General features: G+C 72.2%; 54 protein-coding genes (2 of these 54 only partly in view). 35 read left to right on the plus strand and 19 right to left on the minus strand.

Annotated elements, in window-relative coordinates; translation table 11 throughout:
* Positions 1-344 carry the end of a UbiA family prenyltransferase gene (locus tag ACV7NM_RS17930; RefSeq protein WP_463411207.1) on the plus strand. Its footprint begins 574 nt before the window's first position, so the window shows 344 of its 918 coding nt (coding positions 575-918); its start codon lies off the left edge, out of view; the stop codon is at positions 342-344.
* 13 nt (positions 345-357) lie between these two features.
* On the opposite strand, the gene ACV7NM_RS17935 is transcribed toward ACV7NM_RS17930, so the two are convergent.
* Complete coding sequence (locus tag ACV7NM_RS17935; RefSeq protein ID WP_463411208.1) at positions 358-1,056, minus strand: helix-turn-helix transcriptional regulator; 699 nt, start codon at positions 1,054-1,056, stop codon at positions 358-360.
* Between the two features lie 366 nt (positions 1,057-1,422).
* On the opposite strand from ACV7NM_RS17935, the gene ACV7NM_RS17940 reads away from it, so the two are divergent.
* On the plus strand, positions 1,423-2,667 hold the full coding sequence (locus tag ACV7NM_RS17940) for a serine hydrolase domain-containing protein (RefSeq protein WP_463411209.1): 1,245 nt from the start codon (positions 1,423-1,425) through the stop codon (positions 2,665-2,667).
* Positions 2,668-2,712: 45 nt separating this feature from the next.
* Positions 2,713-3,195, plus strand: a complete 483-nt coding sequence (locus tag ACV7NM_RS17945; RefSeq protein WP_463411210.1) for a GNAT family N-acetyltransferase — start codon at positions 2,713-2,715, stop codon at positions 3,193-3,195.
* A gap of 118 nt (positions 3,196-3,313) precedes the next feature.
* Here the strand turns inward: ACV7NM_RS17945 and ACV7NM_RS17950 are convergent, their stop codons facing one another.
* Positions 3,314-4,993, minus strand: a complete 1,680-nt coding sequence (locus ACV7NM_RS17950; RefSeq protein WP_463411211.1) for a bifunctional 3'-5' exonuclease/DNA polymerase — start codon at positions 4,991-4,993, stop codon at positions 3,314-3,316.
* A gap of 382 nt (positions 4,994-5,375) precedes the next feature.
* Between ACV7NM_RS17950 and ACV7NM_RS17955 the strand changes: the two genes are divergently transcribed.
* The 3 genes from ACV7NM_RS17955 to ACV7NM_RS17965 all read left to right on the plus strand — a co-directional run bounded on the left by ACV7NM_RS17955 (position 5,376) and on the right by ACV7NM_RS17965 (position 9,112).
* Complete coding sequence (locus tag ACV7NM_RS17955) at positions 5,376-6,542, plus strand: DUF2786 domain-containing protein (protein ID WP_463411212.1); 1,167 nt, start codon at positions 5,376-5,378, stop codon at positions 6,540-6,542.
* A gap of 129 nt (positions 6,543-6,671) precedes the next feature.
* Positions 6,672-8,726 (plus strand): FUSC family protein, encoded by a 2,055-nt coding sequence (locus ACV7NM_RS17960; protein WP_463411213.1) that lies wholly within the window; start codon positions 6,672-6,674, stop codon positions 8,724-8,726.
* A 140-nt stretch (positions 8,727-8,866) separates the two neighbouring features.
* Positions 8,867-9,112: a DUF397 domain-containing protein gene (locus ACV7NM_RS17965; protein WP_190185982.1), complete on the plus strand. Its 246-nt coding sequence runs from the start codon at positions 8,867-8,869 to the stop codon at positions 9,110-9,112.
* A 131-nt stretch (positions 9,113-9,243) separates the two neighbouring features.
* Here ACV7NM_RS17965 and ACV7NM_RS17970 read toward each other — a convergent pair whose 3' ends face one another.
* Positions 9,244-9,732 (minus strand): ATP-binding protein, encoded by a 489-nt coding sequence (locus ACV7NM_RS17970; RefSeq protein ID WP_463411214.1) that lies wholly within the window; start codon positions 9,730-9,732, stop codon positions 9,244-9,246.
* Between the two features lie 374 nt (positions 9,733-10,106).
* Here ACV7NM_RS17970 and ACV7NM_RS17975 point away from each other — a divergent pair, with 374 nt between their 5' ends.
* The 5 genes from ACV7NM_RS17975 (at position 10,107) to ACV7NM_RS17995 (ending at position 15,021) form a co-directional block, all read left to right on the plus strand.
* The gene (locus ACV7NM_RS17975; protein WP_463411215.1) at positions 10,107-10,985 is read left to right on the plus strand and encodes a helix-turn-helix domain-containing protein; all 879 of its coding nucleotides are present in this window, start codon (positions 10,107-10,109) and stop codon (positions 10,983-10,985) included.
* A gap of 92 nt (positions 10,986-11,077) precedes the next feature.
* Positions 11,078-12,535, plus strand: a complete 1,458-nt coding sequence (locus ACV7NM_RS17980) for an aldehyde dehydrogenase family protein (RefSeq protein ID WP_463411216.1) — start codon at positions 11,078-11,080, stop codon at positions 12,533-12,535.
* A 130-nt stretch (positions 12,536-12,665) separates the two neighbouring features.
* Positions 12,666-13,208, plus strand: coding sequence for a DinB family protein (locus ACV7NM_RS17985; RefSeq protein ID WP_463411217.1), 543 nt, complete (start codon positions 12,666-12,668; stop codon positions 13,206-13,208).
* A gap of 163 nt (positions 13,209-13,371) precedes the next feature.
* Positions 13,372-14,130 carry a MerR family transcriptional regulator gene (locus ACV7NM_RS17990; protein ID WP_463411218.1) on the plus strand — a complete coding sequence of 253 codons (759 nt, stop codon included), beginning with the start codon at positions 13,372-13,374 and terminating at the stop codon, positions 14,128-14,130.
* A gap of 183 nt (positions 14,131-14,313) precedes the next feature.
* Positions 14,314-15,021 (plus strand): DedA family protein, encoded by a 708-nt coding sequence (locus ACV7NM_RS17995; protein WP_463411219.1) that lies wholly within the window; start codon positions 14,314-14,316, stop codon positions 15,019-15,021.
* A 69-nt stretch (positions 15,022-15,090) separates the two neighbouring features.
* Here ACV7NM_RS17995 and ACV7NM_RS18000 read toward each other — a convergent pair whose 3' ends face one another.
* The gene (locus ACV7NM_RS18000) at positions 15,091-16,731 is read right to left on the minus strand and encodes a threonine/serine exporter family protein (protein ID WP_463411220.1); all 1,641 of its coding nucleotides are present in this window, start codon (positions 16,729-16,731) and stop codon (positions 15,091-15,093) included.
* Positions 16,732-16,973: 242 nt separating this feature from the next.
* Positions 16,974-17,468, minus strand: a complete 495-nt coding sequence (locus tag ACV7NM_RS18005) for an inorganic diphosphatase (RefSeq protein ID WP_030031597.1) — start codon at positions 17,466-17,468, stop codon at positions 16,974-16,976.
* A 164-nt stretch (positions 17,469-17,632) separates the two neighbouring features.
* Between ACV7NM_RS18005 and dacB the strand changes: the two genes are divergently transcribed.
* The 6 genes from dacB (at position 17,633) to folE (ending at position 25,337) form a co-directional block, all read left to right on the plus strand.
* Complete coding sequence (dacB, locus tag ACV7NM_RS18010; RefSeq protein ID WP_463411221.1) at positions 17,633-19,087, plus strand: D-alanyl-D-alanine carboxypeptidase/D-alanyl-D-alanine endopeptidase; 1,455 nt, start codon at positions 17,633-17,635, stop codon at positions 19,085-19,087.
* A gap of 50 nt (positions 19,088-19,137) precedes the next feature.
* Complete coding sequence (locus ACV7NM_RS18015) at positions 19,138-20,301, plus strand: zinc-dependent metalloprotease (protein ID WP_463411222.1); 1,164 nt, start codon at positions 19,138-19,140, stop codon at positions 20,299-20,301.
* A 290-nt stretch (positions 20,302-20,591) separates the two neighbouring features.
* The gene (tilS, locus tag ACV7NM_RS18020) at positions 20,592-21,719 is read left to right on the plus strand and encodes a tRNA lysidine(34) synthetase TilS (protein ID WP_463411223.1); all 1,128 of its coding nucleotides are present in this window, start codon (positions 20,592-20,594) and stop codon (positions 21,717-21,719) included.
* Positions 21,720-21,788: 69 nt separating this feature from the next.
* Positions 21,789-22,349 carry a hypoxanthine phosphoribosyltransferase gene (hpt, locus tag ACV7NM_RS18025; RefSeq protein WP_136216392.1) on the plus strand — a complete coding sequence of 187 codons (561 nt, stop codon included), beginning with the start codon at positions 21,789-21,791 and terminating at the stop codon, positions 22,347-22,349.
* 236 nt (positions 22,350-22,585) lie between these two features.
* Positions 22,586-24,616, plus strand: a complete 2,031-nt coding sequence (gene ftsH, locus ACV7NM_RS18030; protein ID WP_463411224.1) for an ATP-dependent zinc metalloprotease FtsH — start codon at positions 22,586-22,588, stop codon at positions 24,614-24,616.
* Between the two features lie 112 nt (positions 24,617-24,728).
* Positions 24,729-25,337, plus strand: a complete 609-nt coding sequence (gene folE / locus ACV7NM_RS18035) for a GTP cyclohydrolase I FolE (protein ID WP_463411225.1) — start codon at positions 24,729-24,731, stop codon at positions 25,335-25,337.
* A 184-nt stretch (positions 25,338-25,521) separates the two neighbouring features.
* Here folE and ACV7NM_RS18040 read toward each other — a convergent pair whose 3' ends face one another.
* From ACV7NM_RS18040 to ACV7NM_RS18065, 6 genes are all read right to left on the minus strand, one after another.
* Positions 25,522-26,010 carry a DUF3180 domain-containing protein gene (locus ACV7NM_RS18040; RefSeq protein WP_463411226.1) on the minus strand — a complete coding sequence of 163 codons (489 nt, stop codon included), beginning with the start codon at positions 26,008-26,010 and terminating at the stop codon, positions 25,522-25,524.
* A 53-nt stretch (positions 26,011-26,063) separates the two neighbouring features.
* Positions 26,064-26,672, minus strand: a complete 609-nt coding sequence (gene folK, locus ACV7NM_RS18045; protein WP_463411227.1) for a 2-amino-4-hydroxy-6-hydroxymethyldihydropteridine diphosphokinase — start codon at positions 26,670-26,672, stop codon at positions 26,064-26,066.
* Complete coding sequence (gene folB, locus ACV7NM_RS18050) at positions 26,669-27,028, minus strand: dihydroneopterin aldolase (protein WP_136216387.1); 360 nt, start codon at positions 27,026-27,028, stop codon at positions 26,669-26,671. Before folB ends, folK begins: the two co-directional genes overlap by 4 nt.
* Before the next feature lie 130 nt (positions 27,029-27,158).
* Positions 27,159-27,602, minus strand: a complete 444-nt coding sequence (locus ACV7NM_RS18055) for a nuclear transport factor 2 family protein (RefSeq protein ID WP_136216386.1) — start codon at positions 27,600-27,602, stop codon at positions 27,159-27,161.
* A 28-nt stretch (positions 27,603-27,630) separates the two neighbouring features.
* Positions 27,631-28,500 (minus strand): dihydropteroate synthase, encoded by an 870-nt coding sequence (gene folP / locus ACV7NM_RS18060; protein ID WP_463411228.1) that lies wholly within the window; start codon positions 28,498-28,500, stop codon positions 27,631-27,633.
* A gap of 139 nt (positions 28,501-28,639) precedes the next feature.
* A complete protein-coding gene (locus ACV7NM_RS18065; RefSeq protein ID WP_463411229.1) occupies positions 28,640-30,493 on the minus strand; it encodes a phosphatidylglycerol lysyltransferase domain-containing protein in 1,854 nt (617 codons plus the stop codon).
* A gap of 153 nt (positions 30,494-30,646) precedes the next feature.
* On the opposite strand from ACV7NM_RS18065, the gene ACV7NM_RS18070 reads away from it, so the two are divergent.
* Positions 30,647-31,756, plus strand: coding sequence for an alpha/beta hydrolase (locus tag ACV7NM_RS18070; RefSeq protein WP_463411230.1), 1,110 nt, complete (start codon positions 30,647-30,649; stop codon positions 31,754-31,756).
* Between the two features lie 126 nt (positions 31,757-31,882).
* Here the strand turns inward: ACV7NM_RS18070 and ACV7NM_RS18075 are convergent, their stop codons facing one another.
* A complete protein-coding gene (locus ACV7NM_RS18075) occupies positions 31,883-32,845 on the minus strand; it encodes an ABC transporter ATP-binding protein (RefSeq protein WP_463411231.1) in 963 nt (320 codons plus the stop codon).
* 170 nt (positions 32,846-33,015) lie between these two features.
* On the opposite strand from ACV7NM_RS18075, the gene ACV7NM_RS18080 reads away from it, so the two are divergent.
* The 4 genes from ACV7NM_RS18080 (at position 33,016) to ACV7NM_RS18095 (ending at position 36,691) form a co-directional block, all read left to right on the plus strand.
* Positions 33,016-33,747 (plus strand): ABC transporter permease, encoded by a 732-nt coding sequence (locus tag ACV7NM_RS18080; protein ID WP_463411232.1) that lies wholly within the window; start codon positions 33,016-33,018, stop codon positions 33,745-33,747.
* Between the two features lie 3 nt (positions 33,748-33,750).
* Positions 33,751-34,422, plus strand: coding sequence for an ABC transporter permease (locus tag ACV7NM_RS18085; RefSeq protein WP_463411233.1), 672 nt, complete (start codon positions 33,751-33,753; stop codon positions 34,420-34,422).
* A 105-nt stretch (positions 34,423-34,527) separates the two neighbouring features.
* Entirely contained in the window at positions 34,528-35,517 is a 990-nt protein-coding gene (locus tag ACV7NM_RS18090; protein WP_463411234.1) for an ABC transporter substrate-binding protein, read from the plus strand.
* A 112-nt stretch (positions 35,518-35,629) separates the two neighbouring features.
* Entirely contained in the window at positions 35,630-36,691 is a 1,062-nt protein-coding gene (locus ACV7NM_RS18095; RefSeq protein ID WP_463411235.1) for a hypothetical protein, read from the plus strand.
* Positions 36,692-36,735: 44 nt separating this feature from the next.
* Here ACV7NM_RS18095 and ACV7NM_RS18100 read toward each other — a convergent pair whose 3' ends face one another.
* Positions 36,736-36,951: a hypothetical protein gene (locus ACV7NM_RS18100; RefSeq protein WP_463411236.1), complete on the minus strand. Its 216-nt coding sequence runs from the start codon at positions 36,949-36,951 to the stop codon at positions 36,736-36,738.
* A gap of 99 nt (positions 36,952-37,050) precedes the next feature.
* The gene (locus ACV7NM_RS18105; RefSeq protein ID WP_463411237.1) at positions 37,051-38,193 is read right to left on the minus strand and encodes an NADH-quinone oxidoreductase subunit D; all 1,143 of its coding nucleotides are present in this window, start codon (positions 38,191-38,193) and stop codon (positions 37,051-37,053) included.
* 31 nt (positions 38,194-38,224) lie between these two features.
* Between ACV7NM_RS18105 and ACV7NM_RS18110 the strand changes: the two genes are divergently transcribed.
* The 3 genes from ACV7NM_RS18110 (at position 38,225) to ACV7NM_RS18120 (ending at position 40,757) form a co-directional block, all read left to right on the plus strand.
* Positions 38,225-38,716 carry a PH domain-containing protein gene (locus tag ACV7NM_RS18110; protein ID WP_463411238.1) on the plus strand — a complete coding sequence of 164 codons (492 nt, stop codon included), beginning with the start codon at positions 38,225-38,227 and terminating at the stop codon, positions 38,714-38,716.
* Positions 38,713-40,155 (plus strand): PH domain-containing protein, encoded by a 1,443-nt coding sequence (locus ACV7NM_RS18115; RefSeq protein WP_463411239.1) that lies wholly within the window; start codon positions 38,713-38,715, stop codon positions 40,153-40,155. The genes ACV7NM_RS18110 and ACV7NM_RS18115 overlap by 4 nt, the downstream gene beginning before the upstream one ends.
* 128 nt (positions 40,156-40,283) lie before the next feature.
* Positions 40,284-40,757 carry a carboxymuconolactone decarboxylase family protein gene (locus ACV7NM_RS18120; RefSeq protein WP_463411240.1) on the plus strand — a complete coding sequence of 158 codons (474 nt, stop codon included), beginning with the start codon at positions 40,284-40,286 and terminating at the stop codon, positions 40,755-40,757.
* Between the two features lie 21 nt (positions 40,758-40,778).
* Here the strand turns inward: ACV7NM_RS18120 and ACV7NM_RS18125 are convergent, their stop codons facing one another.
* Both ACV7NM_RS18125 and ACV7NM_RS18130 read right to left on the minus strand, forming a co-directional pair.
* The gene (locus tag ACV7NM_RS18125; protein ID WP_463411241.1) at positions 40,779-41,456 is read right to left on the minus strand and encodes a response regulator transcription factor; all 678 of its coding nucleotides are present in this window, start codon (positions 41,454-41,456) and stop codon (positions 40,779-40,781) included.
* A 9-nt stretch (positions 41,457-41,465) separates the two neighbouring features.
* Entirely contained in the window at positions 41,466-42,668 is a 1,203-nt protein-coding gene (locus ACV7NM_RS18130) for a sensor histidine kinase (RefSeq protein WP_463411242.1), read from the minus strand.
* Positions 42,669-42,793: 125 nt separating this feature from the next.
* Here ACV7NM_RS18130 and ACV7NM_RS18135 point away from each other — a divergent pair, with 125 nt between their 5' ends.
* A complete protein-coding gene (locus ACV7NM_RS18135; protein ID WP_463411243.1) occupies positions 42,794-43,822 on the plus strand; it encodes an SAM-dependent methyltransferase in 1,029 nt (342 codons plus the stop codon).
* An 81-nt stretch (positions 43,823-43,903) separates the two neighbouring features.
* On the opposite strand, the gene ACV7NM_RS18140 is transcribed toward ACV7NM_RS18135, so the two are convergent.
* From ACV7NM_RS18140 to ACV7NM_RS18150, 3 genes are all read right to left on the minus strand, one after another.
* On the minus strand, positions 43,904-45,460 hold the full coding sequence (locus ACV7NM_RS18140; protein ID WP_463411244.1) for a M28 family metallopeptidase: 1,557 nt from the start codon (positions 45,458-45,460) through the stop codon (positions 43,904-43,906).
* A 221-nt stretch (positions 45,461-45,681) separates the two neighbouring features.
* A complete protein-coding gene (locus ACV7NM_RS18145; RefSeq protein ID WP_463411245.1) occupies positions 45,682-46,806 on the minus strand; it encodes a DUF5937 family protein in 1,125 nt (374 codons plus the stop codon).
* Positions 46,807-47,635: 829 nt separating this feature from the next.
* A complete protein-coding gene (locus ACV7NM_RS18150) occupies positions 47,636-48,760 on the minus strand; it encodes a threonine aldolase family protein (RefSeq protein WP_463411246.1) in 1,125 nt (374 codons plus the stop codon).
* A gap of 109 nt (positions 48,761-48,869) precedes the next feature.
* Here ACV7NM_RS18150 and ACV7NM_RS18155 point away from each other — a divergent pair, with 109 nt between their 5' ends.
* The 9 genes from ACV7NM_RS18155 to ACV7NM_RS18195 all read left to right on the plus strand — a co-directional run.
* Entirely contained in the window at positions 48,870-49,940 is a 1,071-nt protein-coding gene (locus ACV7NM_RS18155) for a Rossmann-like and DUF2520 domain-containing protein (protein ID WP_463411247.1), read from the plus strand.
* On the plus strand, positions 49,937-50,947 hold the full coding sequence (gene panC / locus ACV7NM_RS18160) for a pantoate--beta-alanine ligase (RefSeq protein WP_463411248.1): 1,011 nt from the start codon (positions 49,937-49,939) through the stop codon (positions 50,945-50,947). Before ACV7NM_RS18155 ends, panC begins: the two co-directional genes overlap by 4 nt.
* Complete coding sequence (locus ACV7NM_RS18165) at positions 50,944-52,686, plus strand: L-aspartate oxidase (RefSeq protein WP_463411249.1); 1,743 nt, start codon at positions 50,944-50,946, stop codon at positions 52,684-52,686. Before panC ends, ACV7NM_RS18165 begins: the two co-directional genes overlap by 4 nt.
* Positions 52,683-53,672 (plus strand): carboxylating nicotinate-nucleotide diphosphorylase, encoded by a 990-nt coding sequence (nadC, locus tag ACV7NM_RS18170; RefSeq protein WP_463411250.1) that lies wholly within the window; start codon positions 52,683-52,685, stop codon positions 53,670-53,672. Before ACV7NM_RS18165 ends, nadC begins: the two co-directional genes overlap by 4 nt.
* A gap of 3 nt (positions 53,673-53,675) precedes the next feature.
* Positions 53,676-54,485, plus strand: coding sequence for a type III pantothenate kinase (locus tag ACV7NM_RS18175; RefSeq protein ID WP_463411251.1), 810 nt, complete (start codon positions 53,676-53,678; stop codon positions 54,483-54,485).
* Positions 54,486-54,799: 314 nt separating this feature from the next.
* The gene (locus ACV7NM_RS18180; RefSeq protein WP_463411252.1) at positions 54,800-54,991 is read left to right on the plus strand and encodes a DUF397 domain-containing protein; all 192 of its coding nucleotides are present in this window, start codon (positions 54,800-54,802) and stop codon (positions 54,989-54,991) included.
* Positions 54,992-55,063: 72 nt separating this feature from the next.
* Positions 55,064-55,756, plus strand: a complete 693-nt coding sequence (locus ACV7NM_RS18185) for a hypothetical protein (RefSeq protein WP_463411253.1) — start codon at positions 55,064-55,066, stop codon at positions 55,754-55,756.
* A 14-nt stretch (positions 55,757-55,770) separates the two neighbouring features.
* Positions 55,771-55,938, plus strand: coding sequence for a hypothetical protein (locus tag ACV7NM_RS18190; protein ID WP_453408385.1), 168 nt, complete (start codon positions 55,771-55,773; stop codon positions 55,936-55,938).
* A 108-nt stretch (positions 55,939-56,046) separates the two neighbouring features.
* Positions 56,047-56,186, plus strand: the start of a protein-coding gene (locus ACV7NM_RS18195; protein ID WP_463411254.1) for a BlaI/MecI/CopY family transcriptional regulator. It continues 379 nt past the right edge of the window; the window shows 140 of its 519 coding nt (coding positions 1-140); the start codon lies at positions 56,047-56,049; its stop codon lies off the right edge, out of view.

Consider the following 56,186-nt stretch of genomic DNA (forward strand, 5'->3'; position numbering starts at 1 on the left):
GGGACGCGGCCGGGGGGCGGCGGACGGTGGCTGTCGTCCGTGGCGTGGCGGCGGCGCGGGCCCTGGCCGTGGCGGGTGCCGTGCTGGTCGGCGTGGCCGGCGCCGCCGCTGCCGCGCTGTGGGCACCGCAGGGCCTCGTGGGGACGGTGCCGGTGGCGGTCGGGGCGGCGTGGGTGGTCTTCCGGGTGGTTCGGGACGCCCGGAGGCCAAACGCCGACCGCGAGCAACGGCGCGGCGCCTACCGGGCGTTCATGGTGACGCAGTACGTCGCGAACCTGCTGATGCTGGGCACGCTCGGCGCCGCCTTCGGCGCGGCGCTCGGCGCGGCGCTCGTCGCCGGGTGAGCCCGTCGTGCGGTCAACCCTGGCCCGGGAAGGCCTTGTTCAGCGCTTGCACCCGGGAGCCGGCCCCGAGTTTGCGGTAGGCGTTGTGCAGATGGCGCTTGACGGTCGCCTCGCTGATCTCGAACCGGCGGCCTATCAGGCGGTTCGTCAGTCCCGCGCGCACCGCTTCCAGGATCTGCCGCTCCCTCAGCGTGAGCAGGTCGAGGGCCTGCGCGTCCGGTGCGTCCACCAGGGCCTCGGAACCCCGCTCCGGCGCTTCGGGGGCGGGCGGCCGCAGGGCCTCCTCGTAGCCCCTGATCCCCTGGTACAGCCGGCTCCCGGCAGCGGCCCGGAAGGCGGTGCTCACCGTCTGCGCCGCCGTGTGCCGCTGATCGACCTCCACCAGTTCGACGGCTTCTCCCACCGCGACCTGCATGGCCTGCCAGAGCACCTCGGCCGCCCGTACCGACTCGGACACCGGCACCTGCTGGACGACGCGGTGGGCCCCCAGCAGCCGGGAGTACTCGCGGACGCCCGGGGGCTCCGCGTGCTCACCGGCCTCCAGGGCCTGCGCGCACTCGGCCACGATGTTCTCCGCCTGATGGCGGCACTGGCGCCAGATGTCCTCGCGGGACACCAGTGGGCTGCCGAGTCGTCCCAGCGCCGCCCGGTACGCCTCGATGATCTCGGGTGTGGCAGCACGGAGCTGCTGAGCAGCCGCCTGATGACCCACTGGTGTCTCCTTCCGGCCACGAAGCGTCGCGGCCGCCCGTCCCGGTGACGCTCTGGCGTGTGATGGCGTGGGGCAAGCTAACATCCGATCGGTGCACCCGAAAGAGAAGATCCACTTGGTGGGATCGGGGGTCACCGCGCGTAGTCGTCGCTGGCTGTGGTACCAAGTGGGAGTCGACCCTCCTACTGTGAAGCGCGCGGACAACAGCCGCTGTATGGCTTGCCGTTCGGGTCTGCGGCTCGCGTGTTCCACGGTTTTGGCCGGGGCTGTCGGGGCCTCCCGGTGGCTGGTTCCGGTCGCCGGGGTGAGGGGGGCGGGCTAGGTTGGGTTGGTGGTGCTCGGGGGTCTCGTGGTAGGAGGCCAGGCATGACGAAACGGTGGCGCGGTGCGGCGGTCGGGGCGGCCGCGGTGGGGCTCGTGGTCGTGCCGCTCGGAGTGAGCGCCGGCTATGCCTGGGATACGCCTGGCTCCTCGGCCGCACCGGTATCCGTGACGCGTACGACGACGCAGCCGTCGCCCCCGACGGCCGACGAGTTCGCGCAGCTGACGCCCGACGTGAAGCGGCAGTTGGACGAGGACGTCCAGAAGGTGATGAAGGAAGCCCACGTCCCCGGGGTGATCGTCTCCCTCTCGGCACCCGGCAAGGGGACCTACGAACGCGCTTTCGGTGTGGCCGACAAGGCGACCGGCGCCCCGATGACACCGAATCTGAACATGCGGATCGGCAGCGAGACCAAGACGTTCACGGTCACCGCCCTGCTGAGGCTGGTCGACCAGGGCAAGATCGGGCTCGACGATCCCATCGGCAAGTACGTCTCGGGGGTTCCGAACGGCGGCAAAATCACCCTGCGTCAGCTCGCCGAGATGCGCAGCGGCCTGTTCAACTACTCGGCGGACCCCGGGTTCTACAAGGCGCTGACCGGTAACCCCCGCCGCCCGTTCACCCCACGGGAACTGCTGGCGTACTCCTTCAAGCACCCGGTGATGTTCGCGCCGGGAGCCCAGTTCTTCTACTGCAACACGAACTTGATCCTGCTGGGTCTGGTGGTGGAGAAGGTCAGTGGGGACAAGCTCTCCGACTACATCCGGCACAACGTGATCGAACCCGCCGGGCTGCACCACACGTTGTTCCCCGCCGGCGCCGAGTTCCCGAACCCGCACGCGCAGGGCTACACGAACCAGACGGCCTCCGGGAAGACGGAGGACGCGGCGGACTGGAACCCCTCCTGGGGCTGGGCCGCCGGGGCGATGATCTCCGACCGCGACGACCTGAAGACGTGGGCCAAGGTGCTGGCCACCGGTACGCTGCTGACGCCCCAGACCCAGGCCCAGCGGTTGAAGGTCCTGGAGGCGGACAACATCCCGGACTCCGGTTACGGGCTCGGCATCTTCAACGTCGAAGGCTGGATCGGGCACAACGGTTCGCTGCCCGGCTACGAGTCCCTGACCATCTACCTGCCCGGCCCGCAGGCCACGCTGGTGGTACTGCTCAACACGGACATCACGTACCAGGGCTCCGAGCCCAGCACTCTCTTCGGCCAGGCGATCACCAAGACGGTGACTCCGCAGCACGTCTTCGATCTGCCCGCCCAGCCCGTGACCGGCCACTGAACCCCTCCCACCACACCCCCACCCCGTTCGCGCACAATGGGCCGCATGGACGATCAGACGCCGGGGCGGCGGGACGAGCAGGTGCGGCTGCGGGTGGCCGGGGAGGCGGACGTCGAGGTGGCGGCCGAGCTGTTCCGCGGCTACCTCGACTTCTACGAGGTGAAGGTCGAGGACCCGGGCGCCCCGGGCGCCTTCCTCGCCGAGCGAATCCGGGGTGACGAGTCGCTGGTCCTCCTGGCCGACGTCCCGGAGGTGGGAACGGTCGGCTTTGCCCAGGTCTACCGGACCTTCGCGTCACTGCTGCTGCGACCCATGTGGATCCTCAGCGATCTGTACGTGGCCCCCTCCGGCCGCCGCACCGGCGCGGGCCGGGCGCTCTTGCACGAGGTCCTGCGCCGGGCGGCGGAGGCCGGAGTCGCCGGCGTCCAGTTGGAGACGGCCTACGACAACCACATCGCGCAGGGCCTGTACGAGTCGGAGGGGTTCGTGCGGGAGGGGTACCACATCTACTTCCACGACCTCGACTGAGAGCCGAGCCGAGCCGAGTCGAGTTCAGTCGAGCCGTGCCGGGGCGAACTGTTCGTGGATCAAGCGTGTTTCACGTGAAACATTTGCCGGCGTTAGGCGAAGACGGGGAAGACCGGGCTCACTTCGCGTCCGCGTAGCACTCCACGACGGCCGTACTGAACGGGAAGCGGACCGGGGTTTCGCCGAAGGTGATCCGGCCGGCCAGGTCACCGGCGGCGCGGATGGCCTCCGCGACGGCCTCGGCTTCCTCGGCCGGGCAGTGCACGATCACCTCGTCGTGCTGGAAGAAGACCAGTTCGGCGCGCAGCCCGGCGCCAGCGATGGACTGCCGCAGGGCGGCGAGCATCAGCAGCGCCCAGTCGGCGGCGCTGCCCTGTACGACGAAGTTGCGCGTGAAGCGGCCCCGGGCGCGGGTGTCGGTCGAGGCGTAGCCGGGGGTCCAGGCGCCGTCCTCCCGGTCCTGCGGGAGCCCGGCCTCGCCGTCGTCCTCGGCGGGGCCGGCGGGTGGCGGGCAGGTCCGGCCGAGCCAGGTGCGCACCAGGCGGCCCTCTTCGCCCGCCTTCGCGGCGTCGTCCACGTACGCCACGGCCCGGGGGAACCGGCGGCGGAGGGCGGCCAGATTCTTGAGGCCGTCTCCGGAGGTCTGTCCGTAGACGGCGCCGAGCACGGCCAGTTTGGCCTTGTCCCGGTCGCCGGAGAAGCCTTGGCGGGAGATGGAGGTGTAGAGGTCCTCCGGGCGGCCGGCCACCTCCATGAAGGCCGGATCGCGGGAGATCGCGGCGAGTACCCGCGGTTCCATCTGGTCGGCGTCGGCGACGACGAGCCGCCAGCCGGGGTCCGCGACGACGGCCCGGCGGATCACCTTGGGGATCTGTAGGGCGCCGCCGCCGTTGGTCACCCAGCGGCCCGTCAGGGTGCCGCCGGGGATGAACTCGGGCCGGAAGCGACCGTCGTGGACCCAGTCCCCGAGCCAGGACCAGCCGTGGGCGGTGTAGATCCGGTACAGCTTCTTGAACTCGATGAGCGGTGCCACGGCCGGGTGGTCGAGCCCCTGGATCTCCCAGCGGCGGGTGGACTTGAGCTTGATGCCGGCCTCGGCGAAGGCCTTGACGACGTCGGCGGGCAGCTCGGGGTGCACGCGGCGGCCGAACGCGGCGGAGATCCGGTCGGTGAGTTCCGCGAGACGCCTGGGTTGGCCGCTGCCGGCGTAGCGCTCGCCGAGCAGCTCGGTGAGAAGGGCCCGGTGTACGTCGGCCCGCCAGGGCAGTCCGGCGCGGTGCATCTCGGCGGCGATGAGGAACGCGGCGGACTCGGCGGCGGTGAGCAGGCGCGTGCGGTCGGGGTGGGCGGTGGCGTCGTGCCGTGCCGCCTGGTCGGCGTGGACGGCGATGAGGGCGTCCAGGGGGACCGGGGCCGGGCGCGGATCGAACAGCGAGTCCTGCGTTCCCGGCTCCGCGGCGCGTGCCGGGGGGTCGGGCGGGACCGGCAGCCCCCGCAGCCGGGCCCAGGCGGCCGCGGCGGAGCGGGGCTCCCCGAACCGGCCCTCGTGGCGGAGCAGCAGTTGCTCGGCCTCCTCGATGTCGTAGCACCGCTCGACGCGTACTCCGGCGGTGAGCAGGCGGGGGTAGACAGCGGTGGTCGACTGCCAGACCCACCGCGTGTCCGTGGGCGCGGCGCGGACCGCCTCGGCGGGGTCGCGCACGCGCAGTGGGGCGGTCCCGGTGGGGGACAGGGGGGCGGCGTGCCACCAGCCGTCGGCGTCCTCGGCGAGGGCCCAGCGGGTGGCGTGCTCGTTCATGGGTGCGAGTGTCCCACCGGGGGCCGACAGTGGGGGTGCCGGTGGGTTGTGGCGCGGGGGCGCTGCGCTGCGCGGCCCCGGCTCCGCCCTGGCTTTCCGGGGTTCCGCCCCGGGCCCCGAGCCTCAATCGCCGGCGGGGCTGGGTTTGCCCGCCGGGCTGGCCGCGCCCGATTCGTCGGCGGCGATGGGGTTGGCGGGGCGGCCGGGTTGGTGCGGGGGCGTTGCGCTGCGCGGCTCCGGCTCCGCCCCGGGCCCTGCGCCTCAATCGCCGGCGAGGCTGGATTTGTCCGCCGGGCTGGGTTTGTTTCCGGGCCGGATTTGCCCCCCGGGCTGGGTTCGGCCCCGCGCCCGAGCCGGCGGGGTGGCGTGTCAGGGTGGAGGGGTGAAAGACATTGTCGACCGCGCCTGCCGAGTTGCCCTCTACGCCCAGGACGACGCCGCGCTGGATACCGGTGCCTCGCTGCTCGCCGCCGATGACGCCCGGTGGGGCGGGGTCGCGGCGGAGTTCTTGGGGCGGGGGGAGACGTACGTGCGGCAGGCCTGGGAGCGGGGCTGGCGGCCGGCGGACGTGCTTCGGTTGGTCCGGCGGGAGTTGGAGGAGCGGCACGTACGGATCACCTCCGACCTCATCGCCGCCGAGGCGCGCCGCTACGCCCGGCTGCCGGAGCGGTGGACGGACGCCGAGGTGTGGTGGTCGCAGGACGCCCGCTACGGCGACCGGCTCGCGCAGCGCGAGAAGACGGACCGGTTCACGCTGGCGACGGCGGTGCTGGAGGTGTTCCGGCTGCTGATCCGGCTGCCGTCGATCGAGCCGGTCGGTCCGCTCCCGGGCGACCCGACCGCCCTTTCCGAGCACGCCCACATCGAGCCCCGGATGCTCGGCCGCATCCGCGCGCTGCTCGCGAAGGCCGAGGCCACCACCTACCCGGAGGAGGCGGAGGCGCTGAGCGCGAAGGCCCAGGAGCTGATGGCCCGGCACACCGTCGACGAGGCCCTGCTCGCGGCCGGGGGCGGGGGGCCGGCGCGGACGCCCGGCGCCTGTCGCATCGGCGTCGAGCCGCCGTACGAGGAGGCCAAGGCCGTACTCCTCGACGCGGTGGCCACCGCGAACCGCTGCCGCGCGGTGTGGAACAGCGGCTTCTTCTTCTCCACGGTGGTCGGCTTCGAGAGCGACCTGGAGGCGGTGGAGCTGCTGTACACCTCGCTGCTCGTGCAGGGTACGGCGGCGATGACCCGCGCCGAGGCCGCGCAGCGCTCGGGCGGCCGGAAGCGCACCAAGACCTTCCGGCAGTCCTTCCTCCTCGCCTACGCCAGCCGGCTCGGCCACCGCCTCGCCGAGACCGCGGAGCACACCGCGTCCGAGAGCCCGGCCCATCTGCCCGCGCTGGTGGCCCGGGACGTCGCCGTCACCTCCCGTGCGGAGGAGATGTTCCCCCGCACCACGACCACCCGCCTGCGCGGCGCCACCGACCACGCGGGCTGGGAGGACGGCACGGCCGCCGCCGACCGCGCCCACATGGCCGGCCGCCGTCACCCCCTCCCCGGCTGACCCCCCCCGGCTGACCTCCCCGGCCGGCCCCCAACCGCCGAGCCCCCCCGCCCGGCCCCGCCCCCGCCGCGCGCCGCCGGCCGCGCGGGCTCCGCTACCGGCCACGCCCGTCCCGTTACGCTCGCTCCCATGAGCTGGCTCCGGGCGCTGAAGGACACCGCCCGGGCCGGCATGAAGGTCGAGCGGGCCCGGCTGGAGCCGCTCGTCGCCGTGCGAGCCGCGGCCGGGCTGGCGATCGTGATCGCCGTCGGGCTGGCCCTCCTCGGGCCGGGCGCCGCCGCCAGTTCGGCCTTCGGGGCGTTCGCGGCCGCCACCTCCACCCTCCAGCAGAGCTGGCGCCCGCGCCCCGTGCTGGCGCTGGCCTCCGGCCTGACGCTGGCCGTGTCCACCTTCGTCGGCTACCTGGTCGGCTCCCGCCACACCCTGGCGTTCTTGGCCCTGCTCGCCGTCTGGACCTTCCTCGCCGGCCTGTTGTGGGCGGCCGGCCCCACCGCCGGGATCATCGCCTCCGGCAACGTCGCGATCATGCTGGTCACCGTCACCCTGCCGACGTCCGCCCCGCAGGCGGCCGGTCACGCCGCGATGATCGCCGCCGGCGGTGTCGTGCAGGCGCTGCTCATCGTCCTGTTCCCGATCCGCCGCTGGGGCGCCCAGCGCGACGCCCTCGCCGACGCGCTCGCCGCGGAGGCCGACTACGCCCGCCGGCTGCGCCACGACCCCTTGGCCTCCTTCGACCCGCAGCCCCTGATGAAGGCGCGGGACGCCGCCACCGTCACCGCCCGCCAGGCCCGTCGTCGGCCCGCCGAGCTGCACGGGGCGCGGGGGCTCGCGGAGCGGATCCGGCCGGTGTTGGCCTCACTGGCCGATCCGGCGGTCGGGGCCCGCGCCGAAGGACCGGCCCGGGACCGGGTGTCCGAGCTCCTCGCCGCCGCCGGAGCGGTCCTGGACGCCGCGGCGCGGGCGATCCGGCACGGGGAACCGGTCCGGCTCCCGGCTCCCTCCCTCGCCGTGCTGAAAGCCCCGGACCAGGGTGACCTGCTCCAGGGGGCCCCGCTGCGGGCCGCGCGCCGGCTGACGGCGCTGCTGGACGAGGTACTGGAGACCGCTGAGCCCGGGTCCGGCCGGAGCGCCGATCCCGGCGCCGCGATGCTGCGGCCCACGCTGCCCGCCCTGGTGCCGGTGGTGGTGAAGGCGGTACGGGCCGAGCTGAGGCCGGGGTCACCGGTGCTGCGGCACGCCCTGCGGGTCACCGCCGTCGTCTGCGCGGGCTACGCCATCGGCCAGGCGCTGTCGTTCGGGCACGGCTACTGGGCGCCGATGGCCTCCGTGATGGTGATGCGGCCCGATTTCACCCAGACCTGGTCCCGGGCGGTCGCCCGTTTCGGCGGCACGCTGGTCGGGGTCTCGGTCGCCACCGCCGTCGTGCGGCTCGCGCAGCCGGGGATGTACCTCTCCGGGTTGCTGGCCGTGCTCAGCGCGGGCCTGATGTACGCGCTGATGCGCACGGGTTACATCGTCGGGCAGGCCTGTCTCTCCGCCTACGTGGTGTTCCTGCTCGGCATGGGAGGCCTGCGCTGGGACCAGACCGTTCCCGACCGGGTCACCCTCACCCTGGTCGGCGGGGTCCTGGCGATGGTCGGGTACGCCCTCTACCCGGCCTGGGAGACGCCTCGGCTGCGCGCCCTCCTCGCCGACTGGCTCGCGGCATGCGGGCGGTACGCGCAGGCGGTGCTCGCCCGGTACGCCGATCCGGGCGGCGCCGGGCGCGAGGACGACGTCCGGCAGGCGCTGCTGGCCACCCGGGACGCCCGAATCGCCTGGCAGGACGCGCTCGCGCGGGCGGCGGGCGAACCGGTGCGCCACCGCGGGTTGTCCCGCGCGGCGGCCGAGGAGGCGGCCGACGCCGTGGCCGCGCTGGGTCGGGCCGTCATGCTGCTGGAGGCGCACATCCCGGACAGCGCCCACGCCCCGGTCCCCGGCGCGGCCGCGCTGGCCGAGGCGGTGCGGACCGACGCCGAGGCGGGGGCGAGGGCGGTGCGGGAGCGGCGCGTCCCGGAGTGGGGCGCGGTCCGGGCCGTTCTGGCCGATCCCGAGTGGGAGGGCGAGGAGTCAGGGGTGCTGCGGGCGGCGGCGCGGCGCGTGCTGGAGGCGCTGGAGGAGCTCTCCGAAGCGCTGCGTGCCTGATCAGCGGGGCTACGGGGACCCGAGTCGGCTACCCGGTGATCACAACGGCACCCTCCGTGCACGTGCATCTGCCCGTGCAGCAGTCCTTGAACAGAGCTATGATCCCGTGCAGTTGACATCTGCACTATCGGGGGCTTCCTGTGGACCACGCGTACAACGGGATGGCAGCTGCAGAACTCACTTCCTTGTTTGGGCTGACCTGGCAGAAGAGCAGACACAGCAATTCACAAGGTTCCTGTGTCGAGTTCGCCAAACTGCCGGGCGGCGACGTCGCGATGCGCAACTCGCGCTTCCCGGACGGCCCGGCGCTCATCTACACGCCGGCCGAGATAGTGGCGCTGCTGCTGGGCGTCAAGGACGGCGAGTTCGATCATCTGGTCATCTGAACCGCCGATCGTCCCGGACGAGGTACAGCGCCACATCCAGCCATGCACGTGCACCGGCCGGGACTGATCGCAGAGATCAATCCCGGCCGGCGTGTGTGTTCGTGCGTGTCGCCCGTCGGTTCGCGGCCGTCTCACTCGTGGAGTAGGAACAGCGCCCAGACGACCTTGCCGGTCAGTCGCCCCGCGAGCGGGTGCCAGCCCCAACTGTCGCTGTACGAGTCCACCAGGAACAGCCCGCGCCCGGACTCCAGGTCGCAGTTCTCGTCGGTCCGCTCGGGCGAGAACGCCCCGCCGGGCCGGTCCTCGCTGGGGTCCCGCACCGCGCACACCAGCCGGGTGCTCCACCGCATCAGGTGCAGCCGTACCGGGGCGTCCGGGTCCGTGACCACCCCCCGCGCGTCGTCGGGCAGGGCATGGCGAAGCGCGTTGGTGACGAGTTCCGAGACGACGAGCGACACATCGTCGAAGCGCTGGTCGAGGCCCCACTGGGACAGCGTCGAGCGGGTGAAGGAGCGCGCTCCGCGCACGGCTTCGAACCGGGCGGGCAAGGCGCAGGACGCGGACCCCGAGACGGCCGTGGGGTCGACCGGGGGCAGCCCCTGCCGTAACGGCTCGAGCATGGTCGATCCATTCGTCCCCATGCGAGGCACTCCCGGGATTCGCGGACGGAGCGGCGTCTCCGGCCAGAAAGAACTGCGGGGTGGGTCCGGCGCCGGCGCGAAGAGCACGCAGGTGCGCGGGGACCATCGTTCCGAATGCCGAAGCCGTATGCAAGGGCAGATGCACGTGCACGCGCCGGACCTGTCCCGTCCGTCATGGTTCTTGCTCATTTCTTCCTACGCATAGTTGCGGACTTCTTTTCCGGGACGCCGGATTCCGTTACAGAACGAGTACGGGCAGGTGCGTTTTGGTGGCAGACTGCGGGCCCTGGGGTTCGGGGGCCCCGGCGACGCAGCACGCAAACGACAGCGCTGACCACGCGCACACCATTGCGATGGGGAGGGCAGGACTAGTGACCGCAGAAGCCAGCGGTTCCGTGGTGCGCCGCATCCTCCTGGGCTCACAGCTCAGGCGACTCCGAGAATCCCGCGGCATCACCCGTGAGGCGGCCGGCTACTCGATCCGCGCATCCGAATCGAAGATCAGCCGCTTGGAGTTGGGAAGGGTGAGCTTCAAGGCCCGGGACGTCGAAGACCTCCTGACGCTCTACGGAGTCACGGACGGCGCGGAGCGGGAGTCCCTCCTGGGTCTGGTCCGCGAAGCCAACGCGGCGGGCTGGTGGCACAGTTACGGCGACGTACTGCCCGGCTGGTTCCAGACGTACATCGGCCTCGAAGGCGCCGCCTCCCTCATCCGCATCTACGAGGTCCAGTTCATCCACGGGCTGCTGCAGACCGAGGCCTACGCCCAGGCGGTCGTCAGGCGCGGCATGCCCGACGCCACAGCGGCCGAGATCGACCGTCGCGTCGCGCTGCGTCTGGAGCGCCAGAAGATCCTCGTCTCCGAGAACGCCCCCGTCTTCCACGCCGTCCTCGACGAGGCCGCGCTGCGCCGCCCGTACGGCGACCGCGCCGTGATGCGCGGTCAGTTGGAGCACCTGATCGAGGTGTCCCAGCGCCCCAACGTCCAGCTCCAGGTGATGCCCTTCTCCTTCGGCGGCCACGCCGGCGAGAGCGGCGCGTTCACGCTGCTGCGCTTCCCGGAGTCCGACCTCCAGGACATCGTCTATCTGGAACAGCTCACCAGCGCGCTCTACCTGGACAAAGACGAGGAAGTGGCGCAGTACGCCCGGGCGATGGAGCGGCTCCAGGCGGACTGCCCCGATCCCGACCAGACCCGCGATGTCCTGCGCGGGCTCCTTCAACTGTCTTGATTCGCACGTAGTATGACGTCTGATCAGTGCATGACGACGACCGATCGGTCTCCGGTGCAGCGCACGGGTGCGCGCTCGCAGTAAGGGATGGCATGTCCATATTCGACGACCTGGCTCACCAGTACATCGATGGCGAATGGCTGCCCGGCGCCGGTTCGTGGGACATCATCGACGTCAATCCCTACAACGGTGAGAAGCTCGCGGCGATCACCGCGGCCACGGTCGACCAGGTGGACCGGGCCTACCGCGCCGCCGAGCGCGCGCAGCGAGAATGGGCCGCCACCAGCCCGTACGCGAGACGTGCCGTCCTGGAGCGGGCCCTGCGGATCACCGAGGAGCGCCGCAAGGAGATCGTCGAGGCGATGATCGACGAGCTCGGCGGGACCCGCCCCAAGGCCGAGTACGAGGTCCACCTCGGGATGGAGTTCATCCGCGAGGCGATCCAACTGGCCGTCCGCCCCGAAGGCCGCATCCTTCCCTCGCCGGTCCAGGGCAAGGAGAACCGCGTCCAGCGCCTCCCGGTCGGCGTCATCGCCGTCATCAGCCCCTTCAACTTCCCGTTCCTGGTGACGATGAAGTCGGTCGCCCCGGCGCTCGCGCTCGGCAACGCCGTCGTGATCAAGCCGAACCAGAACGCCCCGGTGGTCGGCGGCGGGGTCATCGCCAAGATCTTCGAGGACGCGGGGCTCCCGGCCGGACTGCTGAACGTCCTGGTGACCGACATCGCCGAGATAGGCGACGCGATCCTCACCCACCCCGTCCCCAAGGTCATCTCCTTCGCCGGTTCCGACCGGGTCGGCCGGCACGTCGGCGCCGTCGCCGCCCGCCACTTCAAGCGGACCGTCCTGGAACTCAGCGGCAACAGCGCCCTGGTCGTCCTCGACGACGCCGACCTCGACTACGCGGTGGACGCGGCCGTCTTCAGCCGCTTCGTCTACCAGGGCCAGGTCTGTATGGCGGCCAACCGCATCCTCGTCGACGCCTCCGTCGCCGAGGAGTTCACCGAGAAGTTCACGGCCCGGGTGCGGAGCCTGAAGACCGGCGACCCGCACGACGCCGACACCCACATCGGCCCCCTGATCAACTCCTTCCAGGCCGACGCCCTGACCGCCCTCGTGGAGCGGGCCGTCGAGGAGGGCGCGCAGGCGCTCGTACGCGGTTCTACGCGCGGCAACCTCGTCGAACCGACCGTGCTGGCCGGACTCCCCGAGGACTCCCCGCTCCTGGGCCAGGAGATCTTCGGCCCGGTGGCGCTGCTGGTGGTGTTCGACGGCGAGGACGAGGCCGTCCGCCTCACGAACGCCACCCCGTACGGGCTCAGCGGCGCCGTGCACACCCGGGACGTGGAGCGCGGTGTGCGGTTCGCCCAGCGGATCGAGACCGGGATGATCCACGTCAACGACTCCACCATCGGCGACGAGCCGCTGGCCGCGTTCGGCGGCGAGAAGGCCTCGGGGCTCGGCCGCCTGAACGGCGAGGCGACGGTGGAGGCCTTCACGACCCAGAAGTGGATCTCCGTGCAGCACGGCCGGACGAACTTCCCCTTCTGATCCACTGCCTCGGGTCCAGGCACCGCCGGGTTGCGGACAGAGGTTGACCGCAAGTCTCCGTAACGTGTTCCTCGTCGGCAGGAAGGCCGGCAGGAGACAGCAAGACGCACCCCCTACGGAGGCGGTCAGCATGGTCACGCACGTTCCCGCGGAGTCCTACGGCGATGAGCGCGGCGCGCTCCTCTCCTTCGTGGAGGCCCAGCGCGGCGGCATCCGCCGCTCGCTGCTCGGTCTGAGCGAGGAGCAGGCGGCGAGCCGTCCCAGCGCGAGCGAGTTGTCCTTGTCGGGGTTGCTGAAGCACTGCGCGGAGTGCGAGCTCAACTGGCTGCGGATGGCGCAGCAGCGGCCGAACGAACGGCAGCGCACGCAGGAGACCTGGGGCGACTCCTTCCGGCTCGTCGGGGAGGAGACGACCGCGGAGATCCTCGCGTTCTGGGACGACGTGGCGGCGCAGACGGCCGGTTTCATCGCGGGCCTGGAGAGCCTGGACGAGACGTTCCCGCTGCCCGACGCGCCATGGTTCCCCAAGGACGGCAAGGTGTCGATGCGGTGGATGCTGCTGCACCTGATCGAGGAGTTCGCCCGGCACGCCGGGCACGCCGACATCGTGCGCGAGTCCCTGGACGGCAAGACGGCCTTCGAGCTGGTGGCCGAGGCCGGGGCGGCCGGATAGCGGTACGGGGCGGCCGGGCAGCGCTCCGGGGCGGCCCGGAAGCGGTACGTGGACGGCGGCGGCACGCGGACGGCGGCGCGGCGGTCCCACGCGGGCGGACTTGCACCTCACCCCGCGTGAGGGCCCACAGTGAAGGGCGTACCCAACCAAAGGAGCGGGAGCGATGGGCTACTCCGTGGGCCAGGTCGCCGGTTTCGCCGGAGTCACGGTGCGCACGCTGCACCACTACGACGAGATCGGCCTGCTCCGTCCGAGCGGGCGCAGCGGGGCGGGGCACCGGCGGTACGACGACGCCGACCTCGACCGGTTGCAGCGCGTCCTGTTCTACCGGGAGCTCGGCTTTCCGCTCGAAGAGGTCGCGGTCCTGCTGGACGGCCCCGACTCGGATCCGAGGGAGCACCTGCGCCGGCAGCACGCCCTCCTGTCCGACCGGATCGACCGGCTCCAGCGGATGGCCAAGGCCGTTGAGCACGCCATGGAGGCGCACCAGATGGGAATCGACCTCACCCCCGAGGAGAAGTTCGAGGTGTTCGGGGACTTCGACCCAGACGAGCACGCGGCGGAAGCACGGCAGCGCTGGGGCCACTCCGACGCGTACGAGCAGTCCGCCCGGCGGGCGGCTTCCTACACGAAGGAGGACTGGCGGCACGTCCAGGCCCAAGCGGACGACATCAACCGGCGCCTGGCGCGGCTGCTGGAGTCCGGCGCCGCCCCGGAGTCCGAGGCGGCCATGGACCTGGCCGAGGAACACCGCGGATCGATCACCGCGAACCATTACGACTGCTCGTACGAGATGCACACCCGCCTCGGTGAGATGTACGTCGCGGACGAGCGGTTCACGGCGTACTACGACGCCGTCCGTCCGGGGCTGGCGGTTTTCCTGCGGGACGCCATCCTGGCGAACGCCGTCCGCGCCGTGTGACCCACGGCGTGGCCCGCGCACCGTCCCCGCACCGTCCCGGCACCCCCCTCGTACCGCCCCCTCCCGGTCCCTGGAACCCGGTGGGGGCGGTGTGCGTTCATAATTGAAACCACCCGTGATTGAAACCACCCGTGTCGCGCGCCGCGAAGCGGACATCCCCCGATCCAGGAGAGCCCGGAACTCGTGTACACGCTTGCGCTCGGCCCTGAGTGGCTGTCCCCGGAGTATCTGATCGGGCAGTTCGGCCTGATCGGCACCCTGGCCGTCGTCTTCGCGGAATCGGGTCTCTTCGCGTTCCTGCCCGGCGACTCCCTGCTGTTCACGGCGGGCCTGTTCACCGCGAGCGGTGACATCAGCCAGCCGCTGTGGCTGGTCTGCACGCTGATCGTGGCGGCGGCGATCCTCGGTGATCAGGTGGGTTTCCTGATCGGCAAGTTCTTCGGCCCCAAGCTGTTCAGCCGGCCCAACTCCAGGCTGTTCAAGCGGGAGAACCTCGACGCCGCGCACGACTTCATGGACAAGCACGGCCCCAAGGCCATCGTGCTCGCCCGTTTCGTGCCGATCATCCGTACGTTCGCCCCGATGGTCGCGGGCGCGGGCGCGATGAAGTACCGCACCTTCTTGCTGTTCAACGTCATCGGCGGTATCGGCTGGGGCGCGGGCGTGACCGTGCTCGGCTACAACCTGGGCCGGTTCGACGTCATCAAGAACAACATCGAGACGATCTTCATCGGCATCGTCCTCATCTCGGTGATCCCGGTGATCTTCGAGGTGCTCAAGGCGCGCAAGCACAAGAAGACCGCGGCCGCCGAGCCCCCCGCCGCGGTGGGCCACCAGCGCTCGGCCGACCCCCAGGTCTCGGCCCCGCGGGGCCGCCACGCCAAGCGCTGACCCGCTTCCTTACGTACGGCGCCCCGGAGGGCACGAACCTCCGGGGCGCCGCCGCGTGTGCCGACGGCGTCAGAAACCGCGGGTCCGCTTCGCCGCCCGGCGGGTGGCGGCGCTCGCGGCGCCCGGGATGCGCATGAACAGCCGTGAGGTCTCGGACCCCAGGTTGACGCCGATCGCGATGGCCAGCGCGATGGCGGCGGCGTTCACGAGTGAGGCGAGGCCTTCGTTCAGCCGGTTCTCGGCGATCAGCAGCAGCCCGTAGTACGTCGCCGAGCCCGGCAGCAGCGGGCCGATGGCCGCCGTCGTGTAGGGCAGCGCGGAGGCGAAGCGGTAACGGGAGAAGAGCTGCCCGAACAGGCCCACGAGCCCGGCCGCGATGGCGGTGGACGGCACCGGCGGGATCTCGCCCGCGTAGTGCAGGGCTCCGAAGGTCACCCAGGCGACCGCGCCGTTCAGGGTCACGATCCACACGGTGGAGCGTTCCTGCTGGAGCAGGATCGCGAACGTGAACACCAGCACCATCGAGGCCGCGATCTGGATCAGCGGCCGCTGCGTGATCAGCAGGACCTCGTCCGGATTCGGCTTGGCGTTCAGCTGGAGGCCGATGTACAGCATCACCAGCACGCCCATGATGATCCCGATGAAGAGGTACATGACCTCCAGCAGGCGGGCGGAGGCGGTGATGTAGAAGCCGGTCAGGCCGTCCTGCACGGCCGCGACCAGTGCCCGCCCCGGCAGCAGCGCGAAGAGGCCGCCGGTGATCACCGCGGAGGCGCGTACGTCGATCTCGGCCAGCTTCAGCGCCACGCCGATCGCGGCGGGCGGCATCGCGGCCACCACGAACTGGTAGAACTCCGGCAGTCCGCGCCCGGCGCAGAGCCACGCCAGCCGGTCGCCCAGTACCGCGCCGATGGCGGCGGCGACGAAGACGAGCACACCACCGCCGACCAGGGTCGAGGCCGCTCCGGCGAGCAGCCCGGCGGCGGCCGTCAGTACCCAGCCCGGGTACGGGTGCCGGTTGCGACGGATCTCCGCGAGGCGCCGGTAGGCCTCCTCGAGCGACACCTCGATCTCATGGGCGCTGATGTCGTCCACCAACCGGTAGACGGCCGCGAGTCGGGTGTAGTCGGTGCCGCGGCGGCGTACGGTCCGGCTCGCCGAGACCGGGTCGTCGACCAGGGAGGGTTGGTGGGTGATGGACAGGAGGGTGAAGGTGACCGTGGGCTCGCAACGGTCCAACCCGTAGCTGCGGGCCACGGCGAACATGGCGGCCTCCACGTCCTCGGCCCCCTCACCGCCCGCGAGGAGCAGCTCGCCGATGCGCAGGGTGAGGTCGAGTACGCGGCCCACGGCGGGCCCCGCCTCGCTCTGCTTCTGTACCGGCTCGGGGACGGGTCGCACGTCCACCGGCATGCGCAGCATGGTGCGCATGCGGTCCTGCCACGGCGACTCCGGCATGCTGGACACGGGGAAGCCGTGGGCGGGGGTGTACGCGGGCGGGGAGTGCCGGCCGCTGTAGGTGGCCGGAGGGGCGAAAGCGGAACGCTCGGGCTCGGCGGTCTGCGCGGCCATGCCGTCGGGGACCGCGAACTCCGAGGTGGGCTGGTCGTCGTCCGGTGCGTCGGTCCCCGTCCCGGGCGGCCGGGCGAACGCGCTGTGCGCCTCGTCCGAGGTGGGCTTCTTGTCCTCTGCCCGGTCGGCTTCCGCCACGCGTCCTCCAGTCAGTGATCACCAGCGGTATCAGTATGCGGAATCGTTTCCTCCCCGGCGAAAGCGGAACCCCGCGGGACGGGCACGACAGCCCTGAAGGACGGTCGCGACAGCCCCGCGGGACGGGATACGACAGCCCCGCGCGCGGATACGACAACGGGCGGCGCCCCCCTCAGGGGACGCCGCCCGCGGTGTCACAGGGGCGGCGGGACGTCCCGCTCACCCACGACCGAGCGCAGTGCTCAGTGGTGGCCGCCCTGGGCCTCCAGGCGCTTGTACGAGGCCTCGATCTCGGCCTCTGCCTCGGCGCGGCCCACCCAGTTGGCGCCCTCGACCGACTTGCCCGGCTCCAGGTCCTTGTAGACCTCGAAGAAGTGCTGGATCTCCAGGCGGTCGAACTCGGAGACGTGGTGGATGTCGCGCAGGTGCTCCACGCGCGGGTCGGAGGCCGGCACGCACAGCAGCTTGTCGTCGCCGCCCGCCTCGTCCGTCATGCGGAACATGCCGATCGCGCGGCACTTGATCAGGCAGCCCGGGAAGGTCGGCTCGTCCAGGATGACCAGGGCGTCCAGCGGGTCGCCGTCCTCGCCCAGGGTGTTCTCGACGAATCCGTAGTCCGCCGGGTAGCTGGTGGAGGTGAACAGGCGACGGTCCAGACGGATCCGGCCGGTCTCGTGGTCCACCTCGTACTTGTTCCGCGAACCCTTGGGGATCTCGATGGTGACGTCGAACTCCACGTCCTGCTCCTCCATGATCAGCTTCATTGCTTCGAAGACTGCGTTGATTCACCTGCGTGCGCGTCCGGCCCGGCCCCTGCGGGTGGGCTGCCATGCTCGCGGCAAGACGCAATGGTTAAGTGTCCCTCACGCATAAGTGTGATCGCGAAAGGGGCTGGTCCGAGGTGCCTCTGGTCAAGACGTGGCAGCTCATCGCGGGGTCGGCCGTGGCCGGCCTCGCCCTGTCGGCCGTGACGGTGACCGCCGCGGGTCCGTGGGACTCCGGCCAGCGTAAGGCCGAGCGGGACAGGGCCGCCTCCTGGAGCCTCACGGGTGGCGCAGATCACGCGGCGGGATCGCTTCCGCAGCCCGCCCCGAGCGCGCCCTGGGTGCTCTCCGCCATCGGTTCGGGCACTCCGCACAAGGCCGGAGCGTCGAGTTCCGGTGGATTGGCGGCGGCGCTGGAGCCCCTGCTGGCCGATCCGGCTCTGGGGAGTCTCCGTACCGCCTCCGTCGTGGATGCGGCGACCGGCGAGGTGCTCTACGAATCAGGGTCGCGCGAAGCCATGACCCCCGCCTCCACCGTCAAGATCGCCACCGCCTCGGCCGCGCTGGCCGCCCTCGGACCCGAGTACCGCATCCGCACCACGGTCGTCCGCGGCGCAGACCCCGGGCAGGTCGTCCTGGTCGGCGGCGGCGACCCCTCGCTCACCGCGAAGAAGAAGAACCCCGCCGGGTCCGGGGGCAGCCTCGTCGCCCTCGCCGCGGACACCGCCCAGGCGCTCAAGGCCGCCGGCACCGACTCCGTGGCGCTCGGCTACGACGACTTCCTCTACACCGGCCCGGTCCGCCACCCCATCGGCGAGAACGACAACCTCGCCCCCGTCACCGCCCTGATGGCCGACGAGGGCAGACCCGGGGGCACCTCCCAGGCCACGGGCTCCGGGGGCGACAGCAGCTCGGGCCCCGTCGAGCGGAGCAAGGACCCCGCCCAGGACACCGCCCGAGCCTTCGCCGCCCTGCTGAAGGAACGCGGCATCAAGGTCACCGCCGACCCCGCGAGAGCCCAGGCGCCCGGGGGCGCCCAGCCGCTGGCCACCACCTTGTCCACCCCGCTCGGCGGCCTCGTCGAGCGGATGCTGACCAACAGCGACAACGACATCGCGGAGGCCCTCGCCCGCCAGACGGCCCTGGCCGCCGGGCAGCCCGCGAGCTTCGAGGGCGCCGAGAAGGCCGTCACCGACAAGCTCGCCTCCCTCGGCGTCGACACCGCCGGGACCCGTTTCGCCGACGGCAGCGGACTCAACCGCGCCGACAAGGTCAGCAGCGGCCTGCTCACCGGCCTCCTCGTCCGGGCCGCCGACCCGCGGCGCCCCGAGCTGCGGCCGGTCCTCACCGGCCTCCCGGTCGCCGGGTTCACCGGCACCCTGCGCACCCGCAACGCCGGCGCCTCCCAGGCCGCGGGCCTGGTGAGGGCCAAGACGGGCACCCTGACCGGGGTCAACTCGCTCGCCGGGACCGTCGTCACGCCCTCCGGACGGCTGGTCGCCTTCGCCTTCCTGAGCGCGAACGGACCCGACGGCCCGACGGCCGAACGCGGGTTGGACAAGCTGGCGGCCGCGGTGGCCGCGACACCCTAGCCGAGGTCGGGGGGATCCCGCGGAGGGGCCGGTCCACGTACGGTTGACGCATGACGAGCATCGGTGGTGCGGAGATGGTCGACTGGAACCTCGCGGTGGCGACCGCGACCCGGCTGGTCCGGCCCGGCCCGGAGGTCAGCCGGGACGAGGCCCGGGCCGTGGTGGCGGAGCTGCGCGGGCACGCCAAGACCTCGGAACGGCACGTGCGCGACTTCACCCGGATGATGGGCGCCCTGCCCGAGGGGACCACCGTCCACGACACGCCCGTCCTGGTCGTCGACCGGGCCGGCTGGGTAAGGGCCAATGTGGCCGGCTTTCGGGAACTGCTGGCCCCGCTGCTCGGCAAGATGCGCGAGCGCCGCGACAACACCTCGGGCGGCGCCGTGCTCGGCGCGTTCGGCGGCAAGGTCACCGGCGTCGAACTGGGCATGTTGCTCAGCTTCCTGGCCTCCCGGGTGCTCGGCCAGTACGAGACCTTCGCGCCGCCGACGCTCGATCTCCCGGGCTCGGCCCAGGGCGGCGGCCGGCTGCTGCTCGTCGCCCCGAACATCGTGCACCTGGAGCGGGAGCTGGCGGTGGACCCGCACGACTTCCGGCTGTGGGTCTGCCTGCACGAGGAGACACACCGTACGCAGTTCACGGCCGTCCCGTGGCTGCGCGCCCACCTGGAGGGCGAAATCCAGACGTTCCTCGGAGCCACCGAGTTGGACCCGATGACCGTGCTGGAGCGGCTCCGTGAGGCCGCCCAGACCTTCGCCGGCGCCCGCCCCGACTCCGAGCGGGGCGACGAGGGCCGCTCCCTGGTCGACCTCGTGCAGACCCCCGAGCAGCGCGAGGTGCTCGCCCGGCTCACCGCGGTGATGTCGCTGCTGGAGGGCCACGCCGACTTCGTGATGGACGGCGTGGGTCCCGAGGTGGTGCCCTCGGTGGCCGAGATCCGGGAGAAGTTCCAGCAGCGCCGGGCCAGCGGCGCGGGCCGCCTCGACGCCGCGCTGCGCAAGATGCTGGGCCTGGACGCGAAGATGCGCCAGTACCGCGACGGCGAGCGGTTCGTCCGCGCCGTCGTCGGTGAGGTCGGGATGGAGGGCTTCAACCGCGTCTGGACCTCCCCGAACACGCTGCCCACCAAGGCGGAGATCGCCAAGCCCGCGGACTGGGTGGCCCGCGTCCACCGCAAGGGGAGCGAGGGGCGCGACGGGAGCGAAGGGGCGTGAATCCGGGCGCGGCGCGGGGCGTGTTCCCGCGTCGGGCAGGTGTGAACTTGTCTCGTTGGGGGAAGCAGCATCACCCTTCCGAGGGACCGTGCGCCGTGGAAGGGCGTGCGATGCTCAGGGAACGGCTCGGTTCTGTCACCATCGACGCACTCTGAGTGACAACCGGAGTGACAACCGGAATCCCGGGGGCGCCCTCGCCGGAACCCCCGCCGATACCGGACACACCGCCGACACCCCTGCGCACCACCCCACGCCTCCGAGGCATCCGAACTCCACGAAGGGCACCGGACATGGGTCCCCATCCTGCGGTCGCGGCGATACGCCTGGCGGTCCGCCGCGTACTCCACGACGTCCTGACCGATCTGACCGATCTGACCGATCCGACCGACCTCGGCGACCGGAGCGTGAGCGGCGTTCCCGCCCACGGCCCCACCGGCCGTCACACCGCGGCCCGCCGGAACCCGTCCGGTGCGACCCCGGCCACCGCGAACGGCGTCCCGCCGCTCGTCCTCGTCGCGTGCTCGGGCGGCGCCGACTCCATGGCGCTCGCCTCCGCCCTCGCCTTCGAGGCCCCCAAGCTCGGCGTCCGGGCCGGTGGGGTCACCGTCGACCACGGCCTCCAGGTCGGCTCCGACCTGCGCGCCGCCGAGGTCGTCTCCCGCATGACCGCGCTCCGCCTTGACCCGGTGGAGTCCGTCGCCGTGCGCGTCGGCCGTGACGGCGGACCCGAGGCCGCCGCGCGCGATGCCCGCTACGCCGCCCTGGACGAGGCGGCGGACCGGCTCGGGGCCGTCGCCGTGCTGCTCGGCCACACGCGTGACGATCAAGCCGAAACCGTCCTGCTGGGCCTGGCCCGCGGCTCCGGCATCCGATCGCTCTCCGGAATGGCGGAAGTGTCCGGCGGCCCCGGCCGCGGCCACCGCTACCGGCGCCCCTTCCTCCAGATCGACCGGCAGACCGCCCGCAAGGCCTGCATGGTCCAGTCCCTCCCCGTCTGGGACGACCCGCACAACATCGACCCCGCCTACACCCGCTCCCGGCTGCGCCACGAGGGACTGCCCGCCCTGGAGAAGGCGCTCGGCAAGGGGGTCGTCGAGGCGCTCGCCCGTACCGCCCAGCTGTCCCGCGACGACGCCGACGCCCTGGACGCCTGGGCCGCCGACGCGGAGACCCGCGTACGCGACGAGGACGGCCGCCTGGAGTGCGCCAAGCTCTACGCCCTGCCCCCGGCCGTCCGCCGCCGGGTCCTGCGCCGGGCCGTGGTCGCCGCCGGGTCTCCCGCGGGCTCGCTCTTCGCCCGTCACATCGAGGAAGTGGACCGTCTCATCACCGGATGGCGCGGTCAGGGCGCCATCAACCTGCCCGGCCGGGTCGAGGCCCAGCGGCAGGGTGGCAGACTTGTCATTCGGCAGGGCTGATTGGTGCTGAAACGCGGCTGAGTCCTCCGGGGGCACTCACCTCCGGAGTCCCGGCCGACGACGAAAGTGATGCGGGTGGACGAGAAGGACATGGGCGACGACCTCCAGTCGGTGCTCATCACCAAGGAAGAGATCGACGCGAAGCTGGCCGAGCTGGCCGCGAAGATCGACGCGGAGTACGCGGGCAAGGACCTGCTCATCGTCGGTGTGCTCAAGGGCGCCGTGATGGTGATGGCGGACCTGGCGCGCGCCTTGTCCACCCCGCTCACCATGGACTGGATGGCGGTGTCCTCCTACGGCGCCGGGACCCAGTCCTCCGGTGTGGTGCGCATCCTCAAGGACCTGGACACCGACATCAAGGGCAAGCACGTCCTGATCGTCGAGGACATCATCGACTCGGGCCTGACCCTGTCGTGGCTGCTGTCGAACCTGGGCTCCCGCGAGCCGGCCTCGCTCGAGGTCGTCACGCTGCTGCGCAAGCCCGACGCGGCGAAGGTCGCCATCGACGTCCGGTGGGTCGGCTTCGACATCCCCAACGAGTTCGTGGTCGGCTACGGCCTCGACTACGCGGAGAAGTACCGCAACCTGCCGTTCGTCGGCACGCTCGCCCCGCACGTCTACGGCGGCTGACCGGCCGCACGGGCCGTGGGGCGAGTCCCGCGGCCACCCCGGGGAACCTCGGCGAAACCCGCGGCCCCGGGGAACCTGGCGGCGCTTCCCGCCGTTGGACCAGGGGAAGACGGGTCTGTCAGCCGTCCCACGAGGCCGCGGGTGACAATTCAGGGGTACATTCCGAAGAACAGTCTTTACTCACAGCAGCATTTACCTACGGGCAGGAGGGACGGGGTGCCTAGCGCCCCGTATGGATGGACGTGAAGCGATACTTCCGTGGGCCGGTCATGTGGATCGTGCTGGCCGTCCTCGCCGTGGTCGTGTTGATGAACGTCGTCGGCTCCGGCGGCGGCTACAAGTCGGTGGAGACCAGCGAGGTCATCAAGGCGATCAACAGTGGCCAGGTGCAGAGCGCCAAGCTCACCACCGGTGACAGCCAGATGATCAAGATCGAGCTGAAGAAGGACCAGAAGCTCGGCAACAACGACGGCACCAAGTTCCAGGCCAACTACATCGGGGACCAGGGCGTTCAGCTCGCCCAGAACCTCCAGACCAAGTACGAAGCCGGTCAGATCACCGACGGGTACACCGTCTCGCCGGACAAGACCAGCCCGTTCCTGAGCGTGCTGTTCTCGCTGCTCCCGTTCGTCCTCATCGTCGTCGTCTTCCTGTTCCTGATGAATCAGATGCAGGGCGGTGGCTCCCGGGTGATGAACTTCGGGAAGTCCAAGGCCAAGCTGATCACCAAGGACACGCCGAAGACGACCTTCTCCGATGTCGCGGGCGCGGACGAGGCCGTCGAGGAGCTCCACGAGATCAAGGAGTTCCTCCAGGAGCCGGCGAAGTTCCAGGCCGTCGGCGCCAAGATCCCCAAGGGTGTGCTGCTCTACGGGCCGCCCGGCACCGGCAAGACCCTGCTCGCGCGTGCCGTCGCGGGCGAGGCCGGTGTTCCCTTCTACTCGATCTCCGGCTCCGACTTCGTCGAGATGTTCGTCGGTGTCGGCGCCTCGCGCGTCCGTGACCTGTTCGAGCAGGCCAAGGCCAACGCGCCGGCGATCGTCTTCGTCGACGAGATCGACGCCGTCGGCCGGCACCGCGGTGCGGGTCTCGGCGGCGGTCACGACGAGCGCGAGCAGACCCTCAACCAGCTGCTGGTCGAGATGGACGGCTTCGACGTGAAGGGCGGCGTCATCCTGATCGCCGCCACGAACCGTCCCGACATCCTCGACCCGGCGCTGCTGCGCCCGGGCCGCTTCGACCGGCAGATCGCGGTCGACCGCCCGGACATGCAGGGCCGTCTGGAGATCCTCAAGGTCCACCAGAAGGGCAAGCCGGTCGCGCCGGACGTCGACCTCTCGGCCGTCGCCCGCCGCACCCCCGGCTTCACCGGTGCCGATCTCTCCAACGTTTTGAACGAGGCCGCGCTGCTCACGGCCCGCTCGAACAAGAAGCTGATCGACAACCACATGCTGGACGAGGCGATCGACCGCGTCGTGGCGGGTCCGCAGAAGCGGACCCGGATCATGTCGGACCGGGAAAAGAAGATCACCGCGTACCACGAGGGCGGCCACGCCCTGGTCGCGGCGGCCTCCCCGAACTCCGACCCGGTCCACAAGATCACGATCCTCTCCCGAGGCCGGGCCCTGGGTTACACCATGGTCCTGCCCGACGAGGACAAGTACTCGACCACGCGCAACGAGATGCTCGACCAGCTCGCGTACATGCTGGGTGGGCGCGCGGCCGAGGAGCTGGTCTTCCACGACCCGACCACGGGCGCGGCGAACGACATCGAGAAGGCCACGGCCACCGCGCGGGCCATGGTCACCCAGTACGGCATGACCGAGCGGCTGGGCGCGATCAAGTTCGGCGGCGACAACACCGAGCCGTTCCTGGGCCGCGAGATGTCGCACCCGCGGGACTACTCGGAAGAGGTCGCGGCGCTGGTCGACGAAGAGGTCAAGAAGCTCATCGAGACCGCGCACAACGAGGCTTGGGAGATCCTGGTCGAGAACCGGGACGTCCTGGACAACCTCGTGCTCGCGCTGTTGGAGAAGGAGACGCTGGGCAAGGAGGAGATCGCGGAGATCTTCTCCACGATCGTGAAGCGTCCGGCCCGTCCGGCGTGGACCGGTTCCGCCCGCCGTACCCCCTCCACCCGTCCGCCGGTGCTCTCTCCCAAGGAGCTCCAGCTGACGAACTCGGCGAACGGCGCCTCGGCGTCGAGCTCGCCGGCGGTGTCGGTGGAGAAGGCCCCCGAGGCCTCTCCGGAAGACCGCACGGAGTAACCGCGGGGCCCGACCGGCCCCGGAATGCATGCCGCGCCCCCCAGGTTCTAGCCTGGGGGGCGCGGCACTTTCACCTGCCCGCGAGCGCTGTGCACACAGGAACGAGGAAGACATGACCGACCCAGTGACCCTGACCGGTGGCGAGGGCACGATCGGCGCGTTCGACGAGAAGCGCGCCGAGGCGGCCGTGCGCGAGCTCCTGATCGCGGTGGGCGAGGACCCGGACCGCGAGGGTCTGCTGGAGACTCCGGCGCGGGTGGCGCGCTCCTACAGGGAGATATTCGCCGGCCTGTGGCAGAAGCCGGAGGAGGTCCTGACGACGACGTTCGACCTGGGCCACGACGAGATGGTCCTGGTGAAGGACATCGAGGTGATGAGCTCCTGCGAGCACCACCTGGTGCCCTTCCACGGTGTCGCGCACGTCGGCTACATCCCGTCGACGGACGGCAAGATCACGGGCCTGTCGAAGCTCGCCCGCCTGGTGGACGTGTACGCCCGCCGTCCGCAGGTGCAGGAGCGGCTGACGACGCAGGTCGCGGACTCCCTCATGGAGATCCTGGAGCCGCGTGGCGTCATCGTTGTCATCGAGTGCGAGCACATGTGCATGACGATGCGCGGTGTCCGCAAGCCCGGCGCGAAGACCATCACCTCGGCGGTCCGCGGCCAGCTCCGCGACCCCGCGACCCGCAACGAGGCCATGAGCCTCATCATGGCCCGCTGACCCGGCGCCGCTGACACCGCTGAGCGCTGCCGCTGACCGTCGGCCGATTCCGGACCCGTCCGAGAGCGCTGAGCGAGGACGCGCGGCGCGCCCCGGAGAAGCCGCTCACGGGTGACGGGCCGGTGGCGCGCGGCCCGCGGGCTCGGCCGGGCCCCGCGCACTGGGCGGGGTCCGCCGGGGTGCGTCAGGCGCGGGCCGAGGAGTGGGGGGTGGTGTCGTCGTCCTCGGGGAGTTTGAGGACGTGCTCCAGGAACAGGGCGGCCGCGATGACCGCCGCGCCCGCCAGGACGGAGCCGCCCGCGTACCAGGCCTGATCGCGCCGGGCGGGCACGTCGAGGGAGTCGGTCAGCAGGAACACGCCGACGCCCCCGTACATACCGGCCACCAGGGCCGCGACCAGGGCGCTGGCCTGCCCGAACACCACCGCGCGGGCCGCCATCAGGGGCTCGACCCCCTTGGCGCCCGGTCGGCGCTCGCGCTGCGCCTTCAGACGGGTGCGCATCGACAGCCCCGTCGCGAAGAGGATCACCGCGATCACGGCGAGGACGACGGGTGCGGCCAGGGGGACGCCCGGCAGGGTGCCGTACGCGTTCCAGAGCCGGGCGCCCGCCCAGGACAGCACTCCGGCGACCACGAAGATGCCCGCCAGGACCGCCGGCCTCAGTTGCTTCACGTGCCCGTTCCCCGCTTTCTGAGCCGTTTCGTCAGCAGTGAACAGGCTAACGACTACTCGGGCAGGTGGAGTTCCAGGTCCGGGCGCGGCGCGACACCGCTCAGGCCGATTCCGGCCAGCAGCGCGGAGATCTCCCCGTGACCCGCGAGCCGTGCCTCGGGGTCGATGTCGTGCCAGGGGGCGAGCACGAAGGCCCGCTGGTGGGCGCGGGGGTGAGGAAGGGTGAGGACGGGGTCTTCGGAGACCACGTCGGCGTACGCCACGATGTCGACGTCGATCGTGCGCGGCCCCCAGCGCTCCTCGCGGACGCGGTCGAAGGCCTCTTCGATGGCGTGCCCGCGCTCCAGCAGGGAGGAGGGGGGCAGGGTGGTCTTCAGGGTGATGACCGCGTTGAGGTACGAGGGCTGCGAGCCGGGCGCGACGCCCCAGGGCTCGGTCTCGTACACGGGGGAGACGGCCTTGACCCGTAGGCCCGGGGTGTCACCGAGGGCGTCGATGGCGCCCTGGAGGGTCTCCAGCCGGTTGCCGAGGTTCGCGCCCAGTGCGATGACGGCCCATTTCGGGTTGGACAGGGTCGTGTCCGCCGCGTCGACCGTCTCCACCACCGACGCCGGCACGGGCTGGACGGTGGGGTCGCTCTGGGCGTTGAGTCCGTTGTTCATGCGCGGCTCCGGGTGATCGTGATGGTCACGTCGTCGAAGGGGACGGTGATCGGCGCGTCCGGCTTGTGGACGACGACCTCGACCTGCGCCACCGCTTCGTGCTTGAGGCACTGCTGGGCGATCCGCTCGGCGAGGGTCTCGATCAGGTCGACCGGCTCTCCCTGGACCACGTCGACGACTTCCTCGGCCACCACTCCGTAGTGCACGGTCTTGGCCAGGTCGTCGTCGGCCGCCGCGGGACGGGCGTCGATGTGCAGCACCAAGTCGACGATGAAGGTCTGGCCTTCCTCGCGTTCCCGGGGGAAGACGCCGTGGTGCCCGCGAGCCTTGAGGCCGCGCAGCGCGACACGATCCACGCGAATCACTCCTGTTTCGTAGGTGCTTCCGGTCCCGGGACTCCCCGGGGCCATGGGCCTACGCCGAGTGCGGTCGGCGTCGTCCACCTTCGAATTTACCTGCGATAAACCTCCGGCCCCGCCCATGGGGTCAGTCGGTGTCCCCTTCGTCCTCATCTTCGGAGTCCGTAAGCACCGGTGAACCGTGGTGGGACCACAGGCGCCAGCCCTCGGATGTGCGTCGGAACACATTCGTGGCGACGACCAGCTGACCGACCAGTGGGCCCAGCTCCCCGCTGTCCTCCGCCGGCCCCCCGCTGAGGATGTTCTCGGTGCAGGTGACCAGGGCCGTGTCGCCGAGGACGGCCACCTTGGTGTCGGTGAGGAAGAACTGGATGTACTCCGTGTGGGACATGATCAGGGCGTACGAGCGCAGCACCTCGCCGCGCCCGGAGAGCACCGGCCAGCCGGGGTGCACGCAGGAGATCTCGTCCTCGAGCCAGAGCGCCGACAGTGCGTCGAAGTCCCCCTGCTCCATGGCCTCGTAGAAGGCGGTGTTGATCTCTTCGACGGCCTCGATGTCGGTACGGCTCACCGTGCCCCTTCCCGGTAGGTCTGACGGATCACAGTGCCCCTTCCACGGCGCGGGCCACCCGAACCGCGTCGGCGGTCGCGCGTACCTCGTGTACCCGTACCGCCCAGGCGCCATCGTGGGCGGCGATCGCGGACACGGCGGCCGTGGCGGCGTCCCGTTCCCGGGCGGGCGGCGGGGCGGCGCCGGCCCCCGCCAGGACCCGTCCGAGGAAACGCTTCCGCGAGGCGGCGACCAACAGCGGGAAGCCCAGCTCACGCAACTCGCGCAGGTGGGCTACGAGGGCCAGGTCGTGCTCGGCGTTCTTCGCGAAGCCCAGGCCGGGGTCGACCACGAGCCGCTCGGGCGCGATGCCCCCGGCGATGACGGCGTCGATGCGGTCCCGCAGCTCGGCGGTGACCTCGGCGACGACGTCCTCGTAGACGGCGAGGCTGTTCATGCCGGCGCTGAACCCGCGCCAGTGCATGACCACGAACGGCACTTCCGCTGCGGCCACCGCCGGGATCATGCCGGGGTCGGCGAGCCCGCCGCTCACGTCGTTGACCAGCCGCGCACCGGCGGCGACGGCCTGCGCCGCGACCTCGGCGCGCATGGTGTCGACGGAGACGACGACCCCCTCGGCGGCCAGGCCGCGCACCACGGGGACGACGCGGCGCAGCTCTTCCTCGGCGTCGACGCGGGTGGCGCCGGGACGGGTGGACTCACCGCCGACGTCGACGAGGTCGGCGCCCTGGGCGACCAGGTCCAGGCCGCGCTTGACGGCGGTGGTGGTGTCGAACCAGCGGCCGCCGTCGGAGAAGGAGTCGGGGGTGACGTTCACGACGCCCATGACCCCGCAGCGGTCCCACTCCGGCAGGCCTGTCACCCGGCCCCTGGCCGTGGCCCCGTGGTTGGTGTTCATAGCTCAAGGGTAGGGCCCGGGCCCGGGCCGGCCGGTGGCCGGGACCGGCCGGCCACCGGCCTCGTACACGGGGCCTCGGCCCCGTGTACGGCGGGCGGTCGCGAGGCGGCGGGACGCCCCGTCCGGGGCGTCCCGCCGCCTACGCCGCCTGGACCTCGCGCTCGCCCGCCTGGGCCGGTACCGCCTCGCCGTGCGTGTGGGCGCAGGGGCGGACCGGCTTGGGCCGGCGGCGGCTCTCGAAGAGCCGGGGCAGGGCCAGGGTCACGAAGCCCTCGGCCTGCATCACGGCGAAACCGATGCGCGGCAGGTCGCGGGTGTGCCGGTAGACCATGAAGCGCGGCTCCCAGCGGGGGCGGAACTTCTCGTTGAACTTGTACAGCGACTCGATCTGGAACCAGCGGGACAGGAAGACCAGCAGGCCGCGCCACATCCGCAGCACCGGTCCCGCACCGATCTTCTCGCCGCGGGCGAGGGCCGCGCGGAACATCGCGAAGTTCAGCGAGACCTTCTCGATGCCGAGCTCCGGGCAGGCCCCGAGGGCGGCGACGATCAGCAGCTCGTTCATGCCGGGGTCGGCGGCGCGGTCACGGCGCATCAGCTCCAGCGACATGCCGTCCTTGCCCCACGGCACGAAGTGCAAGATGGCCTTGAGGTCACCGAAGGGGCTGGTGTCGCCCTCTTCGACGCGGTGCGCGGTGGCGATGAAGCAGTCCCCGTCGCCCGGGTCGCCGACCCGGCCCAGCGCCATGGAGAAGCCGCGCTCGGTGTCGGTGCCGCGCCAGGCCTCGGCGGCGCCCCGGACCTGCTCCAGCTCCTCCTCGGTCAGCTCGCTGACCCGGCGGACCTTGGTGGTGTAGCCGTTGCGCTCGATGCGCTTCACCATCTGCCGGACGTTGCGCATGGCGCGTCCGGCGAGGGAGAAGTCTTTGACGTCGACGATCGCCTCGTCACCGAGTTCCAGGGCGTCCAGTCCCGTTTCGCGGGTCCAGACCTCGCCGCCGGTCTCGCTGCAGCCCACGACGGCCGGGGTCCACGAGTGGGCCTTGGCCTCCTCCATGAACCGCTCGATGGCGCCGGGCCAGGCCTCGACGTCGCCGACCGGGTCACCGGAGGCGAGCATCACGCCGGAGACGACGCGGTAGGTGACGGCGGCCTTGCCACTGGGGGAGAAGACGACGGCCTTGTCCCGGCGCAGAGCGAAGTGGCCGAGGGAGTCGCGGCCACCGTGCTTGGTCAGGAGCTCACGCAGCTTGGCCTCGTCGTCGGCGGTGAGCCGGGCCGCCGGGTGCTCCGGGCGGAAGGCCAGGTAGACGGTGGTGACGGCGGTCAGCATGCCGAGTGCGCCGAGGGAGTAGCCGACGGTCCAGGAGACCCGGCCCGAGTAGGCGACCGGGCCCTCGAAGCCGAAGAGCCCGTAGACCACGTGAGTGATCTGCTCGTACAGGCCCGGGTTGCCGACGACCTTGTTCGGGTGGACGTTGACGATGACCAGGCCGAGACCGATGGAACCGGCGCTCATCAGTACGAAGTTGGCCAGCGCCTTCCAGCGGCTGCGCGGGTCCGGCAGCGCCTTGAATTCACTCTGGTGGCGCAGCAGCAGGGCGAGGAGCACCGCCGCGATGACCACTCCGAGGAAGGAGTGCCGGTATGTGAATTGCGCCACGGCGCCCGCGGGCAGCAGGATGACCGCGGCCCGCCAGGCACGCCGCTTGCGCCGCTTGAGGCCGTGGGCCAGCAGCAGGATCAGTACGCCGGCGCTGATGGAGAGCGCGGCGGCGAACGGACCCAGGGAGCCGGGCAGCACCTCGGTGAACGAGTGGAACCGGCTGTGCCGGAATCGCGGGAAGACGCCCGCCGCGATGTCCAGAAGGCCGACGATCATGACGGCCGTACCTACCAGGCCGGGCACCGACTCCGGCTTGGGTCCGCGGAAGATTCGGCGGACCGCCTTCGGAACCTGTCCCGACTTATCGCCATCTATCCTGCTAGACATCGCTTCCCGTTGCTCTGCGAGAGATCATATGGCCGAAGGCCGTGACAGCCTCCGGAGTGTGGTGCGTCCCCTAGGACGACATCGAGGGCGAGCGGGTTCACTCTTGCGTCGAGAAAAAACCAGCCCTGCCACCAGAAAGTCGACTGACTGCTCATGGGTCTCACCAGTAATACGGTTCTGGTCCTGGCCATCATCCTCGGTGTGCTGCTGTTCGCGGCCACTGTGTGGTTCTGGCCGCGGCTCGCGGGCCGCACCTGGCGTGCGTTGCTCGGCCGGATCGGCCTCCTGCTCGTGACCCAGCTCGCCGTGTTCTCGGCGGTCGGCCTGGCGGCGAACAAGTCCTTCCTCTTCTACGGTTCCTGGGCCGACCTGTTCGGCCAGCAGACGTCCATGGGCAAGGTCGTCGACCACTCGATGAGCAGCAGGGACATCAAGGTCGTCGACAAGCAGAGCCTGGACGTGCCGGGTGGTGCCAAGCCCCAGGTCGGCGGTCAGATCCTGAAGGTTGCCATAACCGGCCCCAAGTCGAAGATAACGAGCCCCGGGTACGTGTGGCTGCCGCCGGAGTACTTTCAGCCGCACTACAAGAACAAGAACTTCCCGGCCTCCGTCGTGTTGACGGGCTACCCGGGCACGGCCGAGAACCTGATCAAAGGGCTGAACTACCCCATGACGGCCTTCAAGCAGGCCAAAGCGGGCAAGATGCAGCCGATGATCCTGGTGATGCTGCGCCCCACGATCGCCCCTCCGCGTGACACGGAGTGCGTGGACATCCCGGGCGGCCCGCAGACCGAGACCTTCTTCGGGCAGGACCTGCCGCAGGCGATCCAGTCCACCTTCCGGGTGGGCAAGAAGCCGCAGAACATGGGCTTCGTCGGGAACTCCACGGGTGGCTACTGCGCGCTCAAGATCGCCGCGCACTACCCGCAGACCTTCGGCGCCGGCGTGGGCCTGTCCGCGTACTACCAGGCGGCCGACGACCCGACGACCGGTGACCTCTTCAAGGGCGACGACAAGTTGAGGAAGCGGGCCGACGTCCTGCACAGCGTCGACCACAAGAAGCCGACCGGCACCTCCTTCCTCGTCACGACCAGCGAGAAGGGCGAGGACAACCTGAACGACACCAAGAAGTTCATCAAGCTGGTCAAGGGCTCGGACCGGGTCTCCTCGATCGTGCTCGACAGCGGCGGCCACAACTTCAACACCTGGCGCCGCGAGATCACGCCGATGCTGGTGTGGCTGAGCGGTCGGATGCAGGCCTGACCCGGGCCTGACCCGGGCCGCCGGCGGGGACGCGGCGGATGTCGGGCGGGTCCGGCGGGTGGAAGCCAGGAGAGTGACGACCCCTGAGGGGCAGTCACTCTCCTTTTTCGTTCCCCGTTCGCGCGCTCACGCCTCCTGGAGGTGCGCCCGGCGCAGGGCCCGGTGCACGGCTTCCGGGGTCAGTACGCCGAGCAGCGCGCCGGAGTCCGGGTCCTCGACCCCGACCCGGCCGGAGTCCTCCTGGAGCAGCGCCGCGAGCGCCTCGCGCAGCGTGGCCCCCAGCGGTACGGCGACGGCCGGCGCGGCGCCGTCCGCCGGGGCGAGGTCGGTCGTGTCGACGGGGGTGACCGCGAGCCGTTTGAGGCCCCGGTCGGCGCCGACGAAGGAGGCCACGTACTCGGTGGCGGGCGCGGCCAGCACCACGGACGGGCGGGCGAACTGCTCGATGGTGCCCGTGCCGTAGACGGCGATGCGGTCGCCGAGCCGGATCGCCTCCTCCAGGTCGTGGGTGACCAGCAGGATCGTCTTGCGAACGGTGCGTTGGAGCTCCAGGAACTCGTTCTGGAGGCGTTCGCGCACCACCGGGTCCACCGCGCCGAAGGGCTCGTCCATCAGCAGCACCGGCGGGTCGGCGGCGAGCGCGCGGGCCACTCCGACGCGTTGGCGCTGGCCGCCGGACAACTGCTCGGGATACCGGTCGCCGTACACCGAGGGGTCCAAGCCCACGAGTTCGAGCAGCTCGGCGGCGCGGGCGCGGGCCTTGGTCTTCGGGGTGCCGACGAGCCGGGGCACGGTGGCCGTGTTCTCCAGCACCGTCTTGTGGGGGAACAGCCCGACCTGCTGGATGACGTAGCCGATGCGGCGGCGCAGCTCGACGGGGTCCGCGGTGGAGATGTCCTCACCGGCCAGCAGGATGCGGCCGGAGGTCGGCTCGATGAGCCGGTTGACCATCTTCATCGTGGTCGTCTTGCCGCAGCCGGAGGGGCCGACCAGCGTGACCAGCTCACCTTCCGCCACCTCGAAGGACAGGTCCTCGACGGCCGTGGTCCCGTCGGGGTAGCGCTTGGTCACATGCTCGAATCGGATCACCTCGCCATCTTTCCTCAACCCGGGGGCAACGTGTGTGAAGGGTGTGTTGCCTGACTGCGAAGGATTCCGGCCATTGTCGGTGCCGGGGGTTATGGTCGGTTCCGGCCTTGCCCTCGGGCAACGGCCCCTTGATCGAAAACGTGTGCGTTCGGTGAGAGGAGGTGAGTGGGGTGGACAAACGGAACTGTCTGGTCGCGAACGACTGGGTCTGCTGGGACTACGTCACCTCGCGCTCCCAGGAACTCGCCGACGCCACCGTCCAGCACGTGTGGATCACCGTCGTCTCGGTGCTGATCGGTATCGCCCTGTCGGTCCCGCTCGCGCTGCTGGCCCGCCGGGGCCGCCGCTGGGCGGCTCCCGTCCTCGGTCTGACCACCCTGCTCTACACGATCCCCTCGCTCGCGATGTTCTCGCTGCTGCTGCCCTTCTTCGGACTGTCGGCGGCGTTGGTGGTGACCGGCCTGGTGCTGTACTCGCTGACGATCCTGGTCCGCAACATGATGGCCGGTCTGGCCGCCGTGCCCGAGGACGTACGGGAAGCGGCGCGCGGGATGGGGTACGGACCGGGACGGCTGCTGTGGCAGGTCGAGCTGCCGCTGGCGCTGCCCGCGTTGCTGGCCGGGGTGCGGATCGCCACCGTGTCCACCGTGGCGCTGACGACCGTCGGCTCCATCGTGGGCAAGGGCGGCCTGGGCAACCTCATCGCCCCCGCCGTGAACAGTTCCTTCAAGGCGCAGGTGCTCACGGCCTCCGTATTGTGCGTGCTGCTCGCGCTGATGGCGGACCTGCTGCTGCTCGGCGTACAGCGGCTGCTCACGCCGTGGACCCGGGCGGCTCGGACGCCGCGCGGGGCCGCGACGTCGGACGTTCCCGTGGCCGCCGTCACGGTCGAGGGGGCCTGAGCCGTGGGCGTACTGGGCGGGGCGTGGGACTGGCTGACGGACGGCGCCAACTGGGCCGGGGAGAACGGCGTGTGGCACCGGCTCGGTGAGCACGTGTTCGTCAGCGGGATCGCGCTGGCCGTCGCCTGCGCGGTGGCGTTGCCGCTCGGGCTGTGGCTCGGCCATCTCGGCAAGGGCGGCGCCCTCGCGGTGAACGTGTCCAATGTGGGGCGAGCAGTCCCCGTCTTCGCGGTGCTGGCCCTGTTCATGGTGTCGCCGCTGCGCGGCGCCGGTTATCTGCCGACCGTCATCGCGCTGGTGCTGTTCGCGATCCCGCCGCTGCTGACCAACGCGTACGTGGGCATGCGCGAGGTGGACCGTTCGGTGGTGGAGGCGGCCCGGGGCATGGGGATGTCCGGGGGCCAGCTCTTCCTTCGGGTGGAACTGCCCCTGGCGCGGGGGCTGGTGATGACGGGGCTGCGCTCGGGCGCCGTCCAGGTCATCGCCACCGCCACGATCGCGGCGATGGTCGGCCAGGGGGGTCTGGGCCGGATCATCACCGCCGGGTTCAACACCTACAACACCGCGCAGGTGGTGGCGGGCGCCGTGCTCGTGGCGCTGCTGGCCCTGCTGGTGGAGGGGGCGCTGGTGGCGGCGGACCGGCTGCTTCCGCGCCACCCGTCGGCGGCCCGCTGACCGTCCCCGCCCGTTCCGACGGCCGCCTGGACGGCCGTTCAGTACGACTTCGATGTGTCGACTTCGATGTTTTCCGTCCGCCCCACCCCTTTGGAGGAGCACCACATGAGCAAGTCCCTGCACGTCCTCGGCGCGACGCTGGGTGCGGTCGCCCTGGCCGCATCGCTCACCGCGTGCGGCGGCGACAGCCTTGAGAAGTCGAAGGACGGTGGTTCGGCCTCGTCCTCTTCCTCCTCGGAGGGCGGCGCCAAGGGCAAGCTGGTGATCGGCGCGGCCGGCTTCACCGAGTCCAACGTGCTGGCGGAGCTGTACGCGCAGGTCCTGCGTGGCGCGGGCTACTCGACCTCCGTCACCACGGTCAACAACCGCGAGCTGTACGAGCCGTCGCTGGAGAAGGGCGAGATAGACGTCGTCCCGGAGTACGCGGCCACCCTCGCCGAGTTCCTGAACGCCAAGGTCAACGGCAAGGACGCGCCGAAGGACAAGCCGGTCGCGTCGAGCGACGCCACGGCGACGGTGGCGGCGCTGGAGAAGCTCGCGACGCCGCTGGGCCTCAAGGTCCTGCCGGTGGGTTCGGCGGTCGACCAGAACGCTTTCGCGGTGACGAAGGAATTCGCCGCCAAGAACAACCTCAAGTCCCTTTCCGATCTTGGTAAGTCGGGACTCAAGGTGAAGATCGCGGCCGGCGACGAATGCGCCGTCCGTCCCTTCTGCCGTCCGGGGCTGGAGAAGACATACGGAATTGCGGTCTCCGGTATTGACCCGAAGGGTGTCGGCACCCCGCAGGCCAAGCAGGCCGTCAAGGACGGCGAGGACCAACTCGTGCTGACCACGACCACCGACGCCACGCTCGACAGCTACGGCCTGGTCCTGCTGGAGGACGACAAGAAGCTCCAGAACGCCGACAACGTCCTGCCGGTCGTCAACGCCAAGGACGCCGGTGCTCCGGAGGTCGCGGCGGCGCTCGCCGGGCTCACCAAGACGCTGACGACCGCCGACCTCGTCGAGCTCAACCGGAAGGTGGACGCGGAGCGCGCGAAGGCCGCCGATGTCGCCAAGGCGTACCTGGAATCCAAGGGTCTGCTCAAGAAGTAGCCCCGTACGGAGATCAGTTACGCGTTTGATGCGGAAATGACGGGTAACCGCCTGGTAAGAGATTGCCGGGCGGCTACCCCACATCCCGCCTTCGCCCTGTAAATTTCAGGCCATGCCCCGTGGACGCCACCGCAATCCAGAACCTCTGCACCGTCTGCTCACGCCGTCTGCCGTCGCCGGTGTTTCCGTGGCCGGTGCCGGCGCGGCCTGGCTGCTCGCGGAACCGGTGGCGCTGCGCCTGCTCGTGGCCCTCACGGCCGCCGCGGGTGTCGCCGGCGCCGTCGTCATGCGCTCCTGGGACCGCTCGGCCGGCCGCCGGGTGGCGGAACTCGCTCGCGAGCGGGTCAAGGACGAGTGGAAGACGGAAGAGCGGATAGCCGAGCTCGAATCCGATCTAGAGGAAGCCCGCGTGCTGCGCGCCAAGCTCGACACGAAGCTGCGCGCCAAGCGGGTCGAACTGGCGGGCCTGCGCGGCGAACACGCCGCGCTGCTGCGCCGGTACGCGACCGCCGAAACGGAGCGCGCCGGCGCCCTGGAGCGGCGCAGGTTGCTCGCCATCGAGGCGGCCGCGGGAGCGGCCGGCCCGAAGGAACTCCCGGCGGTGTCGCAGGAGCGCACCGGCAGCGGCGCGCCCACGGCCGTCGGGTACGCCCGCGCCAACGCGGCGATGGCCGCGCTGGTGCGCAAGGCGGAGCGGCGGGCCGCGGTTTCGGGCGCCCCGGGTGGCGCGACCGGACCCGGGGCCGCCGGTCCGGCGGCCGAGAGCGGGGCGCACGGCCGTACGACGGCCGCGGGCGACGCGGGAGCGGCGGCCGAGGCGGGGGTTTCCGCCGCACAGCTTCCGGCCCGGCGCCTCGCGGCAGCGGTGGCCCCGTACTCGCCACCGAGGCGTTCCGCTTCCCGCGTCGAGGGCGGCTTCGACTTCTTCGGCACCAAGACCGCCGCGCAGGCCCGTGCCGTGATCGAGTCCGTACAGAACGAGGACCTCGCGGACGTCGTCGGCGCGGAGGCCCTCGCGGTGCACAAGGCGGAGTCGGCCGGACAAGGCGAGGCCGAACCGGAGTTCAAGGCGCCCACCGCCGAACAGCGCGCGGTGGGTCAGGTCATCGACCTCACGGCCCACGACGAGACCGAGCCGGTCGACGTGGGGCGCCTGCGCACCGCGATCTCGTAGGCCCCGGACCGCTGCCCGGTCGGACCCGGCTGGACACAGCCGGGTCAGAACAGCGGCAGTTGTCCCGGGTGCGGGCCCAGGGTGAAGCCGTCCAGGGTGGGCGCCGAGGCGCCGAGGATCACCCGGGCGCGGGAGCCGGGACAGGACACCAGCTCGCCGCGCCCCCGGCCGTCGGGCGGGTCGTGGCGGGCGATCCGCCCGGCCGTCACGGCGCAGTCGCGGCCGCAGGCGGGACAGGCCCGCCGGGGGGAGTGGGACATGCCCCCAGTCTGCACCCCGCCACCGACACCGCTCCGTCGCCCCGGTCCGCCTCAGGCACGTCAAGCCGCCTCGGGCACGTCGGCCCGCCTCGGGCCGGGCTACTTGTCGATGTCGCCGACCACGAAGAACAGCGAGCCGAGGATCGCCACCATGTCCGCGACCAACTGCCCGGGGAGCAGCACCGCCAGCGCCTGGATGTTGTTGAAGGAGGCCGAACGCAGCTTGAGCCGGTACGGGGTCTTCTCGCCCTTCGAGACGAGGTAGTAGCCGTTGATGCCGAGGGGGTTCTCGGTCCAGGCGTACGTGCTCCCCTCGGGCGCCTTCAAGACCTTCGGCAGGCGCTGGTTGACCGGCCCGGGCGCCAGCTCCGCCATCCGGTCCAGGCAGGCCTCGGCGAGGTCGAGGGCGTTGTGCGTCTGGTCGAGCAGGACCTCGAAGCGCGCCAGGCAGTCACCCTCGGTGCGGGTGATCACCTTGAGGACGTCTTGGAGCTCGCCGTAGGCCAGGTACGGCTCGTCGCGGCGCAGGTCGAAGTCGACGCCGGAGGCGCGGGCGATCGGGCCGGAGACCCCGTACGCGTGCACGGCCTCCGCCGTGAGCACGCCCACCCCGCGCGTGCGACCGCGGAAGATCTCGTTGCCGTGGACCAGCTTGTCGTAGACGTCCATGCGGGTACGGACGTCGGCGACGGCGGCGCGGGCCCGGCCGAGCCAGCCGGCCGGCAGGTCCTCCTTGAGGCCGCCGACCCGGTTGAACATGTAGTGCATCCGGCCGCCGGAGATCTCCTCCATGACGGCCTGGAGCTCCTCGCGCTCACGGAACGCGTGGAAGATCGGAGTGATTCCGCCCAGTTCGAGCGGGTACGACCCGAGGAACATCAGGTGGTTCAGGACCCGGTTCAGCTCGGCGAGCAGGGTCCGCATCCACACGGCCCGCTCGGGGACCTCCATGCCCAGCATCCGTTCGACGGCCATGACCACGCCGAGCTCGTTCGAGAACGCGGACAGCCAGTCGTGGCGGTTGGCCAGCATCACGATCTGCCGGTAGTCCCGGGCCTCGAAGAGCTTCTCGGCGCCCCGGTGCATGTAGCCGACCACCGGCTCGGCGCTGACGATGCGCTCGCCGTCCAGGACGAGGCGCAGGCGCAGGACGCCGTGCGTGGAAGGGTGCTGCGGTCCGATGTTGAGCACCATGTCGGTGCTCTCCGCCGCTCCGCCGATGCCGACCGTGGTCTCCGTCATGGCCGCATTGTCTCAGCCCTACGCTGTGCGCATGGAAACCGGGACAACGGGTGGGACGAGCCTCCCCGACTGGGTGGGACTGCCGGGCGGCCTGCTCAGGCTGCGCCGATTGCTGCTGGCGTTCTGGGCACTGCTCCTCGCCGCGGTGACCGGCGTCGTGCTGTCGCTGGCGGCCGGTCCGGCGTGGGCGGTCTGCGGGGCGCTGTGGCTCGTGGCGTCGGCGTGGGGCTGGGTGCTGCTCGGGCGGAACTGGCGGTCGTGGCGGTATGCGGAGCGGGCCGATGACCTGCTGATCAGCCGGGGGGTGCTGTGGCAGGCCCAGACGGTGGTGCCGTACGGGCGGATGCAGCTGGTGGAGGTGACCTCGGGGCCGCTGGAGCGGCGCTTCGGGCTGGCCTCCGTACAGCTGCACACGGCCGCCGCGGCGACCGACGCGAAGATCCCCGGGCTGGCGCCGGGGGAGGCCGAGCGGTTGCGCGACCGGCTGACCGAGCTGGGCGAGGCAAGGTCGGCGGGCCTGTGAGCCCGACGGGTGGGGACGGCACCGACGGCACCGACGGCGCCGGGGTCGCCGGGGCTCCGGGGGCGGCCGGGCTCGCGAAGGCCGTGGGCGGCGTGCCGGGGGTGGTGGGGGTTCCCACCGCTTCGGGGACCGCGACCGCGGCGGTGTCCGCGTACGAGCGGCGGCTGCACCCGCTGACCCCGCTGCTGCGCGCCTGGGTGCCGATGGCGGCGATCATCGGCGTGCTCGCGCAGCAGGGCGACCGCGCCGAGGAGTGGATCACGGAGCTGCCCGTGTCGTTCCGCTTCCTGGCCCTCGTCGCCCTGCTCCTGGTCTTCGGTACGTACGGCCTGCTGAGCTGGTGGTTCACCCACTACGCCGTCACCGACACCGAGCTGCGCATCCGCAGCGGGCTGCTCTTTCGCCGCACCGCCCACATCCGGCTCGACCGGGTCCAGGCGGTGGACGTCACCCGGCCGCTGCTGGCCCGTCTCGCCGGGGTCGCGAAGCTGCGGATCGATGTCATCGGTACCGACGACAAGGACGAGTTGGCGTACCTGGCCGAGAGGGACGCCGCCGCGCTGCGCGCCGAACTCCTGGCGCGTGCGGCGGGGTTCGCCCCGGCCGAGGCGGTCACGCTCGGCGAGGCGCCGGAGCGCGCGCTGCTGCGGGTGGGGCCGCGCGAGCTGGTGGCCTCGCTGCTGTTGAGCCTGGGGGTGCTCGCCGCGGTCGTCGGCGGGCTGCTGGTACCTGTGGTGGTGTGGTGGTTCAGCGCCAACCCCTGGGCGGCAGCGGCCGCGTTGCTGCCGCTGCTGGGCTGGGCCTGGAGCAGCAGCGCGGGCCGGTTCCTCACCGAGTACGACTGGACGGTCGCGGAGTCCCCCGACGGGTTGCGGCTCGACCACGGCCTGGCGGACCGGGTGCACGAGACGGTGCCGCCGGGCCGGGTGCAGACCGTACGGATCGTCGAGCCGCTGCTGTGGCGGTGGCGCGGTTGGGTGCGGGTGGAGCTGGCCGTGGCGGGCTCGAAGAACGACGTCCTGGTGCCGGTGGCCGCGCGGGCCGCCGCGTACGAGGTCATCGCGCGGGTGCTGCCGGGCGTCGACCTCGCGGCCCTGCGCTTCGCCCCCGCCCCGAGGTCCGGCGGGCGGTGGGTGGTCCCGGTGTGGTGGAGGGGCTACGGCGTGGCCGTCTCCGAGGGGGTGTTCGCCGCCCGGCGGGGGCTCCTGTGCCGCCGTACGGAGATCGTCCCGCACGCCAAGGTCCAGAGCGTCCGGCTCACCCGGGGGCCGTGGAAGCGATTCCACGGCGTGGCCGACGTACACGTCGACACCGGGGCCAACCACACGGTGACGGCCCGCCTCCGGCCGGCGCCGGAGGCCACCGCCCTTCTCCACACCCAGGCGGACCGCTCCCGCACCTCCCGCGCGTCGGCCCGCCCGGACCGCTGGATGACCTGACGGCCCCGCGGCAGCGCCGGCCCGGCCCGACCGACGGGGTCAGTGACGTACGTCACACCCGAAACCGTCACATCGGGACGGGCCGGCCCGTCATCGCTGTGTAACGACGGAACAGCGAAGGAGGCGCCATGAGTGCCCGTTTGGACATCTTCGGCAACGCGACCGCAGGCCGGTTCCTCAAGCACCTGGGCTCGGCCGGCAAGGCGCTCAACGACGCGGGGCTGCCCGCCCCGACGCAGGAACTGGTGAAGATCCGCGCGAGCCAGATCAACGGTTGCGGGGCCTGCACCGACATGCACATCAAGGACGCCGCCGCCGCCGGTGAGACGTCGCTGCGCTTGAACCTGGTCGCGGTGTGGCGGGAGGCAACGGTCTTCACCGAGGCCGAGCGGGCGGCGCTGGAACTGGCCGAGCAGGGGACCCGCACCGCGGACGCGGCCGGTGGCGTCACGGACGAGGCGTGGGCGAACGCCGCCAAGCACTACGACGAGGAGCAACTCGTCGCCCTCGTGTCGCTGATCGCCCTCATCAACGCCTACAACCGGCTGAACGTCATCGTGCGGCAGCCCGCCGGCGACTACCAGCCCGGCCAGTTCGGATAGCCGGGAGAAGCCTCCCGCCGGTCAGGCCGGCGGGGGGCTGCCCGCGCGGACCAAGCCGGATTCGTAGGCGAGGACGACCACTTGGACGCGGTCGCGCAGGCCCAGCTTCGTGAGGATGCGGCCCACGTGCGTCTTCACCGTCGCCTCCGACAGGACCAGCCGGGCCGCGATCTCACCGTTCGACAGGCCCTGCGCCACCAGCAACATCACCTCCCGCTCCCGCTCCGTCAGCCGCTCGATCTCCTTGTTGCCCGGCTCCTGCGAGGTCGACGGCAGCATCGGCGCGAACCGGTCCAGCAGCCGCCGCGTCGTCGACGGCGCCACCACCGCGTCGCCGCTGTGCACCGAGCGGATCGCGGCCAGCAGCTCCGCCGGCGGGACGTCCTTGAGCATGAAGCCGCTCGCGCCCGCCTTGAGGCCCGAGAAGGCGTACTCGTCCAGGTCGAAGGTGGTCAGGATGATCACCTTCGGGTGCTCCTCGGGCTCACAGATGCGCCGCGTCGCCTCGACCCCGTCGAGCCTCGGCATCCGGACGTCCATCAGCACCACGTCCACCTTGGTGGCCCGCAGCACCTCCAGCGCCTCCAGGCCGTCACCGGCCTCGGCGACGACCTCCATGTCCGGCTGGGCGGCGAGCACCATCCGGAAGCCCGTGCGCAGCAGCACCTGGTCGTCGACGAGCATCACGCGGATGGACATCAGTTACCTCTACCTCTTCTTGAGTGGGAGGAGCGCGCTGATCCGGAAGCCGCCGCCCGGCCGTGGGCCGGCCTCCAGCGTGCCCCCGACCATACCGATGCGCTCCCGCATGCCGATCAGTCCGTGCCCGGCGCCGTCGGCGCCGCCGTCCTCGTACAGTTCGTGGGCCGCGCCCCGCCCGTCGTCCTCGACCAACAGGCCAAGCCCGTCGTCGAAGTAGACCAGCCGGACGCTCGCCCTCGCCTCCGGGCCCCCGTGCTTGCGCGTATTGGTCAGCGCCTCCTGCACGATCCGGTACGCCGTCAGCTCCACCCCGCTGGGCAGCCGCCGCGGCGCGCCCTCGACCGCGAAGTCCACGTCCAGCCCGGCCGTGCGCACCTGCTCGACCAGGACCTCGATCTGCTCGACGTCCGGCTGGGGCACGTAGTCCTCGGACTCCTGCGGTTCGCCGGTGCGCAGCACGCCCAGCAGCCGCCGCATCTCGGCCAACGCCTGGCGGCCGGTGCCCGAGATGGTCTGGAGCGCCTCCTTGGCCTGTTCCGGTGCCACGTCCATGACGTACGCGGCGCCGTCCGCCTGGACCACCATCACCGAGACGTTGTGCGCGACGACGTCGTGCAGCTCCCGGGCGATCCGGGCGCGCTCGGCGGCGACGGCCACCTTCGCCTGCGCCTCGCGCTCCTTCTCCAACCGCTGGTTCCGCTCGACGAGCTGCGCGTAGTAGGCGCGGCGGGTGCGCAGGGAGTCGCCCAGCACCCAGGCCAGGGCGAAGGGGACAACGGCGAAGAGGGTGAACAGGAAGTTGTCGCCGGCGTTGCCCTTGTCGATGTGGAAACGCAGGGCGTACAGGGGCGAGGCGGTCAGTCCGAGGGCGAACGCGAAGCGGGACAGCCGGCGCGAGATCTCACCCGAGGCGGCCACGGTGTAGAGGATCACCAGCATCCCGAAGTCGCCGTTGTGCACGTCGACCCCGGCGGCCAGCTGGTAGACGCCCGTGCCCACGGCCAGCCAGAACATCTGCGGGGTCCATTTGCGGCGCAGTGCGATGACGAGGCCCATCGCGAGCACCGAGGGGACGATCAGCAGCCGCTCGCCGGTGCTGTGGTGGTCGGCGGACGCCAGGTCCAGCAGCGCGATCCCGCACAGGAGGACGGCCCAGAAGCTGTCGACCCCTGTCGGGTGTCTGCGGAGGAAATCGTAGAGGCGCTGCACGTAACCCAGCGTAGGCAAAGGAGATAGGTGCGGGAGTCAACCACAGGGGCGATCCGTGCGAAGGGGACGTACTCCCCAAGGTGGAGGGTGAGCCCCGGGTGGAGGGTGAGCTTAGCCTGTGGGGGATGAGCTCTCAGGGTGAAGGGGTCGGGCCGGTCCGGTGGCGGACGGCCATGGAGGCCGCGCTGTACGGACCGGGCGGCTTCTACGTGGACCCCCGCGGCCCCGGCCCCGCCGGGCACTTCCGTACCTCCGTGCACGCCTCCCCGCTCTACGCGGGCGCCGTGGCCCGGCTCCTCCTCGCGGTGGACGAGGCCCTCGGCCGCCCCGAGGGGCTGGACCTGGTCGACGTGGGGGCGGGGCGCGGGGAACTCGTGACCGGGGTGCTCGCCGCCCTGCCCGCGGCGACGGCGGCGCGGGTGCGTCCGTACGCCGTGGAGCGCGCGGGCCGACCCGAGGCGCTGGACCCCCGCGTCCGCTGGGTCGCGGCGCCGCCCCCCGGGACGACCGGGTTGCTGTTCGCCAACGAGTGGCTGGACAACGTACCGCTGGAGCTCGCCGAAGACGGGCGGTACGTCCTGGTGGCGCCCGACGGTACGGAGAGCCCGGGCGGCCCGCTGGAGGCCCGGGACCGCGCCTGGCTGGACCGGTGGTGGCCGGCCCCGGGCCGGGCGGAGATCGGCCGCCCGCGCGACGAGGCCTGGGCGGCGGCCGTCGCCACCCTCGACCGGGGCCTGGCGGTGGCGGTGGACTACGCGCACACCCGTGAGGCCCGGCCGCCGTACGGCACCTTGACCGGATTCCGCGGGGGCCGCGAGGTCCCGCCGGTCCCGGACGGCAGCTGTGACATCACCGCGCACGTCGCCCTGGACGCCTGCGCGGGGCCGGACGCGGCGCTGCTCACGCAACGGGAGGCGCTGGCCGCCCTCGGCGTCTCGGGAGCCCGCCCGCCGCTGACGCTGGCGTCGACGGATCCGGCGGGGTACGTGCGCGCCCTCGCCTCGGCGGGGGAGGCGGCCGAACTCACCGCGCGCGGCGGCCTCGGGGACTTCGGGTGGCTGGTGCAGCCGGTGGGCCTGGACGGCGCGGACGGCACGAGGGGTTGGGACGGCCTCGAAGGACTGGCCGGCCCGGGGGCGCTCCGGCCGGGCTGAGCCGTGTGGCGGGGGCGGCGCCGTGCGGCCGGGGCGGCGCCGGGTGGCGCCGGCCCCGGCCGGGGCGCCGGGCTGCTCCGTCTACTCCGTCACACCGTGGTCGTGGCCCTCGCGCAGGCCGCCGCCGCTACCGCCCGCGCCGCCGCCCGCGGGCGCGGGGACGACCGGCCGAGCGAGCGGGGCCAGGTCATAGGCGTAGTGGCCGACCGCGTTCGCGATGACGTCGACGTTGATGTCGAGCGCCTTGCGGTCGATGTTGGCGATGGTGTCGCCCTTGCCGTGGTAGTTCACGTCGTAGGCCACGCCCGCCTGGCCGCCGAACTTCACCGCCTGCGCGGCGGTCTTGATGCCCTCGGCGCCCGTGTCCGTGCCCCCGGACGGAATCCCGGCCTCGATGAACGGCCCGTAGTCCGAGCGGCCGGTGAAGTCCGAGCCCTCGTGCGGGACCTTCCGCTCGTCGAGGAAGTCGGTGATGCCCTTCTCCAACTGGGCCGACCCCTCGGGCCCCGGACCGGAGCCGACCTTGTCCGAGTCGTCGCCGTCGTAGACGAAATAGGCGGCGTTCGGCGAGGCGATCATGTCGAAGTTCAGGTAGAGCCGGATCTGCTTCTTCTGGGCGTCGGTCAGGCCGCCCACGTACGCCTCGGAGCCGAGCAGGCCGAACTCCTCCGCCGACCACCAGGCGAACTTGACCTTGTTCTTGATCTTCTTCTGGCTGCTCGCGAGGCGCTGCGCGACCTGGAGGATGCCGGCCGAGCCGGAGCCGTTGTCGTTGATGCCGGGTCCGGCCGCGACCGAGTCGAGGTGGGCGCCGAGGAAGACGGTGTTGTTCTCGTCGCCGCCGGTGGTCTCGGCGATCACGTTGTACGTCGTGCGGTTCTCGCGCAGCTCGCGGAGGTCCAGGGTGACCTCGACCGGTCCCGCCGCGGCCTCGGCGGCGAGCTTCTCGCCCTCCGCCTGGCCGACGCCGCCCGTGGGGACCTTGCCCGCGTCGGCGGCTCCCAGGGTGCCGTTGAGGGCGCCTTCGGTGTTGTTGTAGATGATCGCGCCGACCGCGCCGGCCGCCGCGGCGTTGGCCTGCTTGACGGCGAAGGCGCAGCCGCCGCGCTTGACCAGCGCGATGCGTCCGGTGAAGGCGCCGGCGGCGAAGTCGGCCGGCTCGCAGCCGGTCGTGCCGTCCGTGTCGACGGGGACGACGGCGAGCCGCGCCGTGACACCGTCGGCCGGACCGCTCGCGGTGTACGTCATCAGCTTGATCGGGACGTCGCGCGGGGCGGCGCCGCTCACCTTCAGCGTTTCGGCGATCGTCTCGACGTACACGAAGTCGAAGGCGTTCCTCGTGACCTTGTACCCGGCCGCCTTCATCACGGCTTCCACGTACCGGGCGGACTGCACGTGGCCCTTGGAACCGGCCACGCGGGTGCCGTTGTTGTAATCGGCGATCGATTGGAGGACCTTCAGATGGTTCTCGGCGCCCTTGCCCGTCGCCTCCTTGACCAGCTTCCTCGCCAGCGCGTCGCCCTGGGCGGCGTCGCTCTGCGGGCTGCTGGCACCGGCGGGGCCGGCGAGCAGCAACGGGGAGGCCAGGGCAAGTGCGGTCAGGGCGGCGGTGGCTGCGGCTATACGGCGTGAGGGCATGGAGGTCCTTTCACGGCAACAGGTACAGGCAGGCTGGGGTGGGGCGGGTCGGGCGGCCTGGGCAGGTTGGGGCCGGGCCGGACGGGCGCGGGGAGGCCGGACGGTGGACGCACGGTAAGCAGCGAAGCGCCCCTGTCGCCAGGCCTTTCACTGCTTCCGGTGTGTGGAATCCGGATACCGGTGCGTACGCGCCGTCGTTTTCCGGCCACCGTCCGATCGGGTCAGCGCAGGAGGCCCTCGATGAAGTCCGAGCCGATACGGGCAACCACGGCGAGATCCAACTGGTGCTGCACGTAACGCCCTTGGCGACGGGTGTGCAGGAGGCCGGCCTTCTTGAGCGCGGCGAGGTGACGGGAGACCTCGGGGGCGGATATGCGGCAGACGGCCGCCAACTCGCCGGTGGTGTGAGGCGCCCTGGCCAGGCTGCGGCACAACTGCATCCGCATCGGGTGCGCGAGGGCGTCCATGCGGAGTCGGAGCAGCTCCACCGAACCGGGGACGGAGGCCGGTTCCGGCGAACCGAGGGGGTAGTGGACCACGGGACGCCAGCCGGGGGCGTGCAGGACCATGAGGTGGGGCCGGCCGAAGTTGGTGGGGACGAAGACCAGGCCCGCGCCGACGCGGGCGTCGGTGGCGGTGGTGGAGCCGTCCACCATCTTGTCGGCGGTGATGGTGGACCCGGCCGCGTCCACGCTGAGCGCCGCCGAGACCTCCCGGAGGACGGCGGGCAGACCCTTGTGGCGCAGCACCTCCGTCTTGTGCCGGGCGTCGGCGGCCTGCTGGGGGCCGGTCCTCTTCCAGGTCTCGGCGAAGAACGCCTCGTCGCAGTCCTCCAGGAGGCGGCGAAGCCAAACGCGGACGGCGGCGGTGTCGTCCAGCAGCCGCAGCGCGAACCGCAACTGCGCCGGTCCGCGGGCGGCCGCGGCCTCCAGGACCCTGGCGCGGGATGCGGGGTCCTTGAGGGGGGAGGGCGCGCCGTCCTCGTCGTAGAGCGCGAGCCGGCAGTGTTCCAGGGCCGCCGTCACGAAGCGCTCGTCGTCGAGGTCGTCGAGTACGTCGAGTTCCTCGGGCAGGGTCGCGGCGGGCAGGCCGGCGCCGCCGGGGATACCGGCGAAGGGCATGAAGATGTCGGAGAAGGAGCTGCGCCAGAGGAAATCGGCTTCCAGGAGCCGGTCGGCGAGGCAGGGGTCGAGGGAGGCGGCGGTGGCGGAGGCCCAGGAGACGAGGTGGGGGTGATGGGCGGGCTGGGAGAGCGCGTGCAGGGCCATGCAGAGCTCCGCGAGGGGGGAGGCCGCGAAGCGGATGCGCTCCGCGGGGAGCCCGGCGATGTCGATGGTGACGCTCATCGCCCCATTCTCACGGCCACCCCCCAGCCCCGTCCCCCGCACCGGTCCGTCCGAGCGACGCCCCCACCGGGCGGGGCCCGCCCGGGCCTTGCGCCTCAATCGCCGGCGGGGCTGGGTTTGGCTCCGCCCCGGGGCGGGTGCGCGCCGACGCCCGGCCCGGGCACCGGCCCAGGCGTGGCGCCGCGGGGGCGCGCCCCGGCCCCGCACCGCGGGTGACCGCTGCGCGGAGCCTTCCCCTACCCGCCCTGCCCCCGTTCCCCGGCCTCCGCCCGGCCCCGCGCCTCGATCGCCGGCGGGGCTGGGGTGGCGGGCTCTGCCCGGGCCTGCGCCTCGATCGCCGGCGGGGCTGGGTTTGAGCTCCACCCGGGTCTTGCCTGCCGGTGGGGCATGTCCGGCTCAGCCGGGGCCGGGGTGGGGCATGTTCAGCTTCGCCGGCGTTTGAGGCGCGGGGGTCCGGGGGCTGGTCCCCGGCTGCGGCGCCGCGCGTGGGTGCGGTGGGGTCCGGGTCGGCAGGTCCGGGTTTGTGGCGGGGTGGGGCATGTTCAGCCTCGCCGGCGTTTGAGGCGCGGGGGTCCGGGGGCTGGTCCCCGGCTGCGGCGCCGCACGCGGGCACGGCGGGGGGCCGGGCCGGCCTTGGCCCTCGGCTACGCCGCGCGTGCGTGTGGCGGGGGTCCCCGGCCGTGGCACCGCACCCCGGGCACGGCGGAGGCCCGAGGGGCTCGGGCGGGTACGGCCCCGCCCGGCCACGGTTCCCCGGGCCCTGGGGAACCCGGGTACGGCCCCGCCCCGGCTGCGGGGGCCCGGGGAAGCGGGTACGGCCCGCCGGGGGCTACAGGCGGGCGGTGAACTCCCCGACCGCCTCGCGGACGTCCGCCGGGGTCCAGGACAGGCCCGGGGCGGTGATCTCCAGTTCCGTCAGGGACACCCCCGGCGGCCCCCCGGGGGCCCAGCGGCGGAACAGGACGCGGCCCGTCTCCTCCGCCTGCCGCAGGCCCGCCTCCGTCAGCCGGTCCGGCTCGTACGGCAGCCACACCTGGAACTGGTGCGTGTGCGGCACCTCCGGATGCACCCGGGCCCACGGCACCCCCGCCTCCGCGAAGCCCTCCCGCAGCGCCGCCGCGACCACCCGCGCCTGAGCCACGTACGACGGCAGCTCCGGCAGCACCCGCTCCAGTCCGGCCAGGCCCGACAGGGCCTGCGGGAACTGCCGGAAGATCTGGCCCCCGTACCGGTGCCGCCACACCCTGGCCTCGGCGATCAGCGATGAGGGACCCGCCAACGCCGCCCCGCTCAGCCCCCCGAGCGACTTGTACAGGGACACGTACACCGAGTCGGCCAGCCCGGCGATCTCCGACAGCGGGCGCCCGAAGTGCACCGTGGACTCCCACAGCCGGGCCCCGTCGAAGTGCACCACCGCGTCCCGCTCCCGCCCCGCCTCCACCAGCGCGACGAGCTCCTCCCAGCTCGGCAGCAGGAAGCCCGCCTCCCGCAGCGGGAGCTCCAGCATCAGCGTGCCGAACGGCTCCGGCAGCTCCGTGACCTCCTGGGCCGTCGGCTGCCGGGCCTCCCGCGTCGGGTACACCGTCCGCAGCCCCGACACCACCGACAGCGCGCCGTCCTCCCACAGCTCCGGGTGGCTCATCGGGTGCAGGGCCACCACCGGGTTCCCGGTCCGCCCCGCCCAGCACCGCAGCGCGACCTGCTGCGCCATCGTCCCGCTGGGGAAGAACGCCGCGTCCTCCATGCCCAGCAGCTCCGCGATGCGCCGCTCCAGCCGGGCCACCACCCCGTCGCCGTACACGTCGGCGCCCTCGTCCGGGTCGCTCTCCGCCTGTCCCGGCAGGGTCGCCAGCAGTTCGCCCAGCGTCGGCTCCAGCAGGCTCCGGGCCAGGACCCGGTCGGCCCCCCGCCACGCCGCCACCAGCCGCTTCGTCCGCTCCTCGTCATCCGTCATGCCCTGATCATCGCCCGGCCGCCGTCGGACCGGCCGACACGCCCAGGGGCTAGCATGGCGGCGTATCGTCCGGTACCCCCCGCGGACTGGAACGGAAGGCATTGCCCGCGTGAACGCACCCCATCAGACGGAGCCCCGGGATCCGTCCGACCGCCCTGCCCGGCTCGCCGTGGGCGTCGTCGGCGCCGGCCGCGTCGGCCCCGCGCTGGCCCGCGCCCTCCAGCAGGCCGGACACCGTCCCGTCGCCGTCTCCGGTGTCTCCGACGCCTCCCGCCGCCGGGCCGCCCGGATGCTCCCGGACGTCCCGCTCGTCCCGGCCGAGCAGGTCCTCGAACACGCCGACCTGGTGCTCCTCACCGTCCCGGACGACACCCTGCCCGCCTTGGTGGAGGGCCTCGCCGAGACGGGCGCGATCCGCCCGGGCCAGCTCCTCGTCCACACCTCCGGGCGCTACGGGACCGCCGTGCTGGACCCCGCCCGCCGCGCCGGCGCCCTCCCCCTGGCCCTGCATCCCGCGATGACCTTCACCGGTACCGAGGTCGACGTGCAGCGCCTGGCCGGCTGCTCCTTCGGCGTGACCGCCCCCGACGAACTGCGGCTCGCCGCCGAGGCCCTGGTCATCGAGATGGGCGGGGAACCGGAGTGGATCGCGGAGGAGAACCGTCCGCTCTACCACGCGGCCCTCGCCCTCGGTGCGAACCACCTGGTCACCCTGGTCGCCCAGGCGATGGAGCTGCTGGGGAAGGCCGGTGTGGAGCACCCCGACCGGATGCTCGGCCCGCTCCTGGGCGCGGCGCTCGACAACGCCCTGCGCTCCGGTGACTCCGCCCTCACCGGCCCGGTCGCCCGCGGGGACGCCGGTACGGTCGCCGCGCACCTCGCGGAGCTGCGCGAGCACGCCCCCGCGGCCGTCCCCGGCTACCTCGCGATGGCCCGCACCACCGCCGACCGCGCCCTCGCGCACGGTCTGCTGAAGGCGGAGCTCGCCGAGGACCTGCTCGGCGCCCTCGCCGGGACCGAGACGGAAGCCCGCCCCGGGACCGAGACCGACGCCCGTCCCGGCGCCGACCCGGTGACCGGCCCGCGACCCGATCCCGGCCCGCGAACCGGTCCCGATCCCGACGGCGACCCCGATACCGACCCCGACCCGGAAACCGACCCCGAGGGCGACGGCCGATGACCGAGCACCCGCTGCTGCTGAACACCGCCGACGCGCTGCACCGCCTCCCGCGCACCGGCCGCCGCGCCGTCGTCATGACCATGGGCGCCCTGCACGACGGCCACGCCACCTTGGTCCGTACGGCCCGGGACCTCGCCGGCCCCACCGGCCAGGTCGTGGTCACCGTCTTCGTCAACCCCCTCCAGTTCGGGGCGAACGAGGACCTCGACCGCTACCCCCGCACCCTCGACGCCGACCTGGAGATCGCCCGGGCGGCGGGCGCGGACGCCGTGTTCGCCCCGGCCGTCGACGAGGTCTATCCCGGCGGCGACCCCCAGGTGCGGATCAGCGCCGGCCCCATGGGCGGCCGCCTCGAAGGGGCCACCCGCCCGGGCCACTTCGACGGCATGCTCACCGTCGTCGCCAAGCTGCTCCACCTCACCCGCCCCGACCTGGCCCTCTTCGGCCAGAAGGACGCGCAGCAGCTCGCCCTGATCCGGCGGATGGTCACCGACCTCAACTTCGCGGTCGACGTGGTGGGCGTGCCCACCGTCCGCGAGGAGGACGGCCTGGCCCTGTCCTCGCGCAACCGCTACCTCTCCGCCACCGAGCGCCGCACGGCCCTGGCCCTGTCCCGCGCCCTGTTCGCGGGACGCGACCGGCTCGCCGCGCAGGCCGCGCTGCGCGCCCGCGCCGTCGCCTCCCCGGCCAGCGACCAGCGGGCCACCGCCCTGGCCCGGCTCGGCGAGATCCGCGCCTCGGCGGACGCGCACGCCGTCTCGGTGGCGGTCTCCGCCGCCGGAGCGGGTCTGCCCGACGCCGTACGGGCGGCCGCCCGGCACGTCCTGGAGGAGGCCGGTCGCCAGGAGCCGCCGCTGGCCCTGGACTACCTGGCGTTGGTGGACCCGCAGGACTTCACCGAGGTCGGCCCCGACTTCACCGGTCAGGCCGTCCTGGCCGTCGCCGCGAAGGTGGGCACGACCCGGCTGATCGACAACATCCCATTGGAGTTCGGAGCACACACGTGAGCACCCCAGGCACAGGCACCGCCGGCACCGGCATACGGCTGCACGCCCCCGCTCCCGGCTGGGCCGTCGACGCCGACGTCGTGGTCGTCGGCTCGGGCGTGGCGGGCCTGACGGTGGCGCTGCGCTGCGCCGCCGCCGGCCGCCGTACGGTCGTGGTCACCAAGGCCCGGCTCGACGACGGCTCCACCCGCTGGGCGCAGGGCGGCATCGCGGCCGCCCTCGGCGAGGGCGACACCCCCGAGCAGCACCTGGACGACACCCTGGTGGCCGGCGCGGGCCTGTGCGACGAGGCGGCCGTACGGCTGCTGGTCACCGAGGGCCCCGACGCCGTACGCCGCCTCATCGAGACCGGCGCCGTCTTCGACACCTCCGCCGAGACGGGCGAGATCGAGCTGACCCGCGAGGGCGGCCACCACCGCCGCCGGATCGCGCACGCGGGCGGCGACGCGACGGGCGCGGAGATCTCCCGGGCCCTGGTCGAGGCCGTCCAGGCGGCCGGCATCCGTACCGTCGAGAACGCGCTCGTACTGGACCTCCTCCAGGACGCCGAAGGCCGTACGGCCGGCGTCACCCTGCACGTCATGGGCGAGGGCCAGCACGACGGCGTCGGCGCCGTCCACGCCCCGGCCGTGATCCTCGCGACCGGCGGCATGGGCCAGGTCTTCTCCGCCACCACCAACCCGTCCGTCTCCACGGGGGACGGTGTGGCCCTCGCGCTCCGGGCCGGCGCGGAGGTCTCCGACCTGGAGTTCGTGCAGTTCCACCCGACGGTGCTGTTCCTCGGGCCGGACGCCGAGGGCCAACAGCCGCTGGTGTCGGAGGCGGTCCGCGGCGAAGGCGCCCACCTCGTCGACGCCGACGGGGTGCGCTTCATGCTGGGGCAGCACGAGTTGGCGGAGCTCGCACCGCGCGACATCGTCGCCAAGGGCATCACGCGCCGCATGCAGGAGCAGGGCACCGGCCACATGTTCCTGGACGCCCGGCACTTCGGCGCCGAGATGTGGGAGCAGCGCTTCCCCACCATCCTCGCCGCCTGCCGCGCCCACGGCATCGACCCGGTGACCGAGCCGATCCCGGTCGCGCCCGCCGCCCACTACGCGTCCGGCGGAGTACGCACCGACCTGCACGGCCGCACCACCGTCCCCGGCCTGTACGCCTGCGGTGAGGTCGCCTGCACCGGTGTGCACGGCGCGAACCGCCTCGCCTCCAACTCCCTGCTGGAGGGCCTGGTCTTCGCCGAGCGCATCGCCGAGGACATCGTCGCCCACCCGCCGGCCGTGGGCGGCCCGGTCGTTCCCGTCCCCTCCACCGGCCCGCTCCAGCCCGCCGGGGCGCGCTACGAGGTCCAGCGCATCATGACGGACGGCGCGGGCGTCCTGCGCTCCGCCGACTCCCTCGCCGGGGCCGCCGCCGCGCTGGAAGACCTGTACGCCGCCGCGCTGAACGACCTGGAGGCGCACGGGAAGACCGCCGAACCGGGCGTCGACACCTGGGAGGCCACCAACTTGCTGTGCGTGGCCCGGGTCCTGGTCGCCGCCGCCCTGCGGCGCGAGGAGACCCGCGGCTGCCACTGGCGCGAGGACCGCCCCGACCGCGACGACGCCAACTGGCGGCGCCACCTCGTCGTACGGCTCTCGGCGACCGAGAGGCGGGCCCTGGTCGTCACCCCCACCGACTCCGCGGACTTCCCGTCCGTACGGCACCCCCTCATCTCCGACAGCATGGAGCAGTCAGCGTGAGCACGCACGAGCACGACCACCAGCACGAAGAACTCCCCCTCCTCGACCGGTCGGAGGGCGGTTGCGGCGACGACTGTGCCTGCGGTGACGGCGAGGAGTCCGGCCTCGACCCGGCGCTGGCCCAGCTGTTGACCGACGCGGGCCTGGACCCGATCGAGGTCGAGGACATCGCGCACATGGCGCTGTCCGAGGACCTCGACGGCGGGGTCGACGTCACCACCGTCGCCACCGTGCCCGAAGAGGCCGAGGCCGTCGCGGACTTCGTCGCCCGCGAGGACGGCGTCGTGGCCGGTCTGCGCGTCGCCGAGGCCGTGTTCTCGATGGTGTGCACCGAGGCGTTCGAGGTGGAGCGGCACGCCGAGGACGGCGACACCGTCAAGGCCGGGCAGGTGCTGCTGTCCGTACGCTCCCGTACCCGCGACCTGCTGACCGCCGAGCGCAGCGCCCTGAACATCCTGTGCAGGATGTCGGGCATCGCGACCGCCACCCGCCGCTGGGCCGACGTCCTGGAGGGCACGACCGCCAAGGTCCGCGACACCCGCAAGACCACGCCGGGCCTGCGCGCGCTGGAGAAGTACGCGGTCCGCTGCGGCGGCGGCGTCAACCACCGCATGTCCCTGTCGGACGCGGCCCTGGTCAAGGACAACCACGTCGTCGCGGCGGGCGGTGTCGCGCAGGCGTTCACGGCCGTCCGCGAGGCCTTCCCGGAGGTTCCGATCGAGGTCGAGGTCGACACGCTGGAGCAGATCGGCGAGGTCCTGGAAGCCGGCGCGGACCTGATCCTCCTCGACAACTTCACGGTGGCCCAGACGGCCGAGGCGGTCGCCCTCGTCGCCGGCCGCGCCACCCTGGAGTCCTCGGGCCGGCTCACCCTGGACACCGCCCGCGACTACGCCCTCACCGGCGTGGACTACCTCGCGGTCGGCGCGCTGACCCACTCCTCGCCGATCCTCGACATCGGCCTCGATCTGCGCGAGGCGGTGTAACCGGTGCTCCTCACGATCGACGTGGGCAACACCCACACGGTCCTGGGCCTGTTCGACGGTGACGACATCGTCGAGCACTGGCGCATCTCGACCGACCCGCGCCGGACGGCCGACGAGATGGCCGTCCTGATGCAGGGCCTGATGGGTACGCACCCGATGCTCGGCACCGAACTGGGCGACGGCATCCACGGCATCGCCATCTGCTCGACGGTGCCCTCGGTGCTGCACGAGCTCCGCGAGGTCACCCGCCGCTACTACGGGGACGTCCCGGCGGTGCTGGTGGAGCCCGGCATCAAGACCGGCGTGCCGATCCTGATGGACAACCCCAAGGAGGTCGGCGCGGACCGCATCATCAACGCGGTCGCGGCGGTCGAGCTCTACGGCGGGCCGGCGATCGTAGTCGACTTCGGTACGGCGACCACCTTCGACGCGGTGTCGGCGAAGGGCGAGTACGTCGGCGGGGTGATCTCCCCGGGCATCGAGATCTCGATGGAGGCACTGGGTGTCCGTGGCGCCCAGCTGCGCAAGATCGAGCTGGCCCGCCCGCGCAACGTGATCGGCAAGTCCACGGTCGAGGCGATGCAGTCGGGCGTGGTGTACGGCTTCGCCGGCCAGGTGGACGGTGTCGTCGCGCGCATGGCCAAGGAACTGGCCGGCCCGCACGGCGACCCGGACGACGTGCGCGTCATCGCGACGGGCGGCCTGGCCCCGATGGTCCTGGGGGAGGCCTCGGCGATCGACGAGCACGAGCCGTGGCTGACGCTGATCGGCCTGCGGCTGGTCTACGAGCGCAACGCGCCGAACTTCGACTGACCGGTCGGCCCGGCCGGCGGGACGATCGGCCCGACCAGGCCCGGCCGATCCGACCCCGTCGGGCCCGGCCGATCCGAACCGGCAAGGCCCTCCCGGTGTGCACACCGGCCCCGGTCCGGCCCCGTCCCCCGGGGCCGGACCCGCGCCGCCGCCGCGCCGCACCCCCGTCCCCGAAATCGCTCCGAAGATCCCCAAAGCCTTCCCGATCACGTGGGCGACCAGGAATTTCCCCGGAAATGGCCGGAAAGGGCGCCCGACGGGGATACGGTCCCACCGGGAAACACCCGAACCCTTCCCCGGCGGAGGAGACCACCATGACCGCGACCGCTCGGCTCACCTGGCAGAAGTCGTCCTACTGCGGCGACGGCGACGCATGCGTGTACGTCGCCTCCGCCCCCGGCGTCCTGGTCCGCGTCGCGGACCGCGCCGACCCCGCCCACCTGGTGATGGCGACCACCCACGCGGCCTGGGCCGCCTTCCTGGAAGCGGTCAAAGCCGATATGTGAGCGGGCTCCCACGGCGCGCCGATAAGAGGCGGTATCAAGGGATTTTGTCCGATTAGCGCGTATCTTCGGTCCATGCCCACGCCCTTCGGTTCCCGCGGCGGCATGGCGTTCAGCGCCGCCGAGCTGCACCTGCTCAGGCGTTCACTCGCCCACGCCCTCCAGCTCTCCACGGCCCCCCTGACGGCCGGCGAGGTCCAGGACTGCCTGCGCCTCGCGGCGTCGGTGGACGACGCGGTGCAGGAGGCGGGACGGCTCAGAGCGTTCCTCCTCGCCGACCTGGCCCGCTACCGAGCCGCCCTGCCGGGGAGCCTGCCCGGATACCTGGAGCTGCTCCAGGACGCCCTGGCCGCCGGTTACGAGCCCGTCCCCGACGACCTCGCGGCACTACGGGCGCTGCGTGCCAACCCGGTCGCCGCCGCGGTCCTGGAGCGGGCCCAGACGGTCGCGGAGCGCTCCGTGCGCCGCCGGCTCTCCACCACGCCCGCGCCCCGGACCCGCCTGCTGGCCCTGGCCGGGGGCCGCGAGGAGGAGCGGCGCCCCGAGTGGCGCCCGGAGCGCCCCGAGCCCCGACCCGCCCCCCAGCCCGCCGAGAGGCCCGCGCGCCGCCCCGCCGAGAAGCCCGCCCCCAAGCCCGCGGAGCGCCCCGCGGAACCGGGCGGGAAGCCGGCGCCGCATCCGGAGCGGCCCGTCCCCACCCCGGGTGAGGTGTTCCCGCCGCGCCGCAAGCCCACCCCGCCCCCGGCGGCGGGCCGCGCCGTCGGCTAGCTACGCTGGTGGGCATGGACTACGTTTCCGCGCTCGTGCCCCCCTTCGTGATGGCCGTGTTCTTCATCTTCCTCGTGAGGACGATCGTGAAGAGCCAGGGCGGCGCCAACAAGGCAAAGGAAGACGCGGCGGTGGACGCCGTTCTCGCCCGCGCCGAAGCGGCCCGGCAGACCGGGAACTGACCCGGAGAACCCTGTGGGGGCCCCGACTCCGTCGGGGCCCCCACATTTGTCGCGCGTTGCCGGCAAAATAGTCGGGCAATTCCCCACAACCCGCACTATCGTGCTGTTGTGCCTCGCCCCCTGGGAGAACTCGAAGACGCCGTGATGACACGGGTGTGGCAGTGGAACCGCCCGGTCACCGTTCGTGAAGTCCTGGAAGACCTTCAGCAGGAACGGTCCATCGCGTACACCACGGTCATGACCGTTAT

Source organism: Streptomyces sp. Tek67B01, from assembly GCF_055231995.1.

Bases quoted from the DNA above. Each gene is read 5' to 3' on its own strand.
- ACV7NM_RS17990 (WP_463411218.1), top strand. From the start codon at position 13,372: ATGGGCTACTCCGTGGGCCAGGTCGCCGGTTTCGCCGGAGTCACGGTG.
- ACV7NM_RS17975 (WP_463411215.1), top strand. From the start codon at position 10,107: ATGGGGAGGGCAGGACTAGTGACCGCAGAAGCCAGCGGTTCCGTGGTG.
- ACV7NM_RS17960 (WP_463411213.1), top strand. From the start codon at position 6,672: ATGAGCTGGCTCCGGGCGCTGAAGGACACCGCCCGGGCCGGCATGAAG.
- ACV7NM_RS18125 (WP_463411241.1), bottom strand. From the start codon at position 41,456: ATGTCCATCCGCGTGATGCTCGTCGACGACCAGGTGCTGCTGCGCACG.
- ACV7NM_RS18190 (WP_453408385.1), top strand. From the start codon at position 55,771: ATGGACTACGTTTCCGCGCTCGTGCCCCCCTTCGTGATGGCCGTGTTC.
- ACV7NM_RS17940 (WP_463411209.1), top strand. From the start codon at position 1,423: ATGACGAAACGGTGGCGCGGTGCGGCGGTCGGGGCGGCCGCGGTGGGG.
- ACV7NM_RS18110 (WP_463411238.1), top strand. From the start codon at position 38,225: ATGGAAACCGGGACAACGGGTGGGACGAGCCTCCCCGACTGGGTGGGA.
- ACV7NM_RS18145 (WP_463411245.1), bottom strand. From the start codon at position 46,806: ATGAGCGTCACCATCGACATCGCCGGGCTCCCCGCGGAGCGCATCCGC.
- ACV7NM_RS17985 (WP_463411217.1), top strand. From the start codon at position 12,666: ATGGTCACGCACGTTCCCGCGGAGTCCTACGGCGATGAGCGCGGCGCG.
- ACV7NM_RS17980 (WP_463411216.1), top strand. From the start codon at position 11,078: ATGTCCATATTCGACGACCTGGCTCACCAGTACATCGATGGCGAATGG.
- ACV7NM_RS18070 (WP_463411230.1), top strand. From the start codon at position 30,647: ATGGGTCTCACCAGTAATACGGTTCTGGTCCTGGCCATCATCCTCGGT.
- ACV7NM_RS18065 (WP_463411229.1), bottom strand. From the start codon at position 30,493: ATGTCTAGCAGGATAGATGGCGATAAGTCGGGACAGGTTCCGAAGGCG.
- ACV7NM_RS18015 (WP_463411222.1), top strand. From the start codon at position 19,138: ATGACGAGCATCGGTGGTGCGGAGATGGTCGACTGGAACCTCGCGGTG.
- ACV7NM_RS18095 (WP_463411235.1), top strand. From the start codon at position 35,630: ATGCCCCGTGGACGCCACCGCAATCCAGAACCTCTGCACCGTCTGCTC.
- ACV7NM_RS17945 (WP_463411210.1), top strand. From the start codon at position 2,713: ATGGACGATCAGACGCCGGGGCGGCGGGACGAGCAGGTGCGGCTGCGG.
- ftsH (WP_463411224.1), top strand. From the start codon at position 22,586: ATGGACGTGAAGCGATACTTCCGTGGGCCGGTCATGTGGATCGTGCTG.
- ACV7NM_RS17970 (WP_463411214.1), bottom strand. From the start codon at position 9,732: ATGCTCGAGCCGTTACGGCAGGGGCTGCCCCCGGTCGACCCCACGGCC.
- ACV7NM_RS18140 (WP_463411244.1), bottom strand. From the start codon at position 45,460: ATGCCCTCACGCCGTATAGCCGCAGCCACCGCCGCCCTGACCGCACTT.
- ACV7NM_RS18185 (WP_463411253.1), top strand. From the start codon at position 55,064: ATGCCCACGCCCTTCGGTTCCCGCGGCGGCATGGCGTTCAGCGCCGCC.
- ACV7NM_RS18135 (WP_463411243.1), top strand. From the start codon at position 42,794: ATGAGCTCTCAGGGTGAAGGGGTCGGGCCGGTCCGGTGGCGGACGGCC.
- panC (WP_463411248.1), top strand. From the start codon at position 49,937: ATGACCGAGCACCCGCTGCTGCTGAACACCGCCGACGCGCTGCACCGC.
- ACV7NM_RS18100 (WP_463411236.1), bottom strand. From the start codon at position 36,951: ATGTCCCACTCCCCCCGGCGGGCCTGTCCCGCCTGCGGCCGCGACTGC.
- folP (WP_463411228.1), bottom strand. From the start codon at position 28,500: ATGAACACCAACCACGGGGCCACGGCCAGGGGCCGGGTGACAGGCCTG.
- folE (WP_463411225.1), top strand. From the start codon at position 24,729: ATGACCGACCCAGTGACCCTGACCGGTGGCGAGGGCACGATCGGCGCG.
- tilS (WP_463411223.1), top strand. From the start codon at position 20,592: ATGGGTCCCCATCCTGCGGTCGCGGCGATACGCCTGGCGGTCCGCCGC.
- ACV7NM_RS18120 (WP_463411240.1), top strand. From the start codon at position 40,284: ATGAGTGCCCGTTTGGACATCTTCGGCAACGCGACCGCAGGCCGGTTC.
- folK (WP_463411227.1), bottom strand. From the start codon at position 26,672: ATGAACAACGGACTCAACGCCCAGAGCGACCCCACCGTCCAGCCCGTG.
- ACV7NM_RS17950 (WP_463411211.1), bottom strand. From the start codon at position 4,993: ATGAACGAGCACGCCACCCGCTGGGCCCTCGCCGAGGACGCCGACGGC.
- ACV7NM_RS18180 (WP_463411252.1), top strand. From the start codon at position 54,800: ATGACCGCGACCGCTCGGCTCACCTGGCAGAAGTCGTCCTACTGCGGC.
- hpt (WP_136216392.1), top strand. From the start codon at position 21,789: ATGCGGGTGGACGAGAAGGACATGGGCGACGACCTCCAGTCGGTGCTC.
- ACV7NM_RS18150 (WP_463411246.1), bottom strand. From the start codon at position 48,760: ATGACGGATGACGAGGAGCGGACGAAGCGGCTGGTGGCGGCGTGGCGG.
- ACV7NM_RS18090 (WP_463411234.1), top strand. From the start codon at position 34,528: ATGAGCAAGTCCCTGCACGTCCTCGGCGCGACGCTGGGTGCGGTCGCC.
- ACV7NM_RS18105 (WP_463411237.1), bottom strand. From the start codon at position 38,193: ATGACGGAGACCACGGTCGGCATCGGCGGAGCGGCGGAGAGCACCGAC.